General features: G+C 59.7%; 53 protein-coding genes, 4 tRNA genes, 1 pseudogene and 1 riboswitch (2 of these 59 cut by a window edge). Of the genes and pseudogenes, 41 read left to right on the top strand and 17 right to left on the bottom strand.

Annotated features, from left to right (window positions below; translation table 11 throughout):
- On the bottom strand, positions 1-1,684 hold the 5' portion of the coding sequence (locus AC1DHT_RS23875; protein WP_427546256.1) for a response regulator. 1,067 nt of this gene lie to the left of the window's left edge; the window shows 1,684 of its 2,751 coding nt (coding positions 1-1,684); its start codon is at positions 1,682-1,684; the stop codon falls past the left edge of the window.
- 217 nt (positions 1,685-1,901) lie between these two features.
- Here AC1DHT_RS23875 and AC1DHT_RS23870 point away from each other — a divergent pair, with 217 nt between their 5' ends.
- The 7 genes and pseudogenes from AC1DHT_RS23870 (at position 1,902) to AC1DHT_RS23840 (ending at position 9,755) form a co-directional block, all read left to right on the top strand.
- A complete protein-coding gene (locus AC1DHT_RS23870) occupies positions 1,902-2,624 on the top strand; it encodes a response regulator transcription factor (RefSeq protein WP_427546254.1) in 723 nt (240 codons plus the stop codon).
- A gap of 16 nt (positions 2,625-2,640) precedes the next feature.
- Positions 2,641-3,426: pseudogene (locus tag AC1DHT_RS23865) on the top strand (sensor histidine kinase); the annotation flags it as partial.
- A 169-nt stretch (positions 3,427-3,595) separates the two neighbouring features.
- The gene (gene cysM / locus AC1DHT_RS23860) at positions 3,596-4,498 is read left to right on the top strand and encodes a cysteine synthase CysM (RefSeq protein WP_427530352.1); all 903 of its coding nucleotides are present in this window, start codon (positions 3,596-3,598) and stop codon (positions 4,496-4,498) included.
- Entirely contained in the window at positions 4,498-5,850 is a 1,353-nt protein-coding gene (gene rlmD / locus AC1DHT_RS23855) for a 23S rRNA (uracil(1939)-C(5))-methyltransferase RlmD (protein ID WP_427546252.1), read from the top strand. The genes cysM and rlmD overlap by 1 nt, the downstream gene beginning before the upstream one ends.
- Positions 5,851-5,972: 122 nt before the next feature.
- Complete coding sequence (gene relA, locus AC1DHT_RS23850) at positions 5,973-8,216, top strand: GTP diphosphokinase (protein ID WP_427546250.1); 2,244 nt, start codon at positions 5,973-5,975, stop codon at positions 8,214-8,216.
- Between the two features lie 137 nt (positions 8,217-8,353).
- Complete coding sequence (gene mazG / locus AC1DHT_RS23845; protein ID WP_427546248.1) at positions 8,354-9,187, top strand: nucleoside triphosphate pyrophosphohydrolase; 834 nt, start codon at positions 8,354-8,356, stop codon at positions 9,185-9,187.
- Positions 9,188-9,212: 25 nt separating this feature from the next.
- Positions 9,213-9,755, top strand: a complete 543-nt coding sequence (locus AC1DHT_RS23840; protein WP_477761491.1) for a DUF2058 domain-containing protein — start codon at positions 9,213-9,215, stop codon at positions 9,753-9,755.
- 67 nt (positions 9,756-9,822) lie between these two features.
- Here AC1DHT_RS23840 and AC1DHT_RS23835 read toward each other — a convergent pair whose 3' ends face one another.
- From AC1DHT_RS23835 to purM, 4 genes are all read right to left on the bottom strand, one after another.
- A complete protein-coding gene (locus AC1DHT_RS23835) occupies positions 9,823-10,011 on the bottom strand; it encodes a hypothetical protein (RefSeq protein WP_477761490.1) in 189 nt (62 codons plus the stop codon).
- 267 nt (positions 10,012-10,278) lie between these two features.
- A complete protein-coding gene (locus AC1DHT_RS23830) occupies positions 10,279-10,992 on the bottom strand; it encodes a DUF3108 domain-containing protein (RefSeq protein WP_071553889.1) in 714 nt (237 codons plus the stop codon).
- Between the two features lie 8 nt (positions 10,993-11,000).
- Complete coding sequence (gene purN, locus AC1DHT_RS23825) at positions 11,001-11,651, bottom strand: phosphoribosylglycinamide formyltransferase (RefSeq protein ID WP_427546281.1); 651 nt, start codon at positions 11,649-11,651, stop codon at positions 11,001-11,003.
- 11 nt (positions 11,652-11,662) lie between these two features.
- Positions 11,663-12,721, bottom strand: coding sequence for a phosphoribosylformylglycinamidine cyclo-ligase (purM, locus tag AC1DHT_RS23820; protein WP_145020505.1), 1,059 nt, complete (start codon positions 12,719-12,721; stop codon positions 11,663-11,665).
- A gap of 385 nt (positions 12,722-13,106) precedes the next feature.
- Between purM and AC1DHT_RS23815 the strand changes: the two genes are divergently transcribed.
- The 6 genes from AC1DHT_RS23815 to AC1DHT_RS23790 all read left to right on the top strand — a co-directional run bounded on the left by AC1DHT_RS23815 (position 13,107) and on the right by AC1DHT_RS23790 (position 18,412).
- Positions 13,107-14,156 (top strand): DUF2066 domain-containing protein, encoded by a 1,050-nt coding sequence (locus tag AC1DHT_RS23815; RefSeq protein ID WP_427545986.1) that lies wholly within the window; start codon positions 13,107-13,109, stop codon positions 14,154-14,156.
- Positions 14,157-14,190: 34 nt separating this feature from the next.
- On the top strand, positions 14,191-15,261 hold the full coding sequence (locus tag AC1DHT_RS23810; RefSeq protein ID WP_427530362.1) for an AI-2E family transporter: 1,071 nt from the start codon (positions 14,191-14,193) through the stop codon (positions 15,259-15,261).
- Between the two features lie 233 nt (positions 15,262-15,494).
- Positions 15,495-16,199 carry a DnaA regulatory inactivator Hda gene (gene hda / locus AC1DHT_RS23805; protein WP_477761489.1) on the top strand — a complete coding sequence of 235 codons (705 nt, stop codon included), beginning with the start codon at positions 15,495-15,497 and terminating at the stop codon, positions 16,197-16,199.
- Between the two features lie 212 nt (positions 16,200-16,411).
- Entirely contained in the window at positions 16,412-17,035 is a 624-nt protein-coding gene (locus AC1DHT_RS23800) for a C40 family peptidase (protein ID WP_427530364.1), read from the top strand.
- 165 nt (positions 17,036-17,200) lie between these two features.
- Entirely contained in the window at positions 17,201-17,734 is a 534-nt protein-coding gene (locus tag AC1DHT_RS23795; RefSeq protein ID WP_427545988.1) for a C40 family peptidase, read from the top strand.
- Positions 17,735-17,749: 15 nt separating this feature from the next.
- Entirely contained in the window at positions 17,750-18,412 is a 663-nt protein-coding gene (locus tag AC1DHT_RS23790; protein ID WP_427545990.1) for an O-methyltransferase, read from the top strand.
- Positions 18,413-18,459: 47 nt separating this feature from the next.
- On the opposite strand, the gene AC1DHT_RS23785 is transcribed toward AC1DHT_RS23790, so the two are convergent.
- Together AC1DHT_RS23785 and AC1DHT_RS23780 are read right to left on the bottom strand one after the other, a co-directional pair.
- Positions 18,460-19,773: a PQQ-dependent sugar dehydrogenase gene (locus tag AC1DHT_RS23785; protein WP_427545992.1), complete on the bottom strand. Its 1,314-nt coding sequence runs from the start codon at positions 19,771-19,773 to the stop codon at positions 18,460-18,462.
- Between the two features lie 65 nt (positions 19,774-19,838).
- Entirely contained in the window at positions 19,839-20,423 is a 585-nt protein-coding gene (locus AC1DHT_RS23780) for a hypothetical protein (protein WP_427545994.1), read from the bottom strand.
- A gap of 157 nt (positions 20,424-20,580) precedes the next feature.
- A riboswitch (cobalamin riboswitch) is annotated at positions 20,581-20,815 on the top strand.
- An 81-nt stretch (positions 20,816-20,896) separates the two neighbouring features.
- On the opposite strand from AC1DHT_RS23780, the gene cobO reads away from it, so the two are divergent.
- The 13 genes from cobO to AC1DHT_RS23715 all read left to right on the top strand — a co-directional run bounded on the left by cobO (position 20,897) and on the right by AC1DHT_RS23715 (position 31,710).
- A complete protein-coding gene (gene cobO, locus AC1DHT_RS23775; RefSeq protein ID WP_054593556.1) occupies positions 20,897-21,508 on the top strand; it encodes a cob(I)yrinic acid a,c-diamide adenosyltransferase in 612 nt (203 codons plus the stop codon).
- On the top strand, positions 21,505-22,842 hold the full coding sequence (locus AC1DHT_RS23770) for a cobyrinic acid a,c-diamide synthase CobB (RefSeq protein WP_427545996.1): 1,338 nt from the start codon (positions 21,505-21,507) through the stop codon (positions 22,840-22,842). The genes cobO and AC1DHT_RS23770 overlap by 4 nt, the downstream gene beginning before the upstream one ends.
- On the top strand, positions 22,839-23,489 hold the full coding sequence (bluB, locus tag AC1DHT_RS23765; protein WP_427545998.1) for a 5,6-dimethylbenzimidazole synthase: 651 nt from the start codon (positions 22,839-22,841) through the stop codon (positions 23,487-23,489). The genes AC1DHT_RS23770 and bluB overlap by 4 nt, the downstream gene beginning before the upstream one ends.
- Positions 23,486-24,394 carry an adenosylcobinamide-phosphate synthase CbiB gene (gene cbiB, locus AC1DHT_RS23760; RefSeq protein ID WP_427546000.1) on the top strand — a complete coding sequence of 303 codons (909 nt, stop codon included), beginning with the start codon at positions 23,486-23,488 and terminating at the stop codon, positions 24,392-24,394. Before bluB ends, cbiB begins: the two co-directional genes overlap by 4 nt.
- The gene (gene cobD / locus AC1DHT_RS23755; protein WP_427546002.1) at positions 24,387-25,379 is read left to right on the top strand and encodes a threonine-phosphate decarboxylase CobD; all 993 of its coding nucleotides are present in this window, start codon (positions 24,387-24,389) and stop codon (positions 25,377-25,379) included. Before cbiB ends, cobD begins: the two co-directional genes overlap by 8 nt.
- Positions 25,376-26,827 carry a cobyric acid synthase gene (locus AC1DHT_RS23750; RefSeq protein WP_427546004.1) on the top strand — a complete coding sequence of 484 codons (1,452 nt, stop codon included), beginning with the start codon at positions 25,376-25,378 and terminating at the stop codon, positions 26,825-26,827. The genes cobD and AC1DHT_RS23750 overlap by 4 nt, the downstream gene beginning before the upstream one ends.
- A 121-nt stretch (positions 26,828-26,948) precedes the next feature.
- Positions 26,949-27,470, top strand: a complete 522-nt coding sequence (gene cobU / locus AC1DHT_RS23745; RefSeq protein WP_427546006.1) for a bifunctional adenosylcobinamide kinase/adenosylcobinamide-phosphate guanylyltransferase — start codon at positions 26,949-26,951, stop codon at positions 27,468-27,470.
- Entirely contained in the window at positions 27,467-28,522 is a 1,056-nt protein-coding gene (cobT, locus tag AC1DHT_RS23740) for a nicotinate-nucleotide--dimethylbenzimidazole phosphoribosyltransferase (protein WP_427546008.1), read from the top strand. The genes cobU and cobT overlap by 4 nt, the downstream gene beginning before the upstream one ends.
- Complete coding sequence (gene cobC, locus AC1DHT_RS23735) at positions 28,519-29,094, top strand: alpha-ribazole phosphatase family protein (RefSeq protein WP_427546010.1); 576 nt, start codon at positions 28,519-28,521, stop codon at positions 29,092-29,094. Before cobT ends, cobC begins: the two co-directional genes overlap by 4 nt.
- 2 nt (positions 29,095-29,096) lie before the next feature.
- Positions 29,097-29,828 carry an adenosylcobinamide-GDP ribazoletransferase gene (locus tag AC1DHT_RS23730; RefSeq protein ID WP_427546012.1) on the top strand — a complete coding sequence of 244 codons (732 nt, stop codon included), beginning with the start codon at positions 29,097-29,099 and terminating at the stop codon, positions 29,826-29,828.
- An 82-nt stretch (positions 29,829-29,910) separates the two neighbouring features.
- A complete protein-coding gene (locus tag AC1DHT_RS23725; RefSeq protein WP_054593546.1) occupies positions 29,911-30,315 on the top strand; it encodes a MarR family winged helix-turn-helix transcriptional regulator in 405 nt (134 codons plus the stop codon).
- 67 nt (positions 30,316-30,382) lie between these two features.
- Entirely contained in the window at positions 30,383-31,591 is a 1,209-nt protein-coding gene (locus tag AC1DHT_RS23720) for an MFS transporter (protein WP_427546015.1), read from the top strand.
- Complete coding sequence (locus tag AC1DHT_RS23715; protein ID WP_427546017.1) at positions 31,588-31,710, top strand: hypothetical protein; 123 nt, start codon at positions 31,588-31,590, stop codon at positions 31,708-31,710. Before AC1DHT_RS23720 ends, AC1DHT_RS23715 begins: the two co-directional genes overlap by 4 nt.
- Positions 31,711-31,796: 86 nt before the next feature.
- Here the strand turns inward: AC1DHT_RS23715 and AC1DHT_RS23710 are convergent, their stop codons facing one another.
- The 3 genes from AC1DHT_RS23710 to AC1DHT_RS23700 all read right to left on the bottom strand — a co-directional run bounded on the left by AC1DHT_RS23710 (position 31,797) and on the right by AC1DHT_RS23700 (position 34,200).
- Entirely contained in the window at positions 31,797-33,068 is a 1,272-nt protein-coding gene (locus AC1DHT_RS23710; protein WP_427530391.1) for an OmpP1/FadL family transporter, read from the bottom strand.
- Positions 33,069-33,214: 146 nt separating this feature from the next.
- Positions 33,215-33,697, bottom strand: a complete 483-nt coding sequence (locus tag AC1DHT_RS23705) for a hypothetical protein (protein ID WP_019693082.1) — start codon at positions 33,695-33,697, stop codon at positions 33,215-33,217.
- A 278-nt stretch (positions 33,698-33,975) separates the two neighbouring features.
- Positions 33,976-34,200 (bottom strand): hypothetical protein, encoded by a 225-nt coding sequence (locus AC1DHT_RS23700; protein WP_007898912.1) that lies wholly within the window; start codon positions 34,198-34,200, stop codon positions 33,976-33,978.
- A 1,016-nt stretch (positions 34,201-35,216) separates the two neighbouring features.
- On the opposite strand from AC1DHT_RS23700, the gene AC1DHT_RS23695 reads away from it, so the two are divergent.
- Both AC1DHT_RS23695 and AC1DHT_RS23690 read left to right on the top strand, forming a co-directional pair.
- Positions 35,217-35,540, top strand: coding sequence for a sel1 repeat family protein (locus tag AC1DHT_RS23695; RefSeq protein WP_427546019.1), 324 nt, complete (start codon positions 35,217-35,219; stop codon positions 35,538-35,540).
- A 175-nt stretch (positions 35,541-35,715) separates the two neighbouring features.
- A complete protein-coding gene (locus tag AC1DHT_RS23690; protein WP_427530462.1) occupies positions 35,716-37,080 on the top strand; it encodes a DNA recombination protein RmuC in 1,365 nt (454 codons plus the stop codon).
- Between the two features lie 3 nt (positions 37,081-37,083).
- Here the strand turns inward: AC1DHT_RS23690 and AC1DHT_RS23685 are convergent, their stop codons facing one another.
- Both AC1DHT_RS23685 and AC1DHT_RS23680 read right to left on the bottom strand, forming a co-directional pair.
- Positions 37,084-40,554, bottom strand: coding sequence for a hybrid sensor histidine kinase/response regulator (locus AC1DHT_RS23685; protein WP_427546021.1), 3,471 nt, complete (start codon positions 40,552-40,554; stop codon positions 37,084-37,086).
- A 140-nt stretch (positions 40,555-40,694) separates the two neighbouring features.
- On the bottom strand, positions 40,695-41,234 hold the full coding sequence (locus AC1DHT_RS23680; RefSeq protein WP_427546023.1) for a TetR/AcrR family transcriptional regulator: 540 nt from the start codon (positions 41,232-41,234) through the stop codon (positions 40,695-40,697).
- Positions 41,235-41,324: 90 nt separating this feature from the next.
- Between AC1DHT_RS23680 and AC1DHT_RS23675 the strand changes: the two genes are divergently transcribed.
- From AC1DHT_RS23675 to AC1DHT_RS23665, 3 genes are all read left to right on the top strand, one after another.
- Positions 41,325-42,521, top strand: coding sequence for an MFS transporter (locus AC1DHT_RS23675; RefSeq protein WP_427546025.1), 1,197 nt, complete (start codon positions 41,325-41,327; stop codon positions 42,519-42,521).
- A gap of 154 nt (positions 42,522-42,675) precedes the next feature.
- The gene (locus AC1DHT_RS23670) at positions 42,676-43,827 is read left to right on the top strand and encodes a TDT family transporter (protein ID WP_427546027.1); all 1,152 of its coding nucleotides are present in this window, start codon (positions 42,676-42,678) and stop codon (positions 43,825-43,827) included.
- A gap of 84 nt (positions 43,828-43,911) precedes the next feature.
- Positions 43,912-45,786: an MFS transporter gene (locus tag AC1DHT_RS23665; protein ID WP_427546029.1), complete on the top strand. Its 1,875-nt coding sequence runs from the start codon at positions 43,912-43,914 to the stop codon at positions 45,784-45,786.
- Between the two features lie 121 nt (positions 45,787-45,907).
- On the opposite strand, the gene sugE is transcribed toward AC1DHT_RS23665, so the two are convergent.
- From sugE to rdgC, 3 genes are all read right to left on the bottom strand, one after another.
- On the bottom strand, positions 45,908-46,222 hold the full coding sequence (sugE, locus tag AC1DHT_RS23660) for a quaternary ammonium compound efflux SMR transporter SugE (protein WP_123580246.1): 315 nt from the start codon (positions 46,220-46,222) through the stop codon (positions 45,908-45,910).
- A 118-nt stretch (positions 46,223-46,340) separates the two neighbouring features.
- On the bottom strand, positions 46,341-47,306 hold the full coding sequence (locus AC1DHT_RS23655; protein ID WP_427546031.1) for a bile acid:sodium symporter family protein: 966 nt from the start codon (positions 47,304-47,306) through the stop codon (positions 46,341-46,343).
- A 145-nt stretch (positions 47,307-47,451) separates the two neighbouring features.
- Positions 47,452-48,372, bottom strand: coding sequence for a recombination-associated protein RdgC (rdgC, locus tag AC1DHT_RS23650; protein ID WP_095147961.1), 921 nt, complete (start codon positions 48,370-48,372; stop codon positions 47,452-47,454).
- 160 nt (positions 48,373-48,532) lie between these two features.
- Between rdgC and AC1DHT_RS23645 the strand changes: the two genes are divergently transcribed.
- The 4 genes from AC1DHT_RS23645 (at position 48,533) to AC1DHT_RS23630 (ending at position 49,062) form a co-directional block, all read left to right on the top strand.
- Positions 48,533-48,608 (top strand) — tRNA-Val (locus AC1DHT_RS23645).
- A gap of 19 nt (positions 48,609-48,627) precedes the next feature.
- Positions 48,628-48,704 (top strand) — tRNA-Asp (locus AC1DHT_RS23640).
- Positions 48,705-48,890: 186 nt separating this feature from the next.
- Positions 48,891-48,966: transfer RNA gene (locus AC1DHT_RS23635), tRNA-Val, on the top strand.
- Positions 48,967-48,985: 19 nt separating this feature from the next.
- Positions 48,986-49,062, top strand: a tRNA-Asp gene (locus tag AC1DHT_RS23630).
- A gap of 140 nt (positions 49,063-49,202) precedes the next feature.
- Here the strand turns inward: AC1DHT_RS23630 and AC1DHT_RS23625 are convergent.
- Together AC1DHT_RS23625 and AC1DHT_RS23620 are read right to left on the bottom strand one after the other, a co-directional pair.
- Positions 49,203-50,339 (bottom strand): catalase family protein, encoded by a 1,137-nt coding sequence (locus tag AC1DHT_RS23625; protein WP_427541588.1) that lies wholly within the window; start codon positions 50,337-50,339, stop codon positions 49,203-49,205.
- A 28-nt stretch (positions 50,340-50,367) separates the two neighbouring features.
- Positions 50,368-52,176, bottom strand: a complete 1,809-nt coding sequence (locus AC1DHT_RS23620; protein WP_427541585.1) for a di-heme-cytochrome C peroxidase — start codon at positions 52,174-52,176, stop codon at positions 50,368-50,370.
- 270 nt (positions 52,177-52,446) lie between these two features.
- Between AC1DHT_RS23620 and AC1DHT_RS23615 the strand changes: the two genes are divergently transcribed.
- The 6 genes from AC1DHT_RS23615 to AC1DHT_RS23590 form a co-directional block, all read left to right on the top strand.
- The gene (locus AC1DHT_RS23615) at positions 52,447-53,160 is read left to right on the top strand and encodes an FKBP-type peptidyl-prolyl cis-trans isomerase (RefSeq protein ID WP_427530414.1); all 714 of its coding nucleotides are present in this window, start codon (positions 52,447-52,449) and stop codon (positions 53,158-53,160) included.
- A 293-nt stretch (positions 53,161-53,453) separates the two neighbouring features.
- Complete coding sequence (locus tag AC1DHT_RS23610; RefSeq protein ID WP_427530416.1) at positions 53,454-53,909, top strand: YkvA family protein; 456 nt, start codon at positions 53,454-53,456, stop codon at positions 53,907-53,909.
- A gap of 115 nt (positions 53,910-54,024) precedes the next feature.
- Entirely contained in the window at positions 54,025-54,366 is a 342-nt protein-coding gene (locus tag AC1DHT_RS23605; protein ID WP_054598159.1) for a helix-turn-helix domain-containing protein, read from the top strand.
- Positions 54,363-54,734, top strand: a complete 372-nt coding sequence (locus AC1DHT_RS23600) for a hypothetical protein (protein WP_019693066.1) — start codon at positions 54,363-54,365, stop codon at positions 54,732-54,734. The genes AC1DHT_RS23605 and AC1DHT_RS23600 overlap by 4 nt, the downstream gene beginning before the upstream one ends.
- Complete coding sequence (locus AC1DHT_RS23595; RefSeq protein WP_054593529.1) at positions 54,735-55,136, top strand: SEL1-like repeat protein; 402 nt, start codon at positions 54,735-54,737, stop codon at positions 55,134-55,136.
- Between the two features lie 227 nt (positions 55,137-55,363).
- Positions 55,364-55,914 carry the start of an RHS repeat-associated core domain-containing protein gene (locus tag AC1DHT_RS23590; protein WP_427541582.1) on the top strand. 4,318 nt of this gene lie beyond the right edge of the window, so 551 of the gene's 4,869 nt are visible here — the first part of the coding sequence; it begins with the start codon at positions 55,364-55,366; the stop codon falls past the right edge of the window.

Below are 55,914 nucleotides of genomic sequence, written 5' to 3'. Positions count from 1 at the left end.
TTTCCAAGGTGTTGAACGGGGTCACTTCAAGGCCGCAGTCTTCCAGCTGATGCTGCAAGGCCTGGCGTGCCAGCTCGTGGTTTTCCAGCACCGCAACGCGCCGTCCGAGCAACGGTGGTCCTGGCAGGTCTTCGGCATCGTCGCGGGTTTTCGGCAGGCTCAGGCTGATCCAGAATTCCGAGCCTTCGCCCGGCGTGCTGTCGACCCCAATCTCGCCACCCATCTGTTCGATCAATCGCTTGGAAATCACCAACCCCAGGCCGGTACCGCCCGGTTGCCGCGACAACGAGTTGTCGGCCTGGCTGAAGGCCTGAAACAACGCGCGTACGTCCTGATTCGACAGGCCGATGCCAGTGTCTTGAATGCTGATGCGCAGTTGCACGCTGTCTTCGTGTTCTTCTTCAAGCATGGCGCGGGCGACGATGGTGCCTTCGCGGGTGAACTTGATCGCGTTACTCACAAGGTTGGTCAGGATCTGCTTGAGCCGCAGCGGGTCGCCGACCAGCGACAGCGGGGTGTCGCGGTACACCAGGCTGACCAGTTCGAGCTGTTTGGCGTGGGCGGCCGGGGCGAGGATGGTCAGGGTGTCCTGGAGCAGATCGCGCAGGTTGAACGGAATACTGTCGAGTACCAGTTTGCCGGCCTCGATTTTCGAGAAGTCGAGAATCTCGTTGATGATTCCCAGCAGGCTGTCGGCGGACTTTTCGATCGTGCCCAGGTAGTCGAGCTGACGCGGCGTCAGTTCGCTTTTTTGCAGCAAGTGGGTAAAGCCGAGGATACCGTTGAGCGGCGTGCGAATCTCGTGGCTCATGTTGGCGAGGAACTCGGACTTGATCCGGCTCGCTTCCAGGGCTTCCTTGCGCGCCAGGTCCAGCTCGATGTTCTGGATCTCGATGGTTTCCAGGTTCTGCCGGACGTCTTCCGTGGCCTGATCGATGCTGTGTTGCAATTCTTCCTGGGCGTTTTGCAGGGTACTGGCCATGCGGTTGATACCCGAGGCCAACTCGTCCAGTTCCTGGCTGCCAAGCGGGGGCAGGCGGGTTTCGAGATGGCCGTCCTTGAGTTGTGCCACGGCCTGCTTGATCAGGTTCAGCGGTGTATTGATGGTGCGGCCCATACGCAATGCCAGCAGCGCGGTGCCGACCAGGCCTGCGGCGATCAACAGCACGCTGGCAAACAGGCTGCGGTAACCGCGCAGCAACATGCCGTTGTGGGAGAGTTCCAGCTCGACCCAGCCCAGCAAGCGATCGGATTCATCGGGGATCAGCTCGCCGGCCAGGTTGCGATGCCTGCCAAACACCGGCAGCAGGTAACGGGTGGCGTCGTTGCCGGTGCGTTGCAGCATATGCGCGCTGTCGCCGGTGGGCGGCTGGTTGAGCATCAGCGGCCCGGCGTGCGCCAGTTGCGTGCGGTCCGGCGCCAGGAACGACACGGCGCGCACGTCCGGTTGCTCCAGTGACTGGGTTGCGATGCGTTCCAGCAGGTCGTCATTCTTGTGGCCCATGGCCGGGGCGACCAGAGGTGCCAGCTGTTCGGCGATCATTTCGCCGCGTTGCAGAAGTTGGGTTTGCAGGTCGGACTGTTGCATCCAGGTGAAGTAGCCGCCCAGAACCAAGGCCATCAGGCTGGTCGGCAACAAGGTCAACAACAATACGCGACCTTTGATCCCCAGTTTCTTCAGCACGTCACTCTCCTGCTATCACGCTGTTTATAGATGACTGTGCGTGCATCCGGCACGCGCTACCCGCGCAGTGTAGCGATTTGCTGGCGGGCAATCCCGGCAAATTATCCAGAGCTTTGTGACGGTTTGAACGTTGCCGGGGGCTGCGACGAAAGTCGCGGGTTGCTCACAGTCGGGCAATCTTGAATAATCAGTGATTGAGAATGACTTGCAGAAGCTAATGACTCCCGTATCTGATGGCCCCCCTCGTATCCTGGCGATTGAAGACGACCTTGTACTGGGGGCACATGTTCATGAACATCTGGGGCGCAGTGGTTTTCAGGTGACCTGGTGCCAGAACGGCGAGGACGGGTTGGCAATTGCTCGTGAGCAGACCTTCGATATCGTACTGATGGATATTGTGCTGCCAGGCATGGATGGCCTGGCGGTATTGACCGACCTGCGGACCCGCGATTCCATCCCGGTGCTGCTGATGTCGGCATTGGGCGCGGAAGCGGATCGCATCAGCGGTTTTCGCCTGGGTGCCGACGACTATCTGCCCAAGCCTTTCAGCATGGTTGAATTGCGGGTGCGCATCGAAGCCATCCTGCGGCGGGTGGCCCTGGACCGTCGACATACATTGCCAGTGTTCAACGGCGAGGTTCACAACCTGCGTTTCGACGATGAACGGTGTGATGTTCATTATGGTGAGCAGTGGGCCGGGCTGACTCGCAGCGAATACCGGCTGCTGGAAACCCTGAACCGCAATGGCGATGAGGTGCTCGGCAAGGCCTTCCTTTATCAGCAGGTGTTGCAGCGCGGCTACGCGCCCCACGACCGCAGCCTGGACATGCACATCAGCCAGATCCGCCGCAAACTCAAGGCCATCGGCTACGGCGAACGCGAAGTGCGCACGGTCTGGGGCAAGGGTTATGTAATGAGTGCCATTGATGAAGTGGTCTGAGCGGGTGGTGCCTTTGAACAACCTTGATGAACAGGCCCGCGCTTTCGAGCAAATGCCCGAACGCCGGCAAACCGCCGTGGCTGTGCAGCAGCAACTGCTGCGCGACTTGTCTCATGAACTGCGCACATCGTTGAGCCGTCTACGCGTTGCCAGCGAAGGCGAAGAGGATCTGCTGCAACTACGCGAACGCGTCAGTCGCGAAGTCGATGGCATGCAACGGTTGGTAGAAGACACTCTGCAACTGGCCTGGCTCGACACGGAGCACTCGCCATTACCGGACGAGGCCATCCAGATACAGGCGCTTTGGGAAATGCTCACGGAAAACGCCTGCTATGAAAGCGGCTGGCCCACTGGGCAACTGCACTGCGCAGTGGAGGCTTCGTGCCGGGTTCGCGGCCATCTGAATACCTTGGCCCAGGCACTGGAAAACATCCTGCGCAATGCCATCCGCCATTCTCCGGTCGGTGGCAGCGTTCGCCTCGATGGCCGGCGCGACGGCGATTACTGGCTGCTGTGGCTCGAAGATCAGGGCGGCGGTGTCGCCGAAGACGACCTGGAGCGTATGTTCGACCCGTTCACCCGACTCGACGGCTTACGCCCCGGCAATGGCGGCTTTGGCCTGGGGCTGAGCATCGCGCGCAACGCGGTGCAGCGTCAGGGTGGGCGCTTGTGGGCGGAGAATACGGGGGCAGGGTTGCGGCTGAATATGCGGTTGTTGGCTGATCTTGATGGTGTCAGTGACGACGCCTTCGCGAGCAGGCTCGCTCCCACATTGGTACGGTTCCAGTCGCAAAAAGAGTGAGTCCCCCCCGATCCCCTGTGGGAGCGAGCCTGCTCGCGATGGCAATCTCAAACCACCACAAAACCAGCGCTTATTCCCATAAGCCATAAGCACCACACTTTGCGTGATATGGCCTGCGCACGTTTGCCGGTATGATGGTCGCCCCCGCAGTCTGGATTGCGAATACGCCATGACCTTGCAGTACCCCACCATCGCCGATTGCGTCGGCAACACTCCGCTGGTTCGTTTGCAGCGCCTGCCCGGCGCCACCAGCAACACCCTGCTGCTCAAGCTCGAGGGTAATAACCCGGCGGGTTCGGTCAAGGACCGTCCGGCGCTGTCGATGATCACCCGTGCCGAACTGCGTGGGCAGATCCATGCTGGCGATACGCTGATCGAGGCGACCTCCGGCAACACCGGGATTGCCCTGGCCATGGCCGCGGCGATCAAGGGTTACAAGATGATCCTGATCATGCCCGACAACTCCAGCGCCGAGCGCAAGGCCGCGATGACCGCCTATGGTGCCGAGCTGATTCTGGTCAGCAAGGAAGAGGGCATGGAAGGTGCTCGCGACCTCGCCGAGCGCATGCAGGCTGAAGGCCGTGGCAAGGTGCTCGACCAGTTCGCCAACGGCGACAACCCCGAGGCGCATTACACCGGTACCGGCCCGGAAATCTGGCGCCAGACCCAGGGCACCATTACTCATTTCATCAGTTCCATGGGCACCACGGGCACCATCATGGGTGTCTCGCGTTACCTGAAAGAACAGAATCCGGCCGTGCAGATCGTCGGCCTGCAACCGATGGAAGGCTCGGCGATTCCGGGTATCCGTCGCTGGCCGCAGGAATACCTGCCGAAGATCTATCAAGCCGATCGGGTTGACCGCATCGTCGACATGGCCCAAAGCGAAGCCGAAGACGTGACCCGTCGTCTGGCGCGTGAAGAAGGCATCTTCTGTGGCGTGTCCTCGGGCGGTGCTGTAGCCGCGATGCTGCGCCTGTCCAAGGAAGTCGAAAACGCGGTGATGGTCGCGATCATTTGTGACCGTGGCGACCGTTACTTGTCGACCGGCATTTTCGACGCACCCAACTGATGGCCAAGCAAGAGAGAGGCCTGCGCTTCCAACCCACTGGCGGCAGCAAGGCCCCGCAAGTCCCGACCGGCAAAAAGCAGCGCTTGACCATCGAGCGCCTGGCGAATGACGGTCGCGGTATCGCGTTTTTCGAAGGTCGTACCTGGTTCGTCATCGGTGCTTTGGCCGGTGAAGAAGTCGAGGCGCGCGTCCTGGGTGCCCATGGCAAAGTTGTCGAGGCACGCACCGAGCGCGTCTTCGTCGCCAATCAAATGCGTCGTCCGGCACCGTGCGCCCATGCCGGGCGCTGCGGTGGTTGCAGCGTGCAGCATCTGCCCCACAGCGAACAACTCGCCCTGAAACAGCGCATGCTCGCCGAGCAGTTGTCGCGGGTAGCGGGTGTCGAACCCGAGCAGTGGGCAGACCCCTTGAGCGGTCCTGAATTCGCTTACCGACGTCGCGCCCGGGTGGCGGTGCGCTGGGACGTGAAGACGAAAAAACTCGACGTCGGTTTTCGTGCCGCCGGCAGCCAGGACATCGTCGGTATCAACGATTGCCCGGTGCTGGTACAGCCCTTGCAGCCGATCATGAGCGGCTTGCCGGAAATGCTCCGGCGTTTGAGCAAGCCTCAGGCGTTGGGGCATGTTGAATTGTTCGCCGGTTCATCTCAGGCCTTGTTGCTGCGGCACATGGCGCCACTGTCTGAAAACGACCTGAGCATTATCAAGGAATTCTGTGCATTCCATGACGCCCAATTGTGGCTGCATGGCGAAGGCGAACCGCAACCGGTCGATGCCGATCAGGCACTGGGTTACCGACTTGAGCAATGGAATCTTGAACTGGCGTATCGCCCGGGTGACTTCATTCAGGTGAACGCCGGGGTCAACGAAGCGATGGTCGCCCAGGCGCTGGAATGGCTGAAGCCTGCCGCTGACGAGCGCGTGCTCGATCTGTTCTGCGGCCTGGGTAACTTTGCCTTGCCGCTGGCGCAGAAAGTCCGTGAAGTGGTGGCGGTGGAAGGCGTGCAGACCATGGTCGAGCGCGCTTGCGCGAATGCCGCTAGCAACAATCTGCATAACGCGAAGTTTTTTCAGGCCGATTTATCCCAGCCTTTAGCTGATGCCAAATGGGCCAGCGAGGGCTTTTCTGCGGTACTCTTGGACCCACCGCGCGACGGTGCTTTCGAGGTGGTGCGCACACTCGCATCGCTGGGTGCCAAGCGCTTGGTTTATGTGTCGTGCAACCCGGCAACTTTGGCCCGCGACACGGTCGAATTGATCAAGCAGGGCTACCGGTTAAAACGTGCCGGGATCCTCGATATGTTTCCTCAGACGGCACATGTCGAGGCCATGGCGTTATTTGAAGCGAGCTAGGATGGCTCGTCTGGTCCGACCAGACCGCTCATGCATCAGCCGTTCAGCCCGGCAAGGGCGCATGAGCACCGAAGGTCAGCGATTTGACGCATTGAATCTGCGTCGTAGGGAAGGTAAGCAAGATGGTACAGGTGAGAGCACACCAGCCGATCAATACCGACGGCAGTATCAATCTCGAGGCTTGGCTCGATCATGCGGTCAGTGTCGATCCGGCACTGGATCGCGAAGCCTTGAAAGAAGCCTGCGAGTTCGCTCGTCAGGCCGAACAACAAGACAAAGCGGCGAAGAATCTCTGGTCCGAAGGCACGTCGAGTTTTCGTACGGGCCTTGAGATCGCAGAGATTCTCGCCGACCTCAAGCTCGATCAGGATTCACTGGTCGCGGCAATTCTTTACCGTGGCGTACGCGAAGGCCATATCCAGCTGCCGGCCGTCAGCCAGCGCTTTGGTCCGGTGGTCGCCAAACTGATCGACGGCGTGCAGCGCATGGCGGCCATCAGCGCCAGCCTGAGCCCGCGCCAATCGTTGGTGCTGGGCTCTCAGGGCCAGGTGGAAAACCTGCGCAAGATGCTCGTGGCCATGGTCGACGACGTTCGCGTTGCGCTGATCAAACTGGCCGAGCGCACCTGCGCGATCCGTGCGGTGAAAACCGCCGATGACGAAAAGCGCAACCGGGTCGCCCGGGAAGTCTTCGACATCTATGCGCCGCTGGCTCACCGTCTTGGCATCGGTCATATCAAATGGGAACTGGAGGACTTGTCCTTCCGTTACCTGGAGCCTGAACAATACAAGCAGATCGCCAAGTTGCTGCACGAGCGGCGCCTTGATCGCGAGCGGTTCATCAGTGATGTGATGAATCAGCTGCAGGCCGAATTGCAGGCCACCGGCGTCGATGCCGACATCAGCGGCCGGGCCAAACACATCTATTCGATCTGGCGCAAAATGCAGCGCAAGGGTCTGGAGTTCAGCCAGATCTACGACGTGCGTGCGGTGCGCGTGCTGGTGCCGGAAATGCGCGATTGCTACACCGCGCTGGGCATCGTCCACACGTTGTGGCGGCACATCCCGAAAGAGTTCGACGACTACATCGCCAACCCGAAAGAGAACGGCTACCGCTCGCTGCACACTGCGGTCATCGGCCCTGAAGGCAAGGTGCTGGAAGTACAGATCCGCACCCACGCGATGCACGAAGAGGCCGAGCTGGGCGTTTGCGCGCACTGGCGCTACAAGGGCACCGACGTCAAATCCGGCTCCAATCACTACGAAGAGAAAATCTCCTGGCTGCGTCAGGTGCTCGAGTGGCACGAAGAACTGGGCGATATCGGTGGCCTGGCGGAACAGCTGCGGGTCGATATCGAGCCGGATCGGGTGTACATCTTCACCCCCGACGGTCATGCGATCGACTTGCCAAAAGGCGCCACACCGCTGGACTTCGCCTACCGCGTACACACCGAAATCGGTCACAACTGCCGGGGTGCGAAGATCAACGGGCGGATCGTTCCGCTCAACTACAGCCTGCAGACCGGTGAGCAGGTCGAGATCATCACCAGCAAGCACGGCACGCCGAGCCGCGACTGGCTGAACCCGAACCTGGGTTACATCACCACCTCGCGGGCGCGGGCGAAAATCGTTCACTGGTTCAAATTGCAGGCGCGCGACCAGAACGTCGCGGCGGGTAAAACCCTGTTCGAGCGCGAACTCAATCGTCTCGGTCTGCCGCAGGTGGATTTCGAAAAGCTGGCCGACAAGGCCAACATGAAAACCGCCGAGGACATGTTTGCCGCCTTGGGGGCCGGCGATTTGCGCCTGGCGCAACTGGTCAACCTGGCACAGCAACTGGTCGAGCCGGAACGCGGCAACGAACAGCTGGAACTGATCCCGCGCAAAGCCACTGGCTACAAGCCGGGTAAACGCGGCGACATCCAGATCCAGGGCGTCGGCAACCTGATGACCCAAATGGCCGGCTGCTGCCAGCCGTTGCCGGGCGATGCGATCGTCGGCTACATCACCCAGGGCCGCGGTGTCAGCATTCACCGCCAGGATTGCGCCTCGGTGCTGCAACTGGCCGGGCGCGAGCCTGAGCGGATCATCCAGGTCAGTTGGGGCCCGGTGCCGGTGTTGACCTATCCGGTGGACATCATCATTCGTGCCTACGACCGTTCCGGTCTGCTGCGTGACGTGTCGCAAGTGCTGCTCAACGAGCGGATCAACGTGCTGGCGGTCAACACCCGCTCGAACAAAGAGGACAACACTGCGTTGATGTCCCTGACCATCGAGATTCCGGGGCTGGACGCATTGGGGCGGTTGTTGGGGCGTATTTCCCAATTGCCGAACATCATCGAAACCCGGCGTAACCGCACCCCGTGATGATCGGTGTGGGAGCTGCTTTATGTGGGAGCGAGCCTGCTCGCGATGGCGGKTGTCCAGTCAACAGTTATGCTGGATATGCCGGCCCTATCGCGAGCAGGCTCGCTCCCACATGGGTTTTGTGAAGAGATTGATAGATGTATTCACTTCAAGACTTGCTACACCTGATGAACCGGCTGCGGGATCCGCAGTTCGGCTGTCCGTGGGATATCAAGCAAACGTACCAGACCATCGTCCCGCACACCCTGGAAGAAGCCTATGAGGTGGCCGACGCCATCGAGCGCGGCGACTTCGATCATTTGCAGGGTGAGTTGGGCGATCTGCTGTTCCAGGTGGTGTATTACAGCCAGCTGGCGCGGGAAGAGGGGCGTTTCGAGTTCGACGGCGTGGTCGACAGCATCACTCGCAAACTGATTCGTCGTCATCCACATGTGTTCCCGACGGGCGATCTGTACGCACCACTGGATATCCCGCGGCTCAGTGAGGAGCAGGTCAAGCAGCGCTGGGAGGAGATCAAGGCCGAGGAGCGGGCCGAGAAGTCCCACGCCCCCGAACAATTGTCCTTGCTCGATGATGTGCCGGCAGCGCTGCCGGCGTTGTCCCGTTCGGCCAAGCTGCAAAAGCGCGCGGGGCAGGTGGGTTTCGACTGGCCGGACGCGTTGCCGGTGCTCGATAAGGTCCGCGAAGAGCTTGATGAAGTACTCGAAGCCATGGCGGATAACGATACGACAGCGATCAGTGACGAAGTCGGCGATCTGTTGTTTTCCGTGGTCAATCTGGCGCGTCACCTCAAGGTCGACCCCGAAACCGCATTGCGCGGCGCCAACAGCAAGTTTGAAAGACGCTTCCGATTTATCGAACAGGCATTGCGCGACACCCGCCGTCCCATAGAAGATTGCACCCTCGAAGAGTTGGACGCCTTGTGGGGCGAAGCCAAACGTCAGGAAAAGAATTTGCCCAGCTGCGGCTGAGCTGTTGCCTAAGTGAGTAAGCACCATGAGCCTTTCCCTTCGCGACCAGTTGCTCAAAGCAGGGCTGGTCAACCAAAAGCAGGCCAAACAGGTCGGCAAAGAAAAACAGAAGCAGCAACGCCTGGCCCATAAAGGTMAGATCGAACTCGATGATTCCCAGCAGCGTGCGGCCCAGGAGGCCATGGCCGAGAAGGTCAAGCGCGACCAGGAACTCAATCGCCAGCAGCAGGAGAAGGCTGAGCAGAAGGCCCGCGCCGCACAGGTCAAGCAATTGATCGAAGTCTCGCGCTTGCCGAAGTTGACCACCGAGGACTACTACAACTTCGTGGACGACAAGAAGGTCAAGCGCATCTGCGTCAACACGCTGATGCGCAACAAGCTCAGCAGCGGTTCCCTGGCGATCGTGCATCATGCCGGCGGCTACGAAGTGATCCCGCGTGAAGCGGCCCTGAAGATCCAGGAGCGCGATCCACGGCGCATCGTGCAACTGAATGTGAAGACAGAAGAAGTCAGCGCCGAAGACGATCCGTACGCGGCCTATCAGATCCCTGATGATCTGATGTGGTAAGCCTTTAAAGGTTGCCACAACAACAAACCCCGCTCATTGGCGGGGTTTGTTGTTTTCAATGCTGTCATTACACGGAGCGGGCGTCTCGTTGCTGTTMCAGATTTTCCAGTTCGGCCTTGTAGCTGTGGGCATCGCTCTCGGAGTGGAACATCCCCACCAGCATGTCTTGTTGATAGACGTCCCAGATCCGGATGCCGGCGGCTACGCCTTCGTGGGATTTATGTGAATCGTCGCGTTCAGTTACTTTTACAGTCATCTGCTGGCTCCAATCTCAATTGTTCTGCAGCAAGGCGTGTGCAGGCCTTTGTTATATATTTTGTTAGCTTGCTAAGTAAATGCTCGCGCTCGGTAATGATCTTTTGCAGAAACTGAAAAAATCCCGCAGCCCTTGCGGGCCGTGACATTCGGTCGCAGGGCGCCGGGTTTCATGACAGAAGTTTCATGTTTCCAACGGCTTGGGCACAAACCGGCAGGCGAAAAAAAGCCCCGCAATGGCGAGGCTTCTTCATTTCGAGCTGCTTGCTTAGCTGCCTTTGACAGCCTTGCCGTCAACCGTACCGTCGAGGAGCATGATGTTGTACTCCTTGCCGTCGGTCTCGACCTGGCGCAGGGCTACGAGGATGTAGCCCCAGTCCTTGGCGAACCACATTTCGGTGATGCGCTTGTTCTGTGTCGGGTCGCGAACGCGTTCGACCTTGATCGCATCGACCGAGCCCGCTTTGGTCTGGACTTTCTCCTGGCCAATCACGCGGAAGTCGTAGGTGTCGGTGTCTTCACCTTCGACCACTTGGTAGCTCATGCTTTTTTTGCCGGCGGCTACATCGCGCTGCAGGGCCAGTTGGTAGGTGGACTTGTCCAGCATGCCGGTGTTGAGCGGTACCTTGACCGGGTCGCCGCGATCAGTGCCGGTGACCATCTTGGTGGTCCAGTCGAAGTCCAGATTGACCTTCTTGGCTTTGCCCAGGCCGCCGCGTTCGAAGCGATATGACTGGGGCAGCAAGGCGTCCTTGTCCAGCTTCAGGGTGCTTTCTTCGGTCAGGCTGGCGACCAGCATGGAGGCCTTGAAATTCAAGGTCCAGGAGCCGTTGTCATTTTTCGACAGGCTGCGTTCGGCTGAGCCGCTCATCGGGAGCTGCTTCCAGTCGGCGGTGTAGCTGGCGGAGAACGGTTGAAGGTCTGCCGCCTGCGCAAGGGGCAGGGCGAACAGAGCACAAGCGAAGAGCAGGGCGCGACGCATAAAATCTCCTAGTTTCGAATCAAGTGACCGCTGGCCGCGAGTAACTGACCATCCAGTAAAGCACCCTGTTCGCCAAGGCTCAGTCGGCCCTCGGCAAACCAGCGTACGGCCATCGGGTAAATCTGGTGTTCGCGGGCGTGAACCCGTTGCGCCAGACTTTGCGGCGAATCGTGCAACTCTACCGGTATTACTGCCTGTACGACCAGTGGTCCGCCATCGAGTTCCTCGGTGACGAAGTGCACGCTGCAGCCATGTTCGGTGTCGCCGGCTTCCAGCGCTCGCTGATGAGTGTGTAACCCTTTGTATTTGGGTAGCAGCGAGGGATGGATATTGAGCAGGCGACCCTGATAGTGACGGACGAAATCAGCGCTGAGAATACGCATGAATCCGGCCAGTACCACAAGCTTGGGTTGGAAGGCGTCGATCAATTCGATCAAGGCGGCATCGAAGGCCTCGCGACCTTCGAAAACCTTGTGATCCAGGGTGCGGGTGTCGATGCCCGCGTCCCTGGCGCGCTGAAGGCCGTAGGCATCAGCGCGGTTCGAGATCACCGCGCGAATGCGCACAGGGTTGTCCGCGTTCTGCGCGTCGTCGATCAGAGCCTGCAAGTTACTGCCGGTGCCGGACAACAGCACCACGACATCACAGGTTGCGGGCATTTGCTCTTGCATCAATGCGCCTTGAGGTTCTTCAGTTCAACCTGCGCAGCACCTTCGGCAGCGGTAGCGATCTGACCGATGACCCAAGGTTGTTCGCCGGCTTCACGCAGTACGTTCAGCGCGGTTTCGACGTGTTCCTGAGCAACGCAGATCACCATGCCGACGCCGCAGTTCAGCACGCGGTGCATTTCGGTTTCGTCGACGTTGCCTTTCTCTTGCAGCCAGTCGAATACGGCCGGACGGGTCCAGCTCGCTACGTCAACCACSGCTTGMGCGCCTTTTGGCAGWACGCGCGGGATGTTGTCSAGCAGGCCGCCACCGGTGATGTGGGCCATGGCCTTGACCGCGCCGGTGTCTTTGATCAGCTTGAGCAGCGGCTTGACGTAGATGCGGGTTGGCGCCATCAGCAGGTCGGTCAGCGGCTTGCCATCGAGCTGGATGTTTTCGATGTCTGCACCGGACACTTCGATGATCTTGCGGATCAGCGAGTAGCCGTTGGAGTGCGGGCCGGAAGACGGCAGGGCGAGCAGGGCATCGCCAGCGGCGACTTTCGAACCGTCGATGATTTCCGACTTCTCGACCACGCCCACGCAGAAGCCGGCCAGGTCGTAGTCTTCACCTTCGTACATGCCAGGCATTTCAGCGGTTTCGCCGCCCACCAGCGAGCAGCCGGACAGTTCGCAGCCAGCACCGATGCCGGTGACGACTTGAGCGGCGGTGTCGACGTTCAGTTTGCCGGTGGCGTAGTAGTCGAGGAAGAACAGCGGCTCGGCACCGCAGACCACCAGGTCGTTGACGCACATGGCAACCAGGTCGATGCCGATGCTGTCATGCTTGTTCAGGTTCAGAGCCAGGCGCAGCTTGGTGCCGACGCCGTCGGTGCCGGATACCAGCACGGGCTGCTTGTAGCCAGCCGGGATTTCGCAGAGGGCGCCGAAACCGCCCAGGCCGCCCATGACTTCCGGGCGCGCAGTGCGCTTGGCGACGCTCTTGATGCGTTCGACCAATGCTTCACCGGCGTCGATGTCTACACCGGCGTCCTTGTAGCTCAGGGAGGGTTGCTTGCTCATGATCCAGGCCTTTAGGGGGGATTCAGGGGTAACGACCGAGTTCGGCGAGTGCGCTGAAATACGTGTGACGCGATTGCCGCGCAAGTATTTCAGAGTACCCAGCCGTTGCCGGTCTACGAAGGCGCGCGATTTTATCAGGCTTGAGGGGCAGCGGCCATCCTCGGGCCGACGGGCAGAGGCATATCGTGTTAAAAAAACCGAAAATGCCCGTGCTGGTGACCTCGCTCGTGGCTGTATAAGGTATAGCCGTTAACCGGCTATCGTTATGACAGAGTGAAAACTTCCATCGATTGCGTGAATGTTTTGCGCAGGCCGGCAGTCACAGCCTTGCTCAAGTCTGTTCATGCGGTCTGTTCCAGCCGCTTTTTGTCGACGGGAATCCTCCATGCGTTTGTGTAAATTTCTTTTTGTGGGCTGTTTGTCGTTGGTCAGCCTGGCGAGTCATGCCCAAACCGTTAACGGTCTCTATCAAGTGCGCGAGCCGGTCAGCAGTCAGACCCCGGAGGAGCGTGACCAGGCCACCCAGCGTGCGCTGGATACCCTGGTGCTGCGTCTGACCGGTGACGCCAAGGCGGCGCAGAGCCCGGGGCTGGCGGCGATTCGCAAGGACCCGCAGCAGATCATCAGCCGATATGGCTACGACGCCGGACCGCCGGAAAGCCTGCAAGTCGATTTCGATCCGGTCAGCACCGATCGGGCGCTGCGTCAGGCAGGCCTGGCCTTGTGGGGCGCCAATCGGCCGTCGATTCTCGGTTGGTGGCTGAACGATTCGACCGAAGGCTCAAGCCTGGTGGGAGACGGTCAGGCCAGTGCCGCGCCGCTGCGGCGTGCTGCACAGCATCGGGGGCTGCCGTTGCGCCTGCCGCTGGGTGACTTGAACGAGCAGATCGTCGCTACTGCGCCGCATCTGGAAGGCAATGATCCGGCGCCGTTGCATGGCATTTCCGAACGTTACGGCGCGGACGCTCTGTTGGCCGTGCATGCGCGGGAGGAGGGCGGTCAGTGGCAGGCCAAGTGGCATTTATGGCTGGGTGACCAGCGCGAGCAAGGCAGCGTGCAAGGGGCCGACAGTGCGGCTGTGGCCGATGCGGTATTGCTGGCGGTGAGTCAGCGCCTGGCACCACGTTTCGTTGCCAGGCCGGGAGCGTCCACCGAGCAGGTGCTTGAGGTGCAAGGCATGAATCTGGAGCGTTACGCGGTGCTGGGGCGCTTGCTTGAGCCGTTTGGTGCGCACCTGCAAAGTGTCAATGGCGACCAGATTGTGTATCGCGTCAACGGCAGTGCCGATCAACTGCGAGCGCAGTTGAGTCTGGCGAAGTTGCAAGAAGTGCCGGCGGGCGTTGCGCCTGCACCGGTTCAGTCTTCGGTCGGCGGTGCAGTACCTGCGGTCGCCCCGGCACCCGCGCCCAAAGCGCAGTTGAGTTTCCGTTGGTAGATTTTCTTTCCTTATATAGAAGCTGGAGTGATTCATGGCCGATACACGGCGTTGGGTATGGCTTGGTGGGGTAGCCCTGCTGTGCGCATTTGTGTACCTGTTGCATCCGATCCTTACACCGTTCCTGGTGGCGCTGTTACTGGCCTATCTGTTCGACCCGCTGGTGGATCGCCTGGAGGCATTTGGCCTGTCGCGAACCTGGGGTGTGGTCGCGGTGTTCGCGCTGTTCACCCTGGTCGTCATGACACTGTTACTGGTGTTGGTGCCGATGCTGGCCAAACAGCTGTTCCGCTTGTATGAACTGGCACCACAAATGCTCGATTGGTTGCAGCACACGGCGATGCCCTGGGCGCAGTCGAAGCTCGGGTTGGCGAATGGGTTCTGGAAGTTCGACAAGGTCAAGGCTGCGATTACCGAGCATATGGGGCAGGCCACTGACATCGTCGGTATCGTGCTGAGCCAGGCCACCGCATCGGGTTTGGCATTGATCGGTTGGCTGGCCAATCTGGTGCTGATCCCAGTGGTGAGTTTTTACCTGTTGCGCGACTGGGACCTGATGATGGCGAAGCTCCGTAGCCTGTTGCCACGTAATCGCGAAGAGCAAGTGGTAGCGCTGGCGGACGAGTGTCACGAGGTGCTCGGCGCATTTGTTCGTGGGCAGTTGCTGGTGATGCTGGCGTTGGGAGTGATCTACGCGGCGGGCCTGATGCTGGTCGGGCTGGAGCTGGGGCTGTTGATCGGCCTGATTGCCGGGCTGGCAGCAATCGTGCCGTACATGGGCTTTGTGATCGGGATTGGCGCGGCGCTGATCGCCGGGTTGTTTCAGTTTGGTGGCGACCTGTATCCGATGATCGGGATTGTCGCGGTGTTCATGGTCGGTCAGGCGCTGGAAGGCATGGTGCTGACGCCGTTGTTGGTGGGAGACCGGATTGGTCTGCACCCGGTGGCGGTGATCTTTGCGATTCTGGCGGGTGGAGAGCTGTTCGGTTTCACCGGGATTCTGCTGGCGTTGCCAGTCGCGGCGGTGATCATGGTGCTTGTTCGGCATGTCCATGATTTATATAAAGATTCTGGCATGTACAGCGGTGTGGATAATTCGGATTGATCAGCCCTGTCGACTGAGTACTCAAGGATGCCCGGCACATTGCCGGGCACGCCTGTAAAACTCTCCCGGCTATCACATACGCCGTCAAACAAACCTCGGCGATCCTCGCAAGTTAACGCAAACCTTTGATTTTGCTTATGGTCTGCTGCATTGTGCGGCTGGCGTCACGGGTATAAACTTTGCAAACTTTACACAGAGGCCACTAACGGTTCGTTTGGAACTGTTCAGTCAGCATGAAACCGATTCAGCTGCCCCTAGGTGTGCGTCTGCGTGATGACGCTACCTTTATCAACTACTACCCTGGCGCCAATGCCGCTGCACTCGGCTATGTCGAGCGGCTGTGCGAAGCCGACGCCGGCTGGACCGAAAGCCTGATCTATCTCTGGGGCAAGGACGGCGTAGGGCGTACGCACTTGTTGCAAGCCGCGTGCTTGCGCTTCGAGYAGTTGGGGGAGCCTGCGGTGTACCTGCCGTTGGCCGAGTTGCTGGATCGCGGTATCGAAATCCTCGACAACCTTGAGCAGTACGAACTGGTCTGCCTGGATGACTTGCAGGCAGTCGCTGGACGGGCTGATTGGGAAGAGGCGTTGTTCCATCTGTTCAATCGCCTGCGAGACAGCGGTCGGCGCCTGCTGATCGCCGCTTCGACCTCGCCACGCGAGTTGCCGGTAAAACTGGCTGACCTCAAATCCCGCTTGACCCTTGCGCTGATTTTTCAGATGCGGCCGCTGTCCGATGAAGACAAGTTGCGTGCACTGCAATTGCGTGCGTCACGCCGCGGTCTGCACCTGACCGACGAAGTCGGGCATTTTATTTTGACGCGCGGTACTCGCAGCATGAGCGCGTTGTTCGAGCTCCTTGAGCGCCTCGATCAGGCCTCCTTGCAGGCTCAGCGCAAGCTGACGATCCCCTTTCTCAAAGAAACCCTGGGCTGGTAAAACCGCGGCCTGTAGTGCGTTTCGGCATCTTTCAGGCGTCAGGAAACCCGCTTCCGGAAGGGTATTCACGGCGCGTGCAGATTAAAATGGGCTTAAGCGCTTAGATGTTAACGAGAAACCGATAAGTCACATTTAGATCGATTGAATTTGCAAATGAGGACGATAGAAGGCATAGTCTCGCCTTCTTTACAACTTCAGCCACGGTCGTGCCCATGCTAAATCGCTTCGCACCCCTCGTGCCTCTCGCACTTGTCACCCTGCTTTTTGGTTGCGCGGTTCATTCCCCGGTCTCGCAACAACAAAACGATCAGCAGATTAAAAATTCAGCGACTGCCCAGTCTTCCGTTATTTATCAGGAAGAGCTGGCTACCGAAAAAGAACTGGCCGACTTTGCCAGCAACAAGCCTTACCAGCTTCCAGTTTTGGCCGACAGCATTCTCGAGCGTGGCTTGTCCCTGGTCGGTACCCGTTACCGCATGGGCGGCACCTCTGAAGCCGGTTTCGATTGCAGCGGTTTCATCGGTTATCTGTTTCGTGAAGAGGCTGGCATGAACCTGCCGCGCTCCACTCGCGAAATGATCAACGTGAATGCCCCATTGGTCTCACGCAACAACCTGAAGCCTGGCGACTTGCTGTTCTTCGCCACCAATGGTCGTCGCGGTCGCGTCAGTCACGCCGGGATCTACCTGGGTGATGACCAGTTCATCCATTCCAGCAGCCGCCGCAGCGGTGGTGTCCGGGTCGATAACCTGGGCGACAGCTACTGGAGCAAGACCTTCATTGAGGCCAAGCGAGCACTCGCCATGGCACCAACGACAGTCACGGCACGCAAGTAAGCGGACTTTTTGTAAGGCCAACTTAAAGTCTTACTTGAAGTTTGGCGCGTAGCCGCTAGAATCCTGATCTATTGTTGACTAACTAACCGCGTAAGCCCTGCTTACGCGGTTTTGTTTTCAGCCGCTCGGCAGAGAAAGCCGCTGCCAGATCAGGATGTTCTGCACATGACGATGTCGGCCCGCCTCGCACTTATCTTCCTCGCAGCGCTGCTCAGCGCCTGTGCCAGCCGTACTCCGCCGCCCGTCAAAGTCGTTCGCGCCCCGGTTTTCGCTCCCGCCCAATCGTTCTCGCCTGCCGCTGAAGACGTGCTGATTCGCGCGCTGGGTCTGGTCGGCACGCCTTATCGTTGGGGCGGCAATACGCCGGATTCAGGTTTCGATTGCAGCGGTCTGATCGGCTACGTCTACCGAGATGCGGCGGGTATTTCCCTGCCGCGCTCAACTCGCGAGATGATCGGCATGCAGGCACCGAACGTTGGCCTGGAGGCTCTGCAAACCGGTGACCTGATMTTCTTCGCCACCAATGGCGGCTCGCAAGTCAGCCACGCCGGGATCTATGTCGGCGAAGGTCGCTTCGTGCATGCACCCGCCACGGGTGGTACGGTGAAGCTCGACAGTTTGTCCAAGGCCTATTGGCAGAGAGCCTACCTGAGCGCCAAGCGTGTCATCGAGCCTGAGCATCTGGCGCACAATTTCTAGTTCGCAGAGGTTGTCATGACCGCTCGCACGCTCAATCTCGACGATTCCCTTTATAACTACCTGCTCGACGTTTCCCTGCGCGAAACGCCGCTGCAGCGCCGCTTGCGTGACGAAACCCAGGCGCTGCCCATGGCGCGCTGGCAGGTGGCACCCGAACAGGGCCAGTTCCTCGCCTTGCTGGTCAAGCTGACGGGCGCCAGGCGCTTGCTTGAAGTCGGCACCTTCACCGGTTACAGCGCCTTGTGCATGGCGGCCGCCTTGCCGGATGACGGTTCGTTGATCTGCTGTGACATTCCCGGCGACTACAACGCCACGGCGCGTCGTTACTGGCAAGAAGCCGGGCTCGCCGGGCGCATCGATTTACGTTTGGCTCCCGCGTTGCAAACCCTGGCTCAACTTGAGCAGCAAGGGCAGGGCGGTTGCTTCGATCTGATCTTCATCGATGCCGACAAGGCCAACTATCCGGCCTATCTGGAAAGCGCTTTGCGGCTGCTGCGAAGTGGTGGGCTGGCGGTATTCGACAACACGCTGTGGAGTGGGCGAGTACTGGAAGAAAATCCCGCGAGCGAAGACACCCGAGCCATCCAGGCACTCAATCGCGCCTTGAAGGACGACTCGCGTGTCGACCTGTCGTTGTTGCCGTTGGGCGATGGTTTGACGCTGTGTCGCAAAAAGTAATGGGTTGATGGAAAAGATCGTCCGGACGCGGCTCGATCTTTTAACGTTTATTTAGCTGCAGACACGCGCCAGATCTTGTTCCCCACGTCATCGGCCACCAGCAAGTCACCCTGTTTATCGATCACTACGCCCACCGGGCGACCCATGGCTTCTTCATTCTTGTTGAGAAACCCCGTCAGCACGTCGACCGGTTGCCCTGCCGGCTTGCCAGCGCTGAACGGCACGAAGATGACTTTGTAGCCGCTATGTGGTTTGCGGTTCCAGGAACCATGCTGGCCGATAAATGCGCCTTCAGTGAACGGAGCTGGCAGCTTGCTGCCTTCGGCGAAGGTCAGGCCCAGCGAAGCGGTATGCGGTCCAACCGCGTAGTCCGGGGCGATGGCCCTGGCGACCAGGTCGGGGTTTTGCGGTGTGACGCGCGCGTCGATGTGCTGGCCGTAGTAACTGAATGGCCAGCCGTAGAAGCCGCCGTCCTTGACCGAGGTGATGTAGTCCGGCACCAGGTCGCTGCCGATTTCGTCCCGTTCGTTGACAGCTGTCCAGAGTTTTCCGCTGCGCGGTTCCCAGTCCATGCCGTTGGGGTTGCGCAGGCCTGAGGCAAAAATCCGATGATTGCCGGTCGCGCGATCGACCTCCCAGATCGCTGCGCGTCCTTCTTCCTGTTCCAGGCCATTTTCACCGACATTGCTGTTGGAGCCGACCGTGACGTAGAGCTTGCTACCGTCCTTGCTGGCGATGACGTTTTTGGTCCAGTGATGATTCAGCGTGCCACCGGGCAGGTCGATGACTTTCACCGGTTTGGTGGTGATGGATGTTTCACCACTTTCATAGTGAAAGCGCAGCAGGCGGTCAGTGTCGGCGACGTACAGGTCGTTGCCGACCAGGGTCATGCCGAACGGCGAGTTGAGGTTCTCGATGAAGGTCGTGCGGGTTTCAGCGACGCCGTTGTGATCCTTGTCACGCAGCAGGGTGATCCGGTTCGCGCTTGGTACGCCAGCACCGGCGCGGCCCATGACTTTGCCCATGACCCAGCCACGAATGCCTTTGCTGTCGTCGGGCTTGGGTGGCGCATTGGTTTCAGCCACCAACACGTCGCCGTTGGGCAGTACATAGAGCCAGCGTGGATGATCAAGTCCTTCGGCAAATGCCGCCACCTGAGTGCCTGGCGCGGCAATCGGCTTTGCGCCCGCTGGCCAGCCGACCGCCGGTGCAATGTTCACTGTCGGGATCAGGGTCTTGTGCGGTTCCGGCAGCTTGGGCGATGGGCCCGTGCCGTCCGACACTGGCAAGGTGGCGGACTCCCCGCAGGCGGCGAGCCCTCCGGCGATGGCGATAACAATGACGAATCGAGGCTTGAGCATGCTGATTTCCCTATGAGTGCATCACCTCATCATAGAGGAGCCTGATCGATGGAAGGTTCAACCCGTCAGCCGCGAGCCTCTTTGAGCAATACCGCGATGCCCGGATGGTAGTTGCCGGCTTCGTTGTGCAATTTGCGGTAGGCGTAGGGGAAGTACCAGGCCACGGCGCAGGAGTGTTCCTTTTGCAGGTCGTCGACCATGTCCTGGAGTTCTTCCGGCGTAGGGCTTTGCTGGGCTTTTTGTGGGGCGACGAACAGGCAACCAAGCTTCAGGTCGCTGGCGTAGCTGATTTTTTTCGCATCGCTCACGGTATCTTGCAAGGCCTGGGTGAGGTTCAGGTTATTGACCCGCGGCCAGCGTTGGCTGGCCTGAAGATAGGCGCGTTCTTCGCCACTGGCGATAAACAGGTCGGCGCGGCCATTGCGTTCGCCTTCCTCGATCTGCTTTTTCGTCGGAGTCTGTTCGAGGGTGACCATTTCAGCCATCCACGCTGCCGCCGAAAGCAGGCTCACGTTGGCGCGTTCGTCAAACCAGTAAGGGCTTTCGTTATCGCCGCGTACTGCGTTGTAACGGTCGATGCACTCGAACCAGCGCTCCAGCACCGGGCGCAGGAATTCCAGCTTCGGGTTACTGATGATCATGCCTTGCATGTTGCCCCCTCTTTGTTCTTGTAATGTAAGGTTGTGGCTCTTTGATATCATTGCTTTCAGTGTGGCACAAGATTGGCGCCAGATTATTGATCTGGGTCGGTTTCTATCTGTCGATGAGCCCCCGGCTTTAATTGACGCTCCACCCCCAACCCTCTAACCTTCGCGACTTGTTTCAGGTGCTCTGTGACCCAGTGGTCGACCGAGTGAAACAGGGAAGCCGGTGAGGGCGCGTTCTTTGACAGAGCGGGCGACGATCCCGGCGCTGCCCCCGCAACGGTAAATGAGTAAAAACTGCGCTTTGAGCCACTGTGTCGAAGGTCGATATGGGAAGGCGTGCAGTCAGGCGAAAGCCGCTCATGAGCCCGGAGACCGGCCTGATCCATCCAGCGGCATCACGGTGGGCGATGCCAGGCTTGTTGCCGTCTATTTCTATGCCTGCCCGCCGTTATCCAGCCTCAACGGAGAGCTCCCCCATGACTGATTCCCCTGATCGTGACGAACGCCACCTGGCACGCATGCTGCGCAAGAAAGCGGTGATCGATGAGCGCATTGCCAACTCGCCGAATGAATGCGGCTTGCTGCTGGTCCTGTCCGGCAACGGCAAGGGCAAAAGCAGTTCTGCGTTCGGCATGCTCGCCCGGGCAATGGGCCACGGCATGCAGTGCGGCGTGGTGCAGTTCATCAAGGGGCGTAGCAGCACTGGCGAGGAGCTGTTCTTCCGTCGCTTCCCGGAGCAAGTGCGCTTCCACGTGATGGGCGAAGGTTTCACTTGGGAAACCCAGGATCGCCAGCGCGATATCGCCGCCGCCGAGGCCGCATGGGACGTCTCCCGCGAATTGCTGCGTGACCCGGCCATTGGTCTGGTGGTGCTCGATGAACTGAATATCGCCCTCAAGCACGGTTATCTGGACCTGGATCAAGTGCTCAGCGACTTGCAGGCGCGTCCGCCGATGCAGCACGTGGTGGTCACCGGTCGTGGTGCCAAGCCGGAAATGATCGAGCTGGCCGACACCGTCACCGAAATGGGCATGATCAAGCACGCTTTCCAGGCCGGGATCAAAGCGCAGAAAGGCGTTGAGCTGTGAGTGAGCCGCGTTTTTGCCCGGCGGTATTGATTGCTGCGCCGGCTTCCGGTCAGGGCAAGACCACCGTCACCGCCGCGCTGGCCCGTTTGCATCGCAATCAGGGGCGCAAGGTCCGGGTGTTCAAATGCGGCCCGGACTTTCTCGATCCGATGATTCTCGAGCGCGCCAGCGGTGCGCCGGTGTATCAATTGGACATGTGGATGGTCGGCGAGCAGGAAAGTCGTCGGCTGTTGTGGGAAGCCGCCGCTGAGGCTGATCTGATTTTGATCGAAGGCGTCATGGGCCTGTTCGATGGCACGCCGTCCAGCGCCGATCTGGCGCGGCACTTCGGCGTACCCGTACTGGGTGTGATCGATGGCACCGCCATGGCCCAGACATTCGGCGCGTTGGCGTTGGGGCTGGCACGTTATCAGCCGGACTTGCCGTTTGCCGGTGTCTTGGCCAACCGCGTCGGCACCTTGCGTCACGCGCAACTGCTTGAAGGCAGTCTCACTGAAGGCTTGCGCTGGTACGGAGCCTTGTCCCGGGAAACCGGAATCGAATTGCCTAGCCGTCACTTGGGGCTGGTCCAGGCCAGTGAATTGAATGATCTCGATCTGCGCCTCGACGCCGCCGCCGCCGCGTTGGCCAGCAGCTGCGAAGTGGCGTTGCCGCCCGCCGTCGAGTTCGCTGCGCCTGATGTGATTGCCGCCGAGCCGTTGTTGGCCGGTGTGCGAATTGCCGTGGCTCGCGATGAAGCGTTTGCCTTCACGTATGGCGCGAGCCTCGACTTGTTGCGGGCGATGGGGGCGGAGTTACGATTCTTCTCGCCGATCCATGACCGTGAATTGCCAGAAGCTGACAGCCTGTATCTGCCCGGTGGTTATCCGGAATTGCACCACGTGGCGTTGGCTGAAAACCGCACAATGCTCGATGCGATTCGCGCGCATCACGGCGCTGGCAAACCGTTGTTGGCTGAATGCGGCGGCATGCTGTACCTGCTCGACTCACTGACCGATGTCGATGGCACGCGTGCCGAGTTGGTAGGGCTGCTGGCCGGTGATGCGGTGATGCAAAAGCGTCTGGCCGCGCTGGCCCTGCAAGCGGTCGAGTTACCCGAAGGCCCGTTGCGTGGCCACACCTACCACCATTCGTTGACCAGCACCGAGCTTGAGCCGATCGCTCGCGGCCTGAGCCCTAACGGCGGGCGCGGTGCCGAGGCGGTTTACCGTGACGGGCGGATGACGGCGTCTTATGTGCACTTTTATTTCCCGTCCAACCCATCGGCGATCGCCGCGCTGTTTGCGCCAGACCTGAACCTTGTGGGAGCGGGCTCGCCCGCGAAGCGGCCATGACCGACAACACATTTTCCGAGGCCGAGCGCGAAGCGGTTTATCGCGCGATTGCCGAGCGTCGCGACATGCGTCACTTCAGTGGCGGCAGCGTCGAGCCCGAACTGCTTCGGCGTTTGCTCGAAGCGGCGCATCGGGCGCCGAGTGTCGGTTTGATGCAGCCCTGGCGGTTCATCCGCATCAGCGACCGAGCGTTACGCGGCAAGATCCAGCAACTGGTGGAAGAGGAGCGGGTACGCACCGCCGAAGCGCTGGGCGAACGCTCCGACGAATTCATGAAACTTAAAGTCGAAGGCATCAACGACTGCGCCGAAGTACTGGTTGCCGCGCTGATGGATGATCGCGAGCGGCATATCTTTGGCCGTCGTACCTTGCCGGAAATGGACATGGCGTCGTTGTCCTGCGCAATCCAGAATCTTTGGCTGGCGTCCCGTGCCGAAGGTTTGGGCATGGGCTGGGTCTCGTTGTTCGAGCCGCAGGCATTGGCGGATCTGCTGGGCCTGCCGCCTGGGGCCAAACCGCTGGCAGTGTTGTGCCTGGGACCGGTCAGGGAATTTTACCCGGCGCCGATGCTGGTCCTTGAAGGCTGGGCGCAGGCGCGTCCGCTGAGTGAACTGCTGTACGAGAATTTTTGGGGAGTGAGTCAATGAGTGTGGCGTTGCTGAGTGTCGCCGGCGTAGCGCTGGATGCGCTGCTGGGCGAACCCAAGCGCTGGCATCCGCTGGTGGCGTTCGGCCGTTTTGCCGATCGTATCGAGCAGCGTTTCAACTCTGCCGGTCGTGGCTGGCGCAGTCATGGCGTCACGGCCTGGGTGATGGCGGTGCTGCCGCTGACCCTGTTGATCACGGCATTGTCCTGGTTGCCGTACATCGGCTGGGTCGTCGATATTCTCGCGTTGTATTGCGCGCTCGGTCTGCGCAGCCTTGGTGAGCATGTCGAGCCGGTGGCTCAGGCCCTGCGCAGCGACGACCTGGATGAAGCGCGCAAGCGTGTCGGCTATCTGGTCAGCCGTCAGACCAGTGAGCTGGACTCGACCGAAGTGGCCCGCGCGGCCACCGAATCGGTTCTGGAAAATGGCAGCGACGCAGTATTTGCTGCGCTGTTCTGGTTTGCCGTCGCGGGTGCGCCGGGCGTGGTGCTCTATCGACTGAGCAATACCCTGGACGCCATGTGGGGTTATCGCAACGAGCGCTTTGAACGCTTCGGCTGGGCGGCGGCGAAAATCGACGATGTGCTCAACTATATTCCGGCGCGCCTGGTGGCTTTGACCTACGCACTGCTGGGTAAAACCCGTTTGGCGCTCAAATGCTGGCGCACGCAGGGGCCGACCTGGGACAGCCCGAACGCCGGGCCGGTGATGGCCGCTGGCGCGGGTGCTCTGGGCGTCGAGTTGGGCGGGGCGGCGATCTATCACGGTGAGCTGCATCAGCGTCCACAGCTGGGCGAAGGCGTACCGGCAGACGCCAACTCCATCGATCGCGGCTGGCAACTGGTTCAGCGCGGGGTATGGCTGTGGTTGCTGATCCTCTGTGTGGGAGCCGAGATTTATGCTTGAGCACGGTGGCCGCTTGCGCAAGGCGGCGTTGCAGTACGGCATCGCCGAAACCGACTGGCTCGACTTGTCCAGCGGTCTGGCACCTTGGCCGTGGGCGATCCCGGACATCCCGTTACGGGCCTGGGCGCGTTTGCCGGAAACCGATGACGGCCTGGAGCAGGCTGCACGCGAATACTATGGCGCCTCGCAGGTGCTGCCGGTCGCGGGCTCCCAGGCGGCTATCCAGTTGCTGCCACGTCTGCGTCGCGCCGGTAAAGTCGGCGTGCTCTCGCCCTGTTATGCCGAGCACGCTGAGGCCTGGCGTCGCAACGGCTACGTCGTGCGTGAAGTGCTGGAGCAGGAAGTCGACTTTTTCCTCGATAGCCTCGACGTGCTGGTAGTGGTTAACCCGAACAATCCCACCGGCCTGAGCCTGACCCCGGAACGTCTGCTCGACTGGCATGCGCGGCTGGCGCAGCGCGGTGGCTGGCTGGTGGTCGACGAAGCCTTCATGGACAACACCCCGCAGCTGAGCCTGTCGTCTTATACCGATCAGGTCGGCTTGATCGTCTTGCGTTCGTTCGGCAAGTTTTTCGGTCTGGCCGGGGTGCGATTGGGTTTTGTGCTGGCTGAGCGCAAGTTGCTCAAACTGCTCGCCGAGCAGGTCGGTCCTTGGGCGGTCAGCGGGCCGACCCGGGTATTGGGTCAGGTCTGTTTGCGTGACACCCAAGGTCACGCTCGCCAGCGTCTGCGTAGCGAAGAGGCCAGCCAGCGCCTGGCTGAAGTCCTCGAACGCCACGGCTTCAAACCGCACGGTGGTTGCGCGTTGTTTCAGTGGTTGATCACTGATCACGCAGAGCATCTGCACGAATTCATGGCCCGGCGCGGCATCTTGCTGCGCCTGTTCACCCACAACAGCAGTCTGAGGTTCGGCTTGCCGGCCGATGACGCCGATTGGCAGCGCCTCGAGCACGCTTTTGAAGCCTACACCGAGGAAACCTCATGACCACGTTGATGGTGCAGGGCACCACCTCGGACGCCGGCAAAAGTACCTTGGTAACCGCGTTGTGCCGCTGGCTGACGCGCCAGGGTGTTCGCGTGGTGCCGTTCAAGCCGCAGAACATGGCGCTCAACAGTGCGGTAACCGCCGACGGCGGCGAAATCGGCCGCGCTCAAGCCGTGCAGGCCCAAGCGGCCAACCTTGAGCCACACACCGACATGAACCCGGTGCTGCTCAAGCCCAATAGCGATACCGGCGCGCAAGTGATCATTCACGGGCGTGCCGTGACCACCATGAACGCAGTCGCCTATCACGACTACAAAGCCATCGCCATGCAAGCGGTACTCGCCTCTCACGAACGCTTGAGTGCAGCCTATCCGGTGGTGATGGTCGAAGGCGCGGGTTCCCCGGCCGAAATTAATCTGCGCGCTGGCGACATTGCCAACATGGGATTCGCCGAAGCGGTGGATTGTCCGGTGGTGCTGATCGCCGACATCAATCGCGGCGGGGTATTCGCGCATTTGGTGGGCACGCTGGAGTTGCTGTCAGCCACTGAGCAGGCGCGGGTCAAAGGCTTCATCATCAACCGTTTTCGCGGCGATATCGCCTTGCTGCAGCCAGGCCTCGACTGGCTGGAAGAGCGTACCGGCAAACCGGTGATCGGCGTGCTGCCGTATGTCGTGGATCTGCATCTGGAAGCCGAAGACGGCATCGATCAGCGCCAGGCCGATAAAGCCGATCAGGTGCTCAACGTGGTGGTGCCGGTGTTGCCGCGTATCAGTAACCACACCGATTTCGATCCGCTGCGTCTGCATCCTCAGGTCGATCTGCAATTCATCGGGCCCGGTCAGCCGATTCCGCCTGCCGACCTGATCATCCTACCGGGCTCGAAGAGTGTGCGTAGCGACCTGCACTACTTGCGCGCCAACGGTTGGGACGCAGCCATTACCCGCCATTTGCGTTACGGCGGCAAGCTGCTCGGTATTTGCGGTGGCCTGCAAATGCTCGGCGAGCACGTACACGACCCGCTAGGGCTGGAAGGCGCTGCGGGCTCCAGTACCGGTCTCGGCTTGCTGGCGTTCGAAACCGTGCTTGAAGAAGAGAAACAGCTGCGCAATGTGCGCGGACATCTGGCGTTGGAAAACGCTGAAGTCAGCGGTTATGAAATTCACGCCGGGGTCACCACCGGTAGTGCTTTGGAGCAGGCGGCGGTGTTGCTGGATGACGGTCGCAGCGACGGAGCGCGAAGTGCTGATGGACAGGTGCTCGGCACGTATTTGCACGGCCTGTTCGAGTCTCCGGCGGCATGCAGCGCGCTGTTGCGCTGGGCCGGTTTGCAGGACGTACAGGAAGTCGATTACCACGCCTTGCGCGAGCGCGATATCGAGCGGTTGGCGGATCTGGTGGAGAAGCATCTGGATACTGGGTTGTTGCGTGAGCTCTGTGGGTTTTGAGGCGGCTGTGCAGGCCTCATCGCGAGCAGGCTCGCTCCCACATTGGAGCGTGGTCAACTGTGGGAGCGAGCTTGCTCGCGATAGCGTCGGTTGTCACACCGCCATTTAGAGGTTTATGACCATGTTGCAACTGATCCTCGGCGGCGCCCGTTCCGGTAAAAGCCGTCTGGCTGAGAAGCTCGCCAGCGAAAGCGGCCTGGCGGTGACGTACATCGCCACCAGCCAGCCGCTGGATGGCGAAATGAATGCCCGCGTGGCCCATCATCGCGAGCGCCGTCCGCCTGAATGGGCGCTCATTGAAGAGCCGCTGGAACTGGCCCGGGTGCTACGCGAAAACGCCAGTGCCGAGCGTTGTTTACTGGTGGATTGCCTGACCTTGTGGCTGACCAATCTGCTGATGCTGGAAGATCCCGAGCGTCTGGCGTATGAGCGTGAAGCCTTGCTGGAGTGTCTGGCATCGCTGCCGGGAGAAATTGTTTTTGTCAGCAACGAGACCGGTCTGGGTGTCGTCCCGCTGGGCGAATTGACTCGCCGCTATGTCGATGAAGCCGGTTGGTTGCATCAAGCCCTGGCTGAGCGCTGTCAGCGTGTCGTGTTGACCGTTGCCGGCCTGCCCCTGACTTTGAAAGGTATTGCGTTATGACTCATTCCTGGTGGTTGAACCCGTGCAAACCGATCGATGCGCAAGCGCATGAGCAAGCGGCGGCCCGACAGCAGCAACTGACCAAACCGGCGGGCTCCCTCGGGCAGTTGGAGTCGGTGGCGGTGCAATTGGCGGGGTTGCAGGGCCGGGTCAAGCCAAGCCTGAATCAGCTGTGGATAGCGATTTTTGCCGGTGACCACGGCGTGGTCGCCGAAGGCGTTTCGGCGTTCCCGCAGGAAGTCACCGGGCAGATGCTGCATAACTTTGTCAGCGGTGGCGCGGCGATCAGCGTATTGGCGCGGCAGCTTGAGGCGCGGCTGGAAGTGGTCGACCTCGGCACTGTCACGCCTTCGTTGAATTTGCTGGGCGTGCGCCACCTGCACATCGGTCCAGGCACTGCGAACTTCGTTCATGGCCCGGCGATGACGCAAATCCAGGGCGAACAAGCCTTGCAGGCTGGCCGTGACAGCGTGTTGCGGGCGATTGCTGAAGGCTCCGAGCTGTTTATCGGTGGCGAGATGGGCATTGGCAATACCACCGCTGCCAGCGCGTTGGCCTGTGCATTGCTCGATTGCCCGGTGGCGCATCTGGCCGGGCCAGGCACCGGTCTGGACGCGGCAGGTGTCAGCCATAAAACCCAGGTGATTGAACGCGCCCTGGCATTGCATGCCGCTCAGCGCGGTGATGTATTGCAGACATTGTTCAACCTCGGTGGTTTTGAAATCGCCGCGCTGGTCGGCGCCTATCTGGCCTGCGCTCAAGAAGGGTTGGCGGTGCTGGTCGACGGCTTTATTTGCAGCGTGGCAGCATTGGTCGCAGTGCGTCTGAATCCGGCATGCCGCGAGTGGTTGCTGTTTGGTCATCGCGGGGCTGAACCGGGTCATCGGCATGTATTGGAAACGCTGAACGCTGAACCTTTGCTGGATCTCGGCCTGCGTCTGGGCGAGGGCAGCGGTGCCGCAGTGGCAGTGCCGTTGCTGCGTCTGGCCTGCAATCTGCACGGGCAAATGGCGACCTTCGCCGAAGCGGCCGTGGCCGATCGTCCGGCATGACGTTGCGTCTGGATCTGCTGCGTCACGGTGAAACCGAACTCGGTGGCGGTTTACGCGGCAGCCTGGATGACGCGCTGACCGCCAAAGGCTGGGAGCAGATGCGCGCGGCGGTGATTGATCAAGGTCCGTGGGATCGTCTGGTCAGCTCGCCGCTGCAACGCTGCGCGCGTTTTGCCGAGGAACTGGCCGAGCGGTTCGGCTTGCCGGTGGTGCTGGACAAGGATCTGCAAGAGCTGCACTTCGGTGTCTGGGAAGGGCAGAGCGCGGCAGCGCTGATGGAAACCGACGCCGAAGCGTTAGGCAGGTTTTGGGCTGATCCCTACGCATTTACGCCGCCGGAAGGTGAGCCGGTGACTGCGTTTTCCGCACGGGTGCTGGCAGCCGTCGAGCGCTTGCATCGGGCCTATGCCGGCGAGCGGGTGTTGCTGATCAGTCACGGTGGGGTCATGCGTCTGTTACTGGCCCGCGCACGCGGATTGCCGCGCGAGCATTTACTCAACGTTGAAGTCGCTCATGGCGCGCTGTTTTCGTTGCGCGTCGAGGCTGATGCCGTGCTCAGGGAAGAGGGCTGAACATGTTGCCGTTCTGGATCGCCTTGCAGTTCCTCAGCAGCTTGCCGATTCGTCTGCCAGGCATGCCGGCGCCTCAGGAACTTGGGCGCTCGCTGCTGTTTTATCCATTGGTCGGGCTGCTGTTTGGCGGGTTGTTGTGGGCGCTGAACGGACTGTTGCTCGGTACGCCAGCGTTGTTGCATGCGGCGTTGCTGTTGAGTGTCTGGGTGATGCTCAGCGGTGGTTTGCACCTCGACGGTCTGGCCGACAGCGCCGACGCCTGGCTCGGCGGTTTTGGTGATCGCGAGCGCACCTTGAGCATCATGAAGGACCCGCGCAGTGGGCCAATTGCAGTGGTGACGCTGGTATTGGTGTTGTTGCTCAAGTTCACGGCGTTACTGGCGTTGATTGAACAGCACTCCATGGCCGGTTTGATCCTCGCACCGCTGATCGGTCGCAGTGCCTTGCTGGGGCTGTTTCTGAATACACCTTACGTGCGCGCTGGCGGCCTGGGGCAGGCGCTGGCCGATCATCTGCCGCGCAAGACCGGTCAGCAGGTGCTGTTGCTCAGCGCGCTGGCGTGCGTGCTGATTGGCGGCTGGAGCGGTGTTGTTGCGCTGGTGCTGGCGGCTCCAATGTTCTTCTGGTTGCGCCAAGTGATGTTGCAGCGTCTGGGCGGGACCACTGGCGATACGGCAGGGGCGTTGCTGGAGTTGCTGGAAACGGCGGTGCTGGTGGGTTTGGCGCTGCTCTGAGAGTCACCTTCAACGTGCGCGGCCTTACGGCTGTTTGATAATCAAACTTGCTTTAACTTTATCGCGGGTATATACACGCACCATGCTAGCCTCTCAATGTTTATGCACCAACCTGCGTCGCGCCGCCCGTGGCGTCAGCAGGCATTACGACGGCGCCCTCGACGGCTTCGGGATCAACGTTGCGCAGTATTCCTTGTTGTGCAATTTGCAGCGCCTCGATCAACCGAGCATTTCGACCCTGGCGGAAGCCATGGGCCTGGATCGCAGTACGCTGGGGCGTAATCTGCGGGTGCTGGAGGGGGAGGGGCTGGTGATGCTGGTTGAAGGTGAAGACCAGCGCAACCGCATCGTGCAGTTGACCGAAACCGGGCGTGAGCGCCTGGCAGCGGCCTTGCCGGCCTGGGAAGCGGCGCAGCAGCGGCTGATTGATCGTCTGGGAGCAGAGAAACGCGCAACCTTGCTGGCCTTGCTGGATGAACTCGCCTGAGGCGGCGGGCCTTTCCAAGCGTAAGCCCGAACTTAAGCGGGTATATACCCGCTACTGGAGAACAAGAATGACATCAATGTGGCGTACCAGCGGTTGGGTTCTACTTGGGAGCGCACTGATTCTTGCGCTGTCGCTTGGCGTGAGGCATGGCTTCGGGCTGTTTTTGCCGCCGATGAGCGCGCAGTTTGGCTGGGGGCGCGAAGTGTTCGCCTTTGCCATCGCCCTGCAGAACCTGATCTGGGGGCTGGCGCAGCCATTCACCGGGGCCTTGGCGGACCGCTTCGGCGCGGCGAAAGTGGTGCTGGTCGGTGGTGTGCTGTACGCCGTGGGTTTGGTGTTCATGGGCTTGTCCGATTCGGCCTGGACGCTGTCATTGAGTGCTGGCTTGTTGATCGGTATTGGCCTGTCTGGCACCTCGTTCTCGGTGATTCTTGGCGTTGTAGGGCGCGCCCTGCCGCCGGAGAAACGCAGCATGGGCATGGGTGTCGCCAGTGCTGCGGGCTCTTTCGGCCAATTCGCCATGTTGCCTGGCACGTTGGGGTTGATCGGCTGGCTCGGTTGGTCGACAGCACTCCTGGTGCTGGGAATGCTGGTAGCGCTGATTGTGCCGCTGGTCAGCATGCTCAAAGACAAACCGCTGCCCGTGCTCGGTCATGAACAAACCCTGTCCGAGGCCCTGCACGAAGCGTGTTCGCACTCGGGCTTCTGGTTGCTGGCGTTCGGTTTTTTTGTCTGTGGTTTCCAGGTGGTGTTTATCGGTGTGCATTTGCCGGCCTATCTGGTCGACCAGCATCTGCCTGCCAGCGTTGGTACCACGGTGCTGGCGTTGATTGGCCTGTTCAATATCTTCGGTACTTACACCGCCGGCTGGCTCGGTGGGCGCATGTCCAAACCGCGTCTGTTGACAGGGCTCTACCTGCTGCGTGCGGTGGTGATCAGTCTGTTCATCTGGGCGCCAGTCACGCAGACCAGTGCCTATCTGTTCGGCATGGCCATGGGCTTTCTCTGGTTGTCGACAGTGCCTTTGACCAACGGCACGGTGGCGACGCTGTTTGGTGTACGAAACCTCTCTATGCTCGGCGGTATCGTTTTCCTCTTTCACCAGTTGGGCTCGTTCCTTGGCGGCTGGTTGGGTGGGGTGGTTTACGACCGAACAGGCAACTATGACTTGATCTGGCAGGTGGCGATTCTTCTTAGTCTGTTGGCGGCAGTCTTGAATTGGCCTGTACGCGAGCGTCCCGTGGCACGGTTGCAAGCTCAGGTGAGTGTGGCATGAGCAGGATTGCAGCCTGGTTCGCCGCTGCCGGGGCTGGCGCGTTGTTGTTGGCGCTGGCCTGGTGGGGCTGGCATCAGGGTGGGCTGGCACTGATGCAGCTCGGTATGGGTGCTTGCTGAGTCACACCCACTAAAAAGCCCCGCGTCTGTGCAAGAGCGCGGGGCTTTTTCAATTCAGCCAGTGAGCTGTTCAGGCTCGCAGTGAATCAGAAGCGGTAGGTCGCGCCGACACCAAAACCATTGGAGCTGTTTTCGTACTTGGCGCTGTAACTGTCTACTGCGTTGGAGTGATTCACCGTGACAGCTTCTTCCTTGAGGTAGGAATAGGCGACGTCGATGGTCAGATCATCGGTGACGTTGTAGCCAGCGCCAAGGCTGAAGATAGTGCGGTCACCTGTAGGAATGCGTGGTGAGCGGTCAGTATTGTTGGTAGGCGACTGGTCAAAGGTCAGGCCGGTGCGCAATATCCACTGCTTGTTCAACTTGTAGGAAGTACCGATGGCGTAGGCCCAGGTATTGTGCCAGTTCTGCTCTTCCGTAATGGTGCCGAACAAGGCTGGGGACAATACACCGCCCTGTGCCGCAGTGACGCCTTCGTTATTGACGGTGATGTTTTTCAGGCGGCTCCAGCGGGTCCAGGTGGAACCTGCATACACGGTCCACGCATCTGTCAGTTGTTGCGTCACGGAGAAGTCGACCGATTCAGGCGTTTCGATTTTCAGCGAAGCGTCGTATCGATTGCTTTGCAGGAAGGCGGAAGGAGCGTTGGCGCCTGCAGTGATATCGGTATGACCTTCGAGCTTGTAATTCACTTTCGAGTGATAGGTCAGGCCGAGGCGGGTGGTATCGGTTGCTTGTACCAGAACACCGAAGTTATAGCCCAGAGCGGTGTCGTCGCCTTTGATCTTGACGTGGGTATCGCCAAAAAGAGGTACATCCGACTCGAGAGTGCCGCCAATACGGTTAATGGTCGGGCCGAAACCGATCGATACTCTGTCGTTGAAGGCATAGCTGACGGTAGGTTGGAAGGTCACAACCTTGACTTCACTCTTGCTGCCGAAGCCGCCGCCCTGGAAGCCACTTTCATAGTTGGTAATCAGACCAAAAGGTGCATAGACGCCGAGGCCAAATGCCCAGTGATCATCGATCGGTTTGACGTAATAGCCCATCGGAACGGCTGTGAATGGCACCATGTCGCCCTTGTTGGTACCCGGATGGGCGCCGTGGGCGTCTTTGATATCACTCGAAGCGTCGATAGCTGCCAGCCCGCCAGTGACTTCCTGGCGCTTGATACGCGACATACCGGCAGGGTTGCCAAATACAGTACTCGCATCCTCGGCGGACGAAGAGCGTCCCGCAAAACCAGTCCCCATCCCACTGATGCTCTGTTCGTTGAGGGCAAAGCCACTTGCGAAGATCTGGGTGGATGCCAAGGTAACGGCGAGGCTAAGGGTGGTTTTGAGCATTACTCTTTTCATTATTAGAACTCCTGGTGATCACCGGGGCGAAAATTACCAACATTTTCGTTTGAGCGCTATAGGCTGGATGGCTTGAGATAGAGCGCTTTTGTAGGACAATCAGACCAGATTCGCACCTATAATGCGCGATCTTGCAAATTGCCCGGTTAGCAGGCGATCTGATTCAGCGGTGATACACAGGTTTGCCAGGCGCAGGTGAAGTCACGCAGACGACCTTGCGGCTGGAAGGTCTGGCGCCAGATTCTGGCCATGCCCAGCAGGTCATCGGCTTCGGGGAGCGGGGTATTCTGTTCTTCTATCAATAGCCAGGCGATGGCGGTGGCGTAACGCAGGTTGACGGTCAGTTCGAGGTGCGGACCGCTGAGGAACGCGTGCTGGCTGGCGAGGCCGCGAACCAGGCTGGCGCGTTCCGGGTCCAGCGCCAGGTAGTGATCCCAAAGCGCCTGGTGACGAGGTTCGGCAATCCGGTACAGACCATGCCCGCGGCGGTCATGCAGGGCGGAGCCGAGAGCGGACTGACTGGCTGCAACACCCAGTAGCAGGGATTCGGCAATCGTGCTGTGGCGTCCGAGGTAAATCAATGTCGGACGGATCACATAACGGCACAGTTCGCTGGCGGCGATACCCATAAAGCCCTCGAAACGTGAAGTGGGCGGCGATTCCTGACTGGGTGGGCTTGGCAGCTGTGGATCGACTCAGGATCGCCGGAAGCGGATCAAGCCGCTTGAGTTGAAGTGTAGTGTCATATTCGTGCCGTAAAGGCCTGTTTTTAAAATATTTCTGGCACCGAGTTATAACCGTTATATCGCTTGGTGCTTAAGCCGGTACAGCGAATGGAGAAATATCAGGCAATAAAAAGCCCTGCTTTTCAGGCAGGGCTTTTGATGTTTTCAGCCTTTCTGGCGTATCAGGCAACCAGTGCCTGACGGGTACGCTCGATCACGGCCTGCAGCGGCTCGGCGCTGGAGTATTGATCGGGGTACAGGCGTTCGCTGTGACGAGCGATGCCGTGTTCATTGACCAGAGTGAAGCTGAAGCAGCCTTTGCGAGCAGCCATGATCAGGCAGTTCATTGGAGCAAAAGCGTTGGTTAGGGTGCGAATGGCATCCTGAGTGTGGATTTGAGTAGACATGGTTATTGGGTGTTCCTACAAATGACACGGATAAGAACCGTGCAACGTTAAAACGTTCCAGTAACGACGATCACCATTGATCGAACGAAGAACCCGACTGGAACAAAGCAGCCAGTTGAAGCGCTATGATTTTTGCGCGCTTGGGCCGGCAGGTAGGTACTTAGGAGGGCAGGCAACACATCAAGGGCAGAGGTTCTGGGCCCGGGGTGAAGATCCTGATCAATTTGCAGGTTGGTTCGGTCAGAGTAAGTGAGCTTCGCAACACCCTTTGCTTTCGATTCAAAGGCAGTGTTGTCGCAAGCGTTACCTGGAAACCATCGAGGTGGTCGGTCCCGTGATGTCGGTAGAGGCTTCTCTTTAGGGAAGGTATACCGCAGGAGTTGTTCGACCAGAATTGACTTTCAGCTTGGTACTAACGCCGCGGATAGTAACGGATTGAATTCGAGAAAGGAAGTGTGTTAGGCAAAAACTTTTACTGATGCTTGAATCGCTCTGCTCGCTGGCGGGAAATTGCCGTGCCTGGCGCATCTGCAGTCGCGGGTAAAACGTCGCGGCAACAGTAAAGCACACAATTGGGTCGCCAGGTGTCCAGCGGTATGAGCCTCACCTCGCTTGAAACGCAGGTACAGTGAGGCTCGTTGTGACGGATTGACTGCAAAACGCACGAAAAAAGGGCGGTGATATAACCACCTCAAAGGGACTTGTGCACATTAGTTGCGTGGACTGTCACCGGCCTGTCATTTCACCTTCAAGCGCAGTGGGTGCCTGTAGTGGAAATTTAAGTCAATGAAAAACATCGCTTTTTTTTACTGGTGAAAAAATCGTCAGTTTGACTGCGAGCCCCATTCCACAGGGCTTCTGGCGAGTTCAGGGCGGGTTGTCCACTGAGTTATCCACAGCTTCTGTGGATTGTCCCGAGCGCTTGCTCTAGGACGGGCGTGCAGGCTTTTTTCGACTTTACCCGTACGAAAAAAAGAGTAGAGTGGCGCGCCTTCCGATTCGTCCCACAGTACTTTATGAAGTTTCGCTCAGTACCAACCTCTGTTACCTCCATCGCCTCAGATGTTACGCCACCCAAGCGCTTTTCGATTCGAGTCGCTGAATGGTTGCTTGACAGCCCACGTCTGGGCGACAACCCCAACATCAAACATTTCGCCGGACGTTTGCTCAAGGCTCCAGCCCGTGAAGGGGTGGTGGCTGCGCAAAGTCGTCTGGGGCTATTGATGTGCCGCGAATGCGGCAATGCCCGAGATCGGCGCATTGGCCAGGACCTGCTGCGTCAGGCCGCACGTGCCGGCGACCGGCGTGCCCGGCAGGAACTCGGTCAGATCGAAGACTGAGCTGTCCAAGCCCCGACGGCTTGGTTAACCTTCGCGCTTTAATTCATCGGCAGGAGTCGTCATGGCTATGGACGTGACCAGTGTGTTGCTCGGTCTGGCGGGTGCTGCGCTACCGTTATTGATGCTGGCGTGGCAGCTACAGCGGCGCCTGAGCACCGCGCAGTCCGAGCTGTCGCTGCTTGAAGAACGCTTGGGTACTGCACAACTGGCGCAGGACGGTCTGAATGCGCAACTCGATGCCTGCCGTGATGAAATCAGCGACCTGGGTCAGGCCAATGCCGCCAAGCAAGCCGATCTGGCTGCCGTGCGCCGTGAAGTCGAGCTGTTGCAGATCGAGCGCGACAACGCTCGTGATGCGGCTCATGCCTGGAACCTCGAGCGCAGCAGTAAAGAGGCCGAGTTGCGGCGGCTGGACGCTCAGGCCGCCTCGTTGAATGCCGAGCTGCGTGAGCAGCAGGAAAGCCATCAGCAACGCCTGAGCGACCTGCAAGGCTCGCGGGATGAGCTGCGGGCGCAGTTCGCCGAGCTCGCCGGGAAAATCTTCGATGAGCGTGAGCAGCGCTTTGCCGAAACCAGCCAGCAGCGTTTGGGCCAATTGCTTGACCCACTGAAAGAGCGCATTCAATCCTTCGAGAAGCGCGTCGAGGAAAGTTATCAGGCTGAAGCTCGCGAGCGCTTCTCGCTGGCCAAGGAACTGGAGCGTTTGCAACAACTGAACCTGCGCTTGAGCGACGAGGCGACCAACCTCACGCGAGCACTCAAGGGGCAGAAAACCCAAGGCAACTGGGGCGAGTTGATTCTCGAGCGAGTGCTGGAACACGCAGGCCTGGAGAAGGGCCGCGAGTACCAGACTCAAGTCAGTCTCAAAGGCCCGGATGGCGAGCGTTTCCAGCCCGACGTGCTGATTTATCTGCCGGGCGACAAGCAGGTGGTGGTCGACTCGAAGGTCAGCCTGACGGCCTATCAGCAATACGTGGCGGCTGACGACGATGCGATTGGCCAGGCGGCGCTGAAACAGCATGTGCTGTCGTTGCGTAATCATGTCAAGGGCTTGTCCGATAAGGACTATAAGCGCCTGGACGGTCTGCACAGCCTGGATTTCGTATTACTTTTCGTGCCCATCGAGGCGGCTTTTTCCGCTGCATTGCAGGCCGAGCCGAATCTGTTTCAGGAAGCGTTCGATCGCCATATCGTCATCGTCAGCCCGACCACCTTACTGGCCACGTTGCGCGTCATCGACAGCCTGTGGAAGCAAGAGCGCCAGAGTCAGAATGCCCGGGAAATTGCCGAGCGCGCGGGCTGGCTGTACGACAAGTTCGTGTTGTTTATTCAGGACCTGGACGAGGTCGGCAATCGCTTGCAGCAACTGGATAAAGCCTACAGCGCCGCACGCAACAAACTGACGGAAGGCCGCGGCAATCTGGTCAGCCGCAGCGAACAGCTTAAATTGCTCGGCGCACGGGCCAGCAAGAGCTTGCCGGCCGATCTGCTGGAGCGGGCGATGACCGATGTCGATGGCTTGGCCGAGTTGCCGGAGTAGCGCCTACAACGGCAAATGCCGACTCAACAACGCGCGCAATGCCGCCGGTTTCACCGGTTTCGGCAGGTATTCCAGGCCTGCTGCATGCACTTGGGCAACCATCTCCGGTCGCCCGTCAGCACTGATCACCACGCCAGGCACCGGCTCACCGAGTTGAGAGCGTAGCCAGGCCATGAGTTCGGTGCCGGTTTCGCCATGGTCGAGGTGGTAATCCACCAATGCCAGTTGCGGGCGCATGCCATCGCTGAGCAGCGCAGTGCACTCATCGCGATTGCGCGCGGTATACACCTGGCAGCCCCAGCGCGAGAGCAGGCTGTTCATGCCGATCAGAATGCTGTCTTCGTTATCGATACACAGCACCTGCGCGCCCGTCGGCAGCCGGCCATTGAGCTTGGCAGTGGTCCCGGGCGCACAGGTTTGAGCATGGGCCAGAGGCACGCTGACGCTAAACACACTGCCTTTGCCTGGCCAGGAGCGGACTTGCAGTTGATGACCCAGCACCCGGCACAAACCGTCGGCAATCGCCAGACCCAGGCCCAGGCCTTTTTCGGCGCGGGTCTGGTGGCTGTCGAGGCGCTTGAACTCCTCGAAGATCTCTTGGCGTTTGTCTTCGGGAATCCCCGGGCCACGGTCCCAGACCTCCAGGCACAGCTGATCGCCCTTGTGCCGTACGCCCAATAGCACGGGGCCTTTGGCGTAGCGGAAGGCGTTGGTCAGGAAGTTTTGCAGAATCCGCCGCAGCAATTTGATATCGCTGTCGACCCGCAGGCGACTGCCGCGCAGGCGAAATTTCAGCCCTTGCTCCTGCGCCAGTGCCTTGAATTCGGCGCCGAGGGTGTCGAACAGATCATTCAGCACAAATGGCTTGCGATCCGGGTTGATCTTGCCATTTTCCAGGCGCGAGATGTCGAGCAGGTCACTGATCAAGTCCTCGGCCGAGCGAAGCGAACTGTCCAGATGCTGCACCAGTTGCCGGGTCTCGGGGGAGAGATCTTCGTTCTGGTGGGAGAGGGCGGCCGAGAACAGCCGCGCGGCGTTCAATGGCTGCATCAGGTCGTGGCTGACGGCTGCAAGGAAACGGGTTTTCGACTGGTTGGCCGCCTCGGCGGTGCCTTTGGCTTCGGTCAGCGCGATGTTCAGTTGCGACAGTTCATGGGTGCGCTCGGCGACGCGTCGCTCCAGGCCCTCGTTGGCCTCGGTCAGCGCCTGCTCGGCTTCGCGAAACGCGGTGATGTCGGTGAAACTCATGACAAACCCGCCGCCCGGCATTGGATTGCCGATCAGCTCGATCACCCGGCCGTTGGGGAACAACCGCTCCGAGGTGTGGGCGCGCCCCTGGCGCATCCAGTGCAGGCGCCGGGCAACGTGGACTTCCGCTTCGCCGGGGCCGCACAGGCCGCGTTCGGCGTTATAGCGAATGATGTCGGCAATCGGCCGGCCGACACTGATCAGGCCGTCCGGGTAGTTGAACAGTTCAAGGTAGCGACGGTTCCAGGCCACCAGCTTCAGCGACTGGTCGACCACGCTGATGCCTTGGGTGATGTTCTCGATCGCGCCTTGCAGCAAGGCGCGGTTGAATTGCAGCACTTCCGAGGCTTCGTCGGCGATTCGCACCACGTCCTCGAGTTGCATTTCCCGACCTTCAATAGCGGCTTTTACGACGGCGCGGGTCGATGACGCCCCGAGTACACCGGCGAGCAGGCGTTCGGTGTGGGCAATCCATTCACCGTCGGCATTCTGATTCGGATTGAAGCCTTTTCCTTGGCGGTAGGCGAAGCGGATGAAGCTCTGGCGTGCCCGTTCTTCGCCGACAAAACGTGCCGCGAGTTGCAGCAGATCGTCGATTTGCACCGCCAGCATCGAGCGTGCGCTCGGCCGTGTGCTGATTTCCTGGCCAATGAAGCGTCCGGCCTGCCAGTGTTCCGAGACCCGTGTGCGGGACAGCATCGACACCCAGGCGAACAAGGTGAAGTTACCGGCCAGTGACAACACCACGCCTTGGGTCAGTGGGGAAATCGGCAGGTTCAGCGGATTGCCGTGCAGCCAGCCCAGCCCAGGGAAGCTGTGCAGCGACCAGCCCAGGCTGTTGGCGGCGATCGGCAGAATCAACGTGTAGAACCAGAGAAAAGTCCCCGCCGCGAGACCGGCGAATACTCCGCGGCGGTTGGCCTGTTTCCAGTACAGCGCGCCGAGCATCGCCGGCGCCAGTTGGGTCACGGCGGCAAACGCGATCTGTCCGATGGTGGCCAGGCTGGCGGTCGAGCCGAGCAGGCGATAGGACACATAGGCCAGCAGCAGAATCGCCACGATGCTCACTCGACGCACCGAAAGCATCCAGTGGCGGAACACCTCGAACGGCCGCTCGGCATTTTTCCGGCGTAGCAGCCATGGCAGCAGCATGTCGTTGGAAACCATGGTCGACAGCGCCACGCTGGCAACGATCACCATGCCGGTGGCGGCCGATGCGCCACCGATAAACGCCAGCAGCGCCAGTGCCGGGTGGGCCTGGGCCAGTGGCAGGCTGATCACGAAGGAGTCGGGCAGTACCGAGCTTGGCAGCATCATTTGCCCGGCCAGCGCAATCGGTACCACGAACAGTGCGGCCAATCCCAGATAAGCCGGGAATACCCATTTCGCCAAGCGCAAATCGTGCGGTTCGATGTTCTCCACCACAGTCACATGGAACTGTCGTGGCAGGCAGATGATCGCCATCATCGCCACGCCCGTCTGCACCACCATCGATGGCCAATTGACGGTTTCTTTCCAGTATTCCTCCAGGCGTGGTGCGAGCATGGCCTGATCGAACAGGTCGTTGAAGCCATCGTACAAACCATACGTGACGAAGGCGCCGACGGCGAGGAAGGCGAGCAGCTTGACCAGTGCTTCGAAGGCAATCGCCAGCACCATGCCACGGTGGTGCTCTGTAGCATCGAGGTTGCGGGTGCCGAAGACGATGGTGAACAGTGCCAGAATCAGCGACACAATCAGCGCCGTGTCCTGGGCCCGGGTGCCCATGGCATCCGGACCTGCGCCGATCAACAGGTTGACCCCCAGGACGATGCCTTTAAGTTGCAAGGCGATGTAGGGCAATACGCCTACCAGACAGATCAGTGCCACCACCACTGCCAGCGATTGCGACTTGCCGTAGCGGGCGGCGATGAAGTCGGCAATCGAGGTGATGTTTTCCTGTTTGCTGATCATCACCATTTTTTGCAGGACCCACGGCGCGAACACCAGCAGCAGCATCGGCCCCAGATAAATCGGCAAAAACGACCAGAGTTGTTCGGCGGCCTGACCGACAGCGCCAAAGAACGTCCAGCTGGTGCAGTAGACCGCCAGCGACAGGCTGTACACCCAGGCACGCATACGCGGTGGCAGCGGTGCGCTGCGCCGGTCACCGTAAAAGGCGATAGCGAACATGACGGCCATATAGGCCAGGGCGACGGCGGCGATCAGTCCGCTGGACAGCGACATGGTAACTCCAGGCATAAAGACACCCGGGACGCAGACCCGGTATTACAGTCTCGCACGACCACTTCAGTTAGTCAGTGTCGACCAAGGTCGTGGCGCGGCGGGGTGTCGCAGGGTGGATACGTACCGTGTTTGCGCGGCAGCTACGGGGCCAGTGCGATGTCGATCAAGCGATGCAACTCTTCAACCTCAAGCGCCGCCGATGCGAACAGGATGCGGAACACCGTCGGCGCCACCACCATGTTGATCAATCGGTCGACACTGGGCTTCGGCTCATTCGGATAGCGGTCCAGTATTGTCTGCAACTGACCGCTGAGAATGCTCACGCAATACCCCGGCGTGGCGCTCGATTGCACGTCACGCATCATGTTGCGGCCGGGCTCCGAGCTCATTTCGTCCAGATACTGCTCGGCCCAGGCGCGCAAATCGCCGCGCAGGCTGCCGGTGTTGGCGGGTTCGCTGTCAGGACGCATGCGTACCAGCGCGACGTCGGCCAAGAGTGCCGACAAGTCACCCCAACGTCGGTAGATCGTTGACGGCGTAACGCCTGCGCGGGCGGCGATTTGCGGCACGGTCACGCTCGAGCGCTCCTGTTCTTCGAGGAGTTCGCGTACTGCCGAATGAATCGACTCTTGCACCCTGGCACTACGGCCGCCCGGGCGTAAACCTTCTTTAATAGCCATGCGTCGAACCTTAACACAAAGAATTTGCTTTAAGCCGAAGCCAGTAGCACACTCCGTAAAGCAAAAAATTAGCTTTTGCGGAGTGTGCCCATGTCCAGTTCTGTCTCAAACCGTTCCAGCCTGGTGTTCCTGGCGATCACCTTACTGAGTTTTCTCGCCGCTTCCAGTGCACCAACACCGCTTTATCACCTGTACCAGGAGGCGCTGCAGTTTTCTCCGGCAACCCTGACGCTGATTTTCGGGGTGTATGCCTTTAGCCTGCTGGCGGCGCTGCTGACGGTCGGCTCGTTGTCGGATCATCTGGGGCGCAAACCGGTGATCTTCGCTGCGTTACTGCTGGATATGCTGGCGATGTTGCTGTTTATCAATGCCGACAGTGTGGCTTGGCTGATCGCTGCGCGGGTGCTTCAGGGGTTTGCCACCGGCATGGCCACCAGCGTACTCGGTGCGGCGTTGCTCGATACTGACCGGCAGCAAGGCCCGCTGGTGAATAGCGTTGCGCCGCTTCTGGGCATGGCGTTTGGCGCATTGGGCAGTGGATTGCTGGCGGAGTACGCACCGCAACCGTTGCAGTTGGTCTACTGGATTCTGTTGGGGTTGTTCCTGCTGCAAGCCCTGTACGTCTGGCGTCTGCCAGAAAGTGTCAGTCGACTACCCGGCGCCTGGGCGTCGCTACGCCCGACCTTGCATGTGCCGCCACAGGCACGACGGGCGCTGTGGCTGGCGCTGCCGGTGGATGTGGCGGTCTGGGCGGTGGGCGGCTTCTTCCTGTCACTGGCGCCATCGCTGGTTCGTACGGCGACCGGTTCGACCTCCAACCTGATCGGCGGAGGTTTGGTGGCCGTGTTGACGGTCAGCGGCGCATTGATGATCTTCTCGTTGCGCAAGCGCCCGGCAGACAAAGTCCTGCGCTTGGGCGCGAGCTGCTTGGCGATCGGCATCGCGCTGATTCTGAGCGCCGTGCACAGCGCCAGTCTGCCGCTGTTTTTCTTCGCCACTCTGGTGGCTGGCAGTGGTTTTGGTGCCGGTTTTCTCGGTGCCTTGCGCAGCGTGGTACCGCTGGCCTTGCCCCATGAGCGCGCGGGGTTGATGTCGGCGTTCTACGTGCTGAGTTACCTGGCGTTCTGCCTGCCGTCGCTATTGGCAGGCAACCTGACCCGGACCTTCGGTCTGATCGCCACCACCGATGGCTATGGCGCGGTATTGATCGTGCTGTCGTTGGGGGCGTTGTTGGGGTTGATGCGTCAGCGGCCGGCCAAGCTCTGTGGGGTAGCGGATAATCCTTAACGTGACAGAGGCGTTCCCAGTCGGAGTGATACGGGCAGCAGTGTTTAATACCTATATCTGTAAAACAGATAACAGTTAGAGAAATTACCCGTTATATAGATATTCGATTCAGTTCTACCATGAGCTCTACCTCACTCGAGGACAGGAGTTCACGATGCAATGCCCCAACAGCAACAAAACCGCTAACCGGCCTTTGAGCCATTTGCAGCACCCTCGCGAAGCGATTCGTCAGTTCACCCCGAACTGGTTCGCCGCGACCATGGGTACCGGGGTCCTGGCCTTGGCGCTCGCCCAATTGCCGGTGTCTGTCCCTGGCCTGCATGCCTTCGCTGAAGGCCTGTGGATGTTCAATATTTTCCTGTTCCTGCTGTTCAGCGGGTTGTACGCCGCGCGCTGGGCGTTTTTCTTCGATGAAGCGCGACGGATTTTCGGCCACTCCACGGTTTCGATGTTTTTCGGCACCATTCCCATGGGCCTGGCGACCATCATCAATGGCTTCCTGCTGTTTGGTCTGCCGCGTTGGGGGGAGGGCGTTGTGCACCTGGCCGAGGTGCTGTGGTGGCTGGATGTCGCCATGTCGCTGGCCTGCGGCGTCTTGATCCCGTATATGATGTTCACCCGTCAGGAGCACAGCATCGACCAGATGACCGCCGTCTGGCTGCTACCGGTGGTGGCTGCAGAAGTCGCGGCGGCGAGCGGTGGTTTGCTTGCGCCGCATCTGGCAGATGCCCACTCGCAATTGGTGGTGCTGGTGACCAGCTACGTGCTGTGGGCGTTCTCGCTGCCGGTGGCGTTCAGCATCCTGACCATCCTGCTGCTGCGTATGGCCCTGCACAAATTGCCCCACGAAAACATGGCCGCGTCGAGCTGGCTGGCGCTGGGGCCGATCGGTACCGGGGCGCTGGGCATGTTGTTGCTGGGTAGCGATGCGCCGGCTATTTTCGCCGCCAACGGTTTGCCGGGAATCGGTGAAATTGCCGCCGGACTGGGCCTGATCGCAGGCATTACGCTGTGGGGCTTCGGCTTGTGGTGGATGTTGATGGCGGTGCTGATCACCTTGCGTTACCTGCGTGGTGGAATTCCCTTCAACCTCGGCTGGTGGGGTTTTACCTTCCCGTTGGGCGTCTATTCGCTGGCCACGCTGAAGCTGGCAGGCACCTTGAACCTGACTTTTTTCAGTATCTTTGGCAGCGTTTTGGTGGTCGCACTGGCGATCATGTGGCTGATCGTCTCCAAGCGCACCGTTCAAGGCGCCTGGCGCGGTGAGTTGTTTGTTTCGCCGTGTATTGCCGGATTAGCGAAATAATTCGCAAAGTTTAGGTAAGGTTGTGGCCTGGATCGCGGTACGACATTCCAATAAGAGCATCCAAGCCACACAGGGACATGGAAGATGAGCCACCCTTCGCAGTTCACCTTGCTTCGCAAGCGGCGGTTTCTGCCGTTTTTTGTTACGCAGTCCCTCGGGGCGTTCAACGACAACATCTTCAAGCAGTCGTTGATCCTTGCCATTTTGTACAAGCTGACCATCGAGGGTGACCGTTCGATCTGGGTCAACCTGTGTGCGCTGCTGTTCATCCTGCCGTTCTTTCTGTTCTCGGCGCTGGCCGGACAGTTCGGTGAAAAGTTCGCCAAGGACGCGCTGATTCGTCTGATCAAACTCGGTGAAATCGCGATCATGGCGGTCGGCGCAGTCGGGTTCCTGTTCGATCACCTGTCGCTGATGCTGGTGGCGCTGTTCGCCATGGGCACCCACTCGGCGCTGTTCGGCCCGGTGAAGTACTCGATCCTGCCGCAGGCCCTGCATGAAGAAGAGCTGGTGGGTGGTAACGGTCTGGTGGAAATGGGCACCTTCCTGGCGATTCTGGCCGGGACCATTGGCGCCGGGATCATGATGTCGTCCAGTCACTACGCACCGATCGTCTCTACGGCGATCATCGGTGTCGCGGTGCTGGGCTATCTGACCAGCCGCGGCATTCCACGCGCCGCGGCATCCACTCCTGAACTGCGGTTGAACTGGAATATCTTCAGCCAGTCCTGGGCGACTCTGCGCCTGGGACTGGGGCAAACGCCCGCAGTGTCGCGCTCAATTGTCGGTAACTCGTGGTTCTGGTTTGTCGGGGCGATTTACCTGACGCAAATCCCGGCCTACGCCAAAGAGTGGATGCACGGTGACGAGACCGTAGTGACGCTGATTCTGACGGTGTTCTCGGTCGGTATCGCGCTGGGATCTATGCTCTGCGAAAAACTCTCTGGACGCAAAATCGAGATCGGACTGGTGCCGTTTGGCTCCTTTGGGCTGACAGTGTTCGGTTTGCTGCTCTGGTGGAGCTCCGGGGGTATCCCGCAAAGCGTTCAAGGTCATGGCTGGATCGAAGTGCTTGGCTTCGCTCATACGTGGTGGGTGCTGTTCGATATTCTCGGGCTGGGGATTTTCGGTGGTTTCTACATCGTGCCGCTGTACGCGTTGATCCAGTCGCGCACTGCCGAAAACGAGCGGGCGCGGGTGATCGCGGCCAACAACATCCTCAACGCACTGTTCATGGTGGTCTCGGCGATTGTCTCGATTGTGCTGCTGAGCATCGTCAAGCTGTCGATTCCCCAGCTGTTCCTGGTGGTGTCGCTGCTGAACATTGGCGTCAACGCCTACATCTTCAGCATCGTTCCCGAATTCAGCATGCGCTTCATGATCTGGCTGCTCAGCCATTCCATGTACCGCGTGCAGCACCGTAACCTTGAGCTGATTCCTGATGAAGGTGCGGCGTTACTGGTCTGCAACCACGTGTCGTTCGTCGACGCTTTGCTGATTGGTGGCGCAGTGCGTCGGCCGATTCGCTTTGTGATGTATTACAAGATCTACAACCTGCCGGTGCTGAACTTCATCTTCCGTACGGCGGGGACCATTCCGATTGCCGGGCGCCAGGAAGACAACCAGATTTACGAAAAGGCCTTCAAGCGAATCGCCCAGTACCTGAAAGATGGTGAGCTGGTGTGCATCTTCCCCGAAGGCAAGCTGACCGCCGATGGCGAGATCAATGAGTTCAAAGGCGGGCTGACGCGGATACTGGAAGAGACACCGGTGCCGGTGATTCCATTGGCCTTGCAAGGGTTGTGGGGCAGCTTTTTCAGCCGCGATCCGAACAAGGGCTTGTTCCACCGTCTCTGGTCACGGGTGACCCTGGTGGCCGGGCCGGCGGTGGCGGTTGAAGTCGCGCAGCCTGCGCAGTTGCAAGCGCTGGTCGGCGAGTTGCGTGGCACCGTTAGATAGTGGGTGTTTTGGTCGGCCTCATCGCGAGCAGGCTCGCTCCCACACTTGATCTGTGAACGACACAGAACCAATGTGGGAGCGAGCTTGCTCCGGGCGGCGTTCCGATGATGGCGGTAGAGGCCTAAGTACTGACTTTGAGCCCGACCAACCCGGCGATGATCAGCGCGACGCTGGCCAGGCGGAACAGCGCCATGGATTCACCAAACAGGATGATCCCTGCGATAACCGTGCCCACGGCGCCGACGCCAGTCCAGATTGCGTAGGCAGTGCCCAACGGCAGATCCTTCATGGCCAGGCCCAGCAGACCCAGGCTGATTACCATGGCACCGACAGTCAGGACGGTGGGAAGAGGGCGGCTGAAGCCGTCGGTGTATTTCAGGCCAACGGCCCAGCCGACTTCAAACAGGCCAGCGAAAAACAGAATGATCCAAGGCATGAAGACCTCCATCGATTGACGGGGTCGTCCCCAGATTAATAACTTGAACGAGCCGCGAGGTCGTCCTCGCGATGCGCAGTATAGTGCCCACTATTAACCTGAGGATCAAGTTACAGGGTCAGTCGGTTGCTTGTTGGGCGGCCAGTTCGCGGTCGTGTTTCTCGCTCATTCGACGGAAGTACGTCGAGAGCAACGCCCCGGAAATGTTGTGCCAAACGCTGAATAGCGCGCTCGGCACCGCTGCCAGTGGCGAGAAGTGGGCACTGGCCAGTGCCGCGCCCAGACCGGAGTTCTGCATGCCGACTTCCAGTGCCAGGGACTTGCGTTGCGCCAGCGGCAGTTTGAACACGCGTCCGGTGAAGTAGCCCAGCAGGAAGCCAAAGCTGTTATGCAGCATCACCACAGCCATGATCAGCAGGCCGGATTCGGCAATCTTTGCCTGACTCGCCGCGACAACGGCGGCGACGATGATCACGATGCTCACCACTGAAACCAGAGGCAGCACCTCTACCGCGTGGCGCACCCGATCTCCCAGCAGGCGCTGGGCGACTACGCCGAGCACGATCGGCAGCAACACCACTTGCAGGATCGACCAGAACAGTTCCATGAACGAGACCGGCAACCAGGCCGAGGCCAGTAACCAGATCAGGGCGGGTGTCAGCACCGGAGCGAGCAGGGTGGTGACGGCGGCAATCGCTACCGACAGCGCCAAGTCGCCGCGGGCCAGCCAGGTCATCACGTTCGACGAGGTGCCGCTTGGGCAGCAACCGACCAGAATCACCCCGACGGCGATTTCCGGTGGCAGGTGAAACGCCTGGCAGAGCAACCATGCCACGCCGGGCATGATCACGAAATGTGCGACCACGCCCAGTGCCACGCGCCACGGATGGCGGGCCACTTCAGCGAAGTCTTCAAGTTTGAGGGTCAGGCCCATGCCGAACATCACCAGCCCCAGCAACGGCACGATCGCACCTTTCAAACCGATGAACCACGCCGGTTGCAGGAAGGCCACCACGGCGAAGATCAAGACCCAGTAAGCGAAAGTGTTGCCGACAAAGCGACTCAGTGCTGCCAGTGCACGCATGACCTGTTCCTTGTTATTTAAATGAAGCCCAAAACCAATGTGGGAGCGAGCCTGCTCGCGATGAGGGACTGACATTCAACAATGATGTTGACTGAAACTCCGCTATCGCGAGCAGGCTCGCTCCCACAGTAGAGATCACAAGCCTTTAGATCCCTTGCGGAGTCTCTTCACCGCCCAACGCCTCAACCAGCGCCGGGAGGAAGTCGCCGAAAGTCAGCATCATCAGCGTGAAGCTGGCGTCCAGTTGGCCGAGGGCTTCATCGCCACCGTCCTGTTCTGCCTGATCCTGCAGCAGGTCTTCGAACTTCAGGCGCTTGACCACCATCTTGTCGTCGAGGACGAACGACAGTTTGTCTTGCCAGGCCAGGGACAGCTGAGTGACCACTTTACCGGTGCTCAGGTGCAACTGGATTTCTTCGCTGGTCAGGTCTTGGCGCTTGCAACGGACGATGCCGCCGTCTTCGTGGGTATCGCGCAGTTCGCACTCATCCAGTACGAAGAAGTCGTCAGCGGCTTTCTGGGTGGTGACCCACTCAGTCATGGTCGCGGTCGGGGACATTTTTACAGTCAGCGGACGTACCGGCAGCGTGCCGATTACTTCACGCAGCGTCGAAAGCAGGTCTTCGGCGCGTTTCGGGCTGGCGGAGTTGACCAGGATCAGCCCCTGTTTCGGTGCGATGGCGGCAAAGGTCGACGAGCGACGGATAAAGGCGCGCGGCAGGAACGCCTGGATGATTTCATCCTTGATCTGATCACGCTCCTTCTTATAGACCTTGCGCATTTGCTCGGCTTCGATCTCTTCGACCTTTTCCTTGACTGCGTCGCGCACGACGCTGCCTGGCAGAATGCGTTCTTCCTTGCGTGCGGCGATCAGCAGGAAGTCTCCGCTGACATGTACCAGAGGGGCATCTTCGCCTTTGCCAAACGGCGCGACGAAACCGTAGGTGGTCAACTCCTGGCTTGCACATGGGCGCGCCAGCTTGGTGGCCAGTGCAGTTTCCAACGCCTCAGCATCAAAAGGCAGATCTTGGGTCAGGCGATAGATAAGCAGGTTCTTGAACCACATGGGGTGAGTCTCTCCTTTATACAAAGGGGGGCATTATTCTCCGCGCAGCGTCATAGGCCAACCCTCAGCTAAGCCTTTGGAAGGCCTGAAAAAATTATTTTAAAAAGTGCTTGCCAGAGGTGGGGCTGCTCCGTAGAATGCGCGCCACACCGAACGTGAAGGGTGATTAGCTCAGCTGGGAGAGCGTCTGCCTTACAAGCAGAATGTCGGCGGTTCGATCCCGTCATCACCCACCATTCGCATTCAGTGTTACGCGCAGCGGTAGTTCAGTCGGTTAGAATACCGGCCTGTCACGCCGGGGGTCGCGGGTTCGAGTCCCGTCCGCTGCGCCATATTCGGTAACCTGGAACACTGAACGCCAGGTCACCACGGAAAGCCCGCTAACGCGGGCTTTTTGCTGTAAGAGTTCCATGCGATGTGCACTGTTTCATTGAAATTCAGCTTTTTTAATATTTTTCTTAATTAAATCAGCACGTTATGAATTTTTGTGGCACAATGCGCCCCGCAACGAAGGTAAAGGGTGATTAGCTCAGCTGGGAGAGCGTCTGCCTTACAAGCAGAATGTCGGCGGTTCGATCCCGTCATCACCCACCACTTACTTTCAACGCTACGCGCAGCGGTAGTTCAGTCGGTTAGAATACCGGCCTGTCACGCCGGGGGTCGCGGGTTCGAGTCCCGTCCGCTGCGCCATATTCGGTAACCTGGAACACTGAACGCCAGGTCACCACAGAAAGCCCGCTTAATGCGGGCTTTTTGCTGTCTGGGGTTTTATCAAGTCATAGTCCCCGATAAAAAAGCGACCCTTGGTCGCTTTTTTCGTTTATGGGTTACTACTGCTCGGCATTGCGCGCGTGCCGGTAATCACTGACCGCTTCGTACACCGCTTTGCGTAGCCGATTGATACCGCCGATAGGGCGGTGGGCTTCCAGACCAAACCAGGGGTTGAAGGACTGGTTATCGCATCGGAGGTTCAGCGCTGGCGTGTCGAAGTCCTGGGCGGGTATCTGAATCCGCGCCACGGTTTCAAACGGCGCATCGCTTTCACGCCATTCGATGCTGGTGTCTTCGATCGGCATGTACCTGGTCGGGTCCTGGCGCTGGATCTGCAAGACAAAACACGCGGGCACACGATCCGTCGACAGCTGCTGATTCAGTGCGCTGCGCAAATAGTTTGGCAGCGCTTGATTTTGCGCAGGCAGGGTGTAGTTGGGGCAGCTGTCGGGGTCTGGCGCGACGCGAAACTTGGCGTTGGCCGTACCGAATTTATACGGCGAGACGGAAAAATAAGTGGTCTGGGTCGGGCTGGCCGGTGCTGGCGCCAGCGTCGCCAAGGCAATAAACAGGTGACGAACCTGCCAGCTGCGCGGATCCCAACTCGGAAAGAACGCCATGACCTGTTTGCCATCCGCCTGGGCTGCGACGTTCTGACGGTACTCGGCGACATTGCTGACGAAGAAGTTCGGATGGCTGAACATCACGAAGTCCTGCTCGCTGCGGCTCTGCTGATCCTTGAGTAGCTGCGTTCCCGGTACATCAAGCAATTTGATCGCCATGCCTCGGGCATCGCGGACGCTGTCGAATTGCGGATAGGCGTTACCGTTGGACAGTCGCAAGATGGCTTGCCAGGTCTTGCCGGCTTCGCTAAAGACCCCTTGACGCAGTTCAGGCGCCAGGTCGGCCAGCACTTGAACCTCGGCCTTTACGCAGCCATGCGCCTTGGCGTGGGCATCGCGCAGGAAGCGAGTGTTTTCGCGGTGCTGGTCGACGATGTGCACGGCGGTCTGGATGATCTCCTGGGTCATTGCTGCTTCACCGGCCGGAATGCGCTCGTTGGCAGAGACCGGGCCGCTGTGATGCCAGGCGAACCAGCCCGTCGCCACTGCCCAGCCCAGCAAGCCGAGTCCCAACAGAAGCAGCAGGGCTTTGCCTAGTAGTACGCCAATGCGCAGCCAAAGAGTGATCAACATGCGCGAATCCTTTTTGCTGCGGTGATGGTCATGGCAATTGCGATTCCAAAGGACCGCCGAGCACCTTCAGGTATTCCAGTAGCGCCCAGCGCTCTTGTGGTTGCAGCAGACGGCCGATGACCCCGTTGCCCCGTTCGCCTGCACGAAATTCGTGACCGCCGTTGTGGTTGCCGGTGATTCGCGTGTCGAACTCGAAACCGTTGCTGAAGGCTTCAGTGCGATAACCCAGGTGCTGCGGGTCGTATTCGAACGTGCCTTTATAGAAGGTGGTTGCGCGCTCATCTTGCGGCGAGAGCAGTAGGTAGATATTCGGTACCGAACCGTTATGCAGAAACGGTGGCGTCGCCCAGACGCCCGCCAGCGGTCGTGCCTTGTAGGCGCGTAGTTCACGAACGCCAATCGGCAGCCCGAATCCATCCATGGCGGGGCGCTCTTCAGTTGTGACATTGGCGTCACGGTAAGCGCGGTTTTCGACGAAGGCTGTTACGTAGGCCAGTCCTTTGGCAACCGAGAGTTTGTTCAGGTCCAGCGGTCCGGCAGGCGTCGGGTGCAGTTTGACGTCCAGTTTCGCCAGTTCGGCCAGGTCCCATTTGAGCGCGCTCAGGTCGAAACGGTGGTCGGCGATGTTGTTGGCGGCCCCCGGGTCGGTGCCTATGACGTCCACCGGTAGCATTTTCAGTTTCTGTTCAGGCCGACCATTGGTCACCGTCACGTTCGGTACATGGCAACCGGCGCAGTTCTCGGCGAACAACGTGCGGCCCTTGGCGGCCAGCGGTTTGTCGATGCTGCCGAGCAATGCTTCGGGCCAGGCCGGAGGTTTGAGTCGCTTCAGGGTTTCTTCGATCAGTTGCAGGTCACGTACTCGCACGCTGGAGGGGTAGCGATCATCGCCCTTGAGCGGCTGGCCGGCGGCATCGAAGAAGTTCAGCGTCGCACCGACGCCCAGGGCTTCGCCGATGTTGCGCGCCATGGGTTGCTGGGCTGAGCCGTTCCATTGCACCCAATCAAAACTCCAGATATCCCACAGCTGCGGGTAGTCCACGGGCGCGTTGGCTACTCGGTAGTTGTTCGGCGAAATGGCGTCGCCGAAAGTGGCATTGGCAATACGGCCGAAAGCGTCGGTACGGCCCGGGCCTTCTTCGGTGGGGTAGAGGCCGCGGTGGGTGTCATTCCAGGCAGCGCGCAGGAAGGTATCCAGCGACGTTTTGAAGTCCTGGCGCAGTTGTGAGTGCTGGGCGTCATAGTCCTGACCCAGCACGTTGCGTGCGAAGCGTTCGAATTTCCAGGGGTTGTAGTAGGTCGAGGCGAGACTTGCGACCAATGCCTGACCGAAACTGCCGCCGCGCAGAGTGGGGACACTGGAAGGCAATACGTGCTGCGCCGAGCCACCGTCGATGCGTATTGCCTGGCCTTTAAAGCGCAGCTCGCCGGTATGGCAGGCGGCGCAGGTAACATCCAGAAACTCTTCTTTACTGCCAGGGTTCTGATGACGGGCGAAGCCGACGGGCAGGTTGCCGGGGTTGTTCGGCGTGGCTTTCTGGGCGGGATCCACCAGAAAACCAAAACGCGCCAGGTATTCCGGCGCGGCAAAGCGTTGCTCCGAGAACGGCAGTTCAAGTGCTGTGAACCAGTTGTAGCGCAGGCCTTTGACCTGCGTACCCTGCGGCGTGAAGTAGTAGGTCTGGCGGTCGGCGGCGTCCCACTGCTCGAGGTAGTTCACCTGCTCGACCGGCGTATAGGCCGGCAGCTTCGGGTTGGCGACGTAATACAGGACCACCGCCAGAGCGACTACCAGCAGGGTGATTATCAGTAACAGCACACGGATCAAGAGGCGCACTTTAAACATCCTTGTCGATTTATAGCCTTGTTATGCCTTAGCTCCGAGTACGCGGCAAGTGGCCATTACGCCAGACGCTGTAGGAACCGGCGTTTATTGCACTGAGAAGAAGCTGACAGAAGCTTCATGACCAGCACTCGCAAAATGCATTAAAAGACCTGAACTTATCGGAGCTTTCCTGCTCTCATGCCGGTAGCCATTGGTCGTGGCGGCCTGATAAGCTCGCGGCTTTATTCGATTGCCCTTTAGGCGCATGAACAAGGAAATAGCATGAAACAGCATCGGTTGGCGGCGGCGGTGGCCCTGGTTAGCCTGGTACTTGCGGGTTGTGACTCGCAGTCCAGCGTCGAGCTGAAAACCCCGGCGCAAAAAGCTTCCTACGGTATTGGCCTGAACATGGGCAAGAGCCTGGCTCAGGAAGGCATGGATGACCTGGATTCCAAAGCCGTGGCCCAAGGCATCGAAGATGCCGTTGGCAAGAAAGAACAGAAACTGAAGGATGACGAACTGGTCGAAGCTTTCGCTGCGCTGCAAAAGCGCGCTGAAGAGCGTCTGGCCAAGATGAGCGAAGAGTCGGCAGCTGCCGGCAAGAAATTCCTCGAAGACAACGCGAAGAAGCCGGGTGTCGTTACTACTGCTTCGGGTCTGCAGTACGAAGTGGTCAAGAAAGCCGATGGCCCACAGCCTAAGCCGACTGACGTAGTGACTGTTCACTACACTGGCAAGCTGACCAACGGCACCGTATTCGACAGTTCCGTCGAGCGCGGCAGCCCGATCGATCTGCCGGTTAGCGGCGTGATCCCGGGTTGGGTCGAAGGTCTGCAGCTGATGCATGTTGGCGAGAAGTACAAACTGTACATCCCTAGCGATCTGGCCTACGGCGCACAAAGCCCTAGCCCGGCAATCCCGGCCAATTCGGTGCTGGTATTCGACCTGGAACTGCTGGCGATCAAAGATCCGGCAAAACAAGACGCCGCCAAGTAATCAGCGTCTGCTATAAAAACAACGCCCCGTTCATGCGGGGCGTTGTTGCATCTGGCGTTCAGTGGTCGACAATTCAAGCGAACGGACGCGGTGGAGTGGAGTCACAGCATTGAGGGTGCCACAGCTAAACGCAGTAGGTTGCCAAGTCAATGAAATATTGGGTTTTTTTATGTGAGTAAAAAACGCCCGATCTGAGCTTAGCCCTTGTAGGACGTGGCCTTCAGGCGTGAAAAGCGGCTCTGTTCACAAGGTTATCCACAATTTGTGTGGATAACATTTCAGCGGGAGAAATGATGAAAGCACCTTGGAACTTCGCTCGATTTCTACCTTTGGCGGGAAGGTTGCTCAGTCGTGGGCGATTACCGGCCCTGTTGTTTGCCGTAGCCAGAAAAGGGGCGAGCCAGGGTAATCGTTTGGGCAAGCTTAAAGACGACCTGCGATTACTGCAGGCATTGTGCCTGGCGTACTGGCGCGGTGAGTATCGGGACATCAGTCGCAAATCGATGCTGACAGTGGTGGCGGGGCTGATGTACTTCCTCAGCCCGCTCGACGCGATCCCGGATTTCATCCCGGTATTTGGCATGCTCGATGACATCGCCGTACTGGCCTGGGTAATGAAAACCCTTGATGACGAACTGAATGCTTTCCGTGCCTGGCGCGACCGTCAGCAGCCGGAAAAGCTCGCGGTCGTGGAGCGCTTGCCTGATACGCCGGAGCAATTACAACTGCAAGGCCCGAAAAAAACCTGAGTTGAATCAGGTTCATCCACAGATTGATCGCCCCTCGCGACCTTATCGGCTGTTAGGATTACACTTCTAAGGAAAAGTGCTGACTCGCTAAGTGTTGTTGTCCTACGGGGTAGTCATGGATATTCAGATAATTGCACGTGATGGCGAACCCGAATATGCGGTTCTAACGTGGGCTCAGTATCAAGCGTTATTGAAAGCAGCAGGCGTCACTGAACAACCACCGCGTGAAGCGACAGTCCGTCACGCGGCCACAGCAGACCAGGTTCTTCCAGGTCTGGATCAACTACGCAGTTTGCGCGAAGGGAAGGGCATCGCCATTGAGGCGCTGGCCCGCACGGTAGGCATCAGCCCGTCTTACCTGGCCTTGATCGAAAGTGGCGAGCGTCAACCTGACGCAGCGATTCGCCGCAGCCTGGCCTGGGAACTGACGGTGCCGGGATGGAGGGATGAATCGTGAGCGTACGCATCAGTCGTCAACATTGGGACGGTTTAATCGGCGAGCTGGATCAGGCCCGTCGTCAGCGGCATCTTCTGACTTATCGCGCTTTGCTTGAGCGTTTGCAGTTGCCGAGCCCGGCCATGCAAACCCTGACTGCCGCGCTTGAGCACCTGGCGGCGCTGGATGCACGGGCCGAGCAGCCGCTGCGCAGTTCGCTGGTCATCAGCCAGGGCGCCAGCCGTCTGCCGCGCACCGGGTTCTTCGAATGCGTCGAGCGGCTGGGGCGTTTCTCCGGGCCTTCCGATGGCGTGGCTGCCGCGTCCTGGCATGCCTCGGAAGTGGTGCGGGTATTTGAGTACGAATACCCCGAATCTGCGGAGGCCTGAATGCTCTGGCGACTCAAGGCCCGTGCCAGTTACTGGCTGGCACGCAGGCTGTTTCATTGGTCATGGTTTGTCCGCCAGCCACGTGGCTGGAGCTGGCTTGAAGGTCAGTTCGCGCGCATGGCGAATCTCGGTGATGTCGGTGCGCAAAGCTTCTATGGCCACATCCTGACGTTCCGTGGCCAGGGTCTCGGTGCCCGTGAAGAGGGCGTACGTTTGTTGCGCCTTGCCGCATTGGCGGGGGACGCAAAAGCGGCCTATCAGGTCGGCGTGATCAGCCTTGCCGGAACACCGAGCAAGGCCCCTGACGCTGCCGAGGCGGCGCGCTGGTGGCAGATGGCGGCCAAGGCCGGACATCCGCTGGCCGAGATCAAGCTCAAGGAACTGGCGTCGCGTGATGCTTGACGGCCACTCTCGCACTGGCTGATCCGGTTTGCCGGCGATCTTGGATAAGCCACTTTCCTACAGGCGTTTATAAAGTAATCGCCCATCAAGCAGTGCCCGTTCTGCTTGATTGAGCCATTCCCTTCGCTTTAACGAAATGCCCTACATCATCCTCCGTTTGTCCTGACTTCATTCCCCGCTCCATCCCCGCACAGTCTCGCGTCCCACTGCGACCGCGAAGATTGCGAATGCTCGATCCCAAAAAACTGCAGGCCTTGAACACTGCCATTGGCCATCTGGTCATTGCTGCGTTGAACCCGAAAAATCCGGATATTGAGGCCGTCTTCAATGACTTTCGGCACTGCCTCAGCGACTACGATTCCTGGGCCGAAAGTTTCTGGACGGGCGCTGCGCTGGATGTCGGGCAGGTGTTCAAGGTCGGCAACGACGTCAGCCTCAGCGCCCCGAAAAACTCGACCACACCGATCAGTGCCATCGTTGCGTCCTGTCCGGCCGGCGGATCGTTGACCCTGGTGCACATGTTCGAGGCGGCGCGTTTTGTGCCGATCGGCAATACCCCGGTGATGCTCGAAGCATTGATCGACGGGCCGGGAGGGGATGAGGTGATCGGTGAGCCGGTCCACGCAGTTATCGGCCCCAGCGGCATCCTCGAAGTCCCCGAATGCTGGCGTGGCCAGCGGCACCGAATCACTTTTTACCCCAACGTCTCTCGAGACCACGTCAAGGCGCTCTACGCCTCTTATCAAACCACCATTACAGAGCTTGAAGACTGGCTGCG

This window comes from Pseudomonas sp. 05N432, from assembly GCF_056396945.1.
Note: the sequence above shows the minus strand (reverse complement) of the source record. Positions and strands in the feature narration are given on the sequence as shown.

Excerpts from the sequence above, each read along its gene's own strand:
- cobO (WP_054593556.1), top strand. The coding sequence starts at position 20,897 with ATGACTGATTCCCCTGATCGTGACGAACGCCACCTGGCACGCATGCTG.
- cobD (WP_427546002.1), top strand. The coding sequence starts at position 24,387 with ATGCTTGAGCACGGTGGCCGCTTGCGCAAGGCGGCGTTGCAGTACGGC.
- AC1DHT_RS23830 (WP_071553889.1), bottom strand. The coding sequence starts at position 10,992 with ATGCGTCGCGCCCTGCTCTTCGCTTGTGCTCTGTTCGCCCTGCCCCTT.
- AC1DHT_RS23790 (WP_427545990.1), top strand. The coding sequence starts at position 17,750 with ATGACCGCTCGCACGCTCAATCTCGACGATTCCCTTTATAACTACCTG.
- bluB (WP_427545998.1), top strand. The coding sequence starts at position 22,839 with ATGACCGACAACACATTTTCCGAGGCCGAGCGCGAAGCGGTTTATCGC.
- purN (WP_427546281.1), bottom strand. The coding sequence starts at position 11,651 with ATGCCCGCAACCTGTGATGTCGTGGTGCTGTTGTCCGGCACCGGCAGT.
- AC1DHT_RS23685 (WP_427546021.1), bottom strand. The coding sequence starts at position 40,554 with ATGTCGCTGTCCAGCGGACTGATCGCCGCCGTCGCCCTGGCCTATATG.
- rdgC (WP_095147961.1), bottom strand. The coding sequence starts at position 48,372 with ATGTGGTTCAAGAACCTGCTTATCTATCGCCTGACCCAAGATCTGCCT.
- AC1DHT_RS23710 (WP_427530391.1), bottom strand. The coding sequence starts at position 33,068 with ATGAAAAGAGTAATGCTCAAAACCACCCTTAGCCTCGCCGTTACCTTG.
- AC1DHT_RS23655 (WP_427546031.1), bottom strand. The coding sequence starts at position 47,306 with ATGCGTGCACTGGCAGCACTGAGTCGCTTTGTCGGCAACACTTTCGCT.
- AC1DHT_RS23705 (WP_019693082.1), bottom strand. The coding sequence starts at position 33,697 with ATGGGTATCGCCGCCAGCGAACTGTGCCGTTATGTGATCCGTCCGACA.
- cysM (WP_427530352.1), top strand. The coding sequence starts at position 3,596 with ATGACCTTGCAGTACCCCACCATCGCCGATTGCGTCGGCAACACTCCG.
- AC1DHT_RS23715 (WP_427546017.1), top strand. The coding sequence starts at position 31,588 with ATGAGCAGGATTGCAGCCTGGTTCGCCGCTGCCGGGGCTGGCGCGTTG.
- cobU (WP_427546006.1), top strand. The coding sequence starts at position 26,949 with ATGTTGCAACTGATCCTCGGCGGCGCCCGTTCCGGTAAAAGCCGTCTG.
- cbiB (WP_427546000.1), top strand. The coding sequence starts at position 23,486 with ATGAGTGTGGCGTTGCTGAGTGTCGCCGGCGTAGCGCTGGATGCGCTG.
- AC1DHT_RS23695 (WP_427546019.1), top strand. The coding sequence starts at position 35,217 with ATGAAGTTTCGCTCAGTACCAACCTCTGTTACCTCCATCGCCTCAGAT.
- rlmD (WP_427546252.1), top strand. The coding sequence starts at position 4,498 with ATGGCCAAGCAAGAGAGAGGCCTGCGCTTCCAACCCACTGGCGGCAGC.
- AC1DHT_RS23720 (WP_427546015.1), top strand. The coding sequence starts at position 30,383 with ATGACATCAATGTGGCGTACCAGCGGTTGGGTTCTACTTGGGAGCGCA.
- cobC (WP_427546010.1), top strand. The coding sequence starts at position 28,519 with ATGACGTTGCGTCTGGATCTGCTGCGTCACGGTGAAACCGAACTCGGT.
- AC1DHT_RS23780 (WP_427545994.1), bottom strand. The coding sequence starts at position 20,423 with ATGCAAGGCATGATCATCAGTAACCCGAAGCTGGAATTCCTGCGCCCG.
- AC1DHT_RS23870 (WP_427546254.1), top strand. The coding sequence starts at position 1,902 with ATGACTCCCGTATCTGATGGCCCCCCTCGTATCCTGGCGATTGAAGAC.
- AC1DHT_RS23680 (WP_427546023.1), bottom strand. The coding sequence starts at position 41,234 with ATGGCTATTAAAGAAGGTTTACGCCCGGGCGGCCGTAGTGCCAGGGTG.
- AC1DHT_RS23595 (WP_054593529.1), top strand. The coding sequence starts at position 54,735 with ATGCTCTGGCGACTCAAGGCCCGTGCCAGTTACTGGCTGGCACGCAGG.
- AC1DHT_RS23605 (WP_054598159.1), top strand. The coding sequence starts at position 54,025 with ATGGATATTCAGATAATTGCACGTGATGGCGAACCCGAATATGCGGTT.
- AC1DHT_RS23750 (WP_427546004.1), top strand. The coding sequence starts at position 25,376 with ATGACCACGTTGATGGTGCAGGGCACCACCTCGGACGCCGGCAAAAGT.
- AC1DHT_RS23785 (WP_427545992.1), bottom strand. The coding sequence starts at position 19,773 with ATGCTCAAGCCTCGATTCGTCATTGTTATCGCCATCGCCGGAGGGCTC.
- AC1DHT_RS23670 (WP_427546027.1), top strand. The coding sequence starts at position 42,676 with ATGCAATGCCCCAACAGCAACAAAACCGCTAACCGGCCTTTGAGCCAT.
- AC1DHT_RS23625 (WP_427541588.1), bottom strand. The coding sequence starts at position 50,339 with ATGTTGATCACTCTTTGGCTGCGCATTGGCGTACTACTAGGCAAAGCC.
- AC1DHT_RS23610 (WP_427530416.1), top strand. The coding sequence starts at position 53,454 with ATGAAAGCACCTTGGAACTTCGCTCGATTTCTACCTTTGGCGGGAAGG.
- AC1DHT_RS23615 (WP_427530414.1), top strand. The coding sequence starts at position 52,447 with ATGAAACAGCATCGGTTGGCGGCGGCGGTGGCCCTGGTTAGCCTGGTA.
- AC1DHT_RS23800 (WP_427530364.1), top strand. The coding sequence starts at position 16,412 with ATGCTAAATCGCTTCGCACCCCTCGTGCCTCTCGCACTTGTCACCCTG.
- sugE (WP_123580246.1), bottom strand. The coding sequence starts at position 46,222 with ATGCCTTGGATCATTCTGTTTTTCGCTGGCCTGTTTGAAGTCGGCTGG.
- mazG (WP_427546248.1), top strand. The coding sequence starts at position 8,354 with ATGTATTCACTTCAAGACTTGCTACACCTGATGAACCGGCTGCGGGAT.
- AC1DHT_RS23810 (WP_427530362.1), top strand. The coding sequence starts at position 14,191 with ATGGCCGATACACGGCGTTGGGTATGGCTTGGTGGGGTAGCCCTGCTG.
- AC1DHT_RS23815 (WP_427545986.1), top strand. The coding sequence starts at position 13,107 with ATGCGTTTGTGTAAATTTCTTTTTGTGGGCTGTTTGTCGTTGGTCAGC.
- AC1DHT_RS23730 (WP_427546012.1), top strand. The coding sequence starts at position 29,097 with ATGTTGCCGTTCTGGATCGCCTTGCAGTTCCTCAGCAGCTTGCCGATT.
- relA (WP_427546250.1), top strand. The coding sequence starts at position 5,973 with ATGGTACAGGTGAGAGCACACCAGCCGATCAATACCGACGGCAGTATC.
- AC1DHT_RS23665 (WP_427546029.1), top strand. The coding sequence starts at position 43,912 with ATGAGCCACCCTTCGCAGTTCACCTTGCTTCGCAAGCGGCGGTTTCTG.
- AC1DHT_RS23675 (WP_427546025.1), top strand. The coding sequence starts at position 41,325 with ATGTCCAGTTCTGTCTCAAACCGTTCCAGCCTGGTGTTCCTGGCGATC.
- AC1DHT_RS23700 (WP_007898912.1), bottom strand. The coding sequence starts at position 34,200 with ATGTCTACTCAAATCCACACTCAGGATGCCATTCGCACCCTAACCAAC.
- AC1DHT_RS23725 (WP_054593546.1), top strand. The coding sequence starts at position 29,911 with ATGCTAGCCTCTCAATGTTTATGCACCAACCTGCGTCGCGCCGCCCGT.
- cobT (WP_427546008.1), top strand. The coding sequence starts at position 27,467 with ATGACTCATTCCTGGTGGTTGAACCCGTGCAAACCGATCGATGCGCAA.